We start from the raw sequence: 54,132 nt of genomic DNA, 5'->3' as shown, positions 1-54,132 counted from the left end.
GCGCAGGGCGATGACGGTCATCGGTATCGCGGCGAGCACGAGGATGGCGACCCCGATCATGCCACCCACGAAGGACGAGAACGCAGCCACGAACAGGGCAAGCCCCGCGCGATTGTCCCGCGACAGCGGGTAGCCTTCGAGGCAGGTCACGACCGAGGATGGTGTGCCGGGCAGGTTGAGCAGAATCGAGGCGATGGATCCGCCGTATTGCGAGCCGTAGTAAATGCCCCCCAGCATGATCATCGAGGTAGTCGCATCGAGGTAGAAGGTCACCGGCAGCAAGAGAGAGATCGCCGTCACCGCCCCGATTCCGGGCAGCACGCCAATCAGCTGGCCGATGAACACACCGATGAACGCATAGACCAGCACATTCGGCTGCATCACGACGCTGAGGCCAAGGAGGAACTGATCGATCATCGCTACCTCCAGAACGCCGGAATCGGCAGCTCGAGTACCACGAGGAACAACAACCACCCCCCAAGCGTCGCGAGGGACGCGTAGACCAGAACATGCAAGGGCCGGACCTGATCATCGGCGAACATCGAGATCGCGACGGCCAGGAACATAGACGGCACCAGGCCCACGAAATCGACAAGCCCCGCAAAGATCAGGATCGCTGCGGACACGAAGATCAATCCGCGCCAATGCATCCGCGCATCTCTCGCTTCATTGGGCGAGATCACATCGATGAAGATGATCCCAGCGGCCAGTGCACAGATCATGAGGCCGATCACGCGTGGGATGAAACCCGGGCCCATCTGAGTCAGTTGACCCACCGGATAATCCCACGCCACAACCAGCATGACCACGCCGATTGCCAGCAGGACCGCGCCGCTCACGGCGCGTCTTGCGATCGATGGCTGGTCTTGCTCGGCGCCCTGCATGTTCGCCCCTCCCTGCTGGCGTTTTTGTATCAGGCCTCGTGGTCCGTCAGTGCCGCCTTGTCAGGGCGGCGACATCGGAGTGGGTGGTGCAATGCCGTACCGCGCCCCCAGTGCTGCCAGACGGTCGACCGTGCCCTTAGCGATAGGAATGCCCGCCACCCGCCGTTCCGCCGCAAGGCGAAAGCCGCGCTCACCGGGCATCAGGATCTCGTCGGTCCCCTGGGCTGTCGGCAGTGCCTTCAGGCGCTGTGCCAGCTCGGCGATCTGCGTAGCGAATACATCGGGGTCGGCGAAGGCGCCGATCCTTAGGGCAAGGGCTGCACCGTTCATGGCACCCTTCTGCCCGGACAGGACGCTCGAAATGGCCGGGTTCGACACAAGCACGCTGGCCAGAACCTCGATCATCAGCGACAGGCCCGATCCCTTCGGGCCACCAAGCGGCGTCAGCGTCGCGACCTTGGCGGGGTCGGTTGCGGGCGCACCTTCGGCGTCGATGGCCCAGCCCTCGGGGATCGGGGTGCCGGTATCCTTCGCGTGCAGGATCTTGCCCAGGGCCACGGTCGAGGTGGACATGTCTAGCAGAAGCGGCAGGCTGCGCGTCGGCACCGCAACGGAAATCGGGTTGGTCGAAAGCCCTGCGACCCGCGCCCCGTGATAGGCCATAAGCGGGCCCGATGCCGTAATGACGATGCCGAGACAGCCGCGCTCGGCCGCTCGAAGAGCGAAATAGCCGACAGCGCCGGCATGGGTGATGTTCCGCGCCGAACACCAGCCGATGCCCGACTCAGCGGCGATCTCGATGGCGGTGTCCATCGCGACGACCATGCCAGACGGTCCGGGGGCCCGCGCGGCCTCGACCACCGCGACCGCGCCCTCGCGCGACACGACGGACGGAACCGCTATTGGGTCGATCAGCCCCGTTTCGACCATTTCGCCATAGCGCGGAATGCGAAGGACACCGTGCGACTCCGCCCCCCGTGCATTCGCCCAGACCAGGATCTCCGCCGTCCGCTCGGCGTGCTCGGGCGTGTAGCCCGTCGCCTCCAGCAGCGCGGCGGCATACCCTTTAAGGTCGTCTGGGCGAAACCGCATCATGCCTCGGCACCAAGCGGGGTCGGAAAGAATTTCTCAAGCCAGGCTGAAATCAGCGCGCGGGTATGGGGCGCGTCCTCGTCGGACAGCGGGAAATGCGACACGCCCGTGGGGATCATCAGTTCGGCATTGGCGCCGGCCTTTTGGAACAGGCTGATGGATTGCTCCATCGGCGTGATCACGTCGCCTGCGGTGTGGAACAGCAAAAGCGGGCGCGGCGCGATATCCGCGACCACGTCCTCAGCCCGAAAATGGTACATGCTGATAGCGGTCTCGACGGGCACCTCGAACTGCGCGTGGGGCGACAGGTTCTTGCGCAGCTCCTCGGGGATCGGGACCACGTCGAAGCGCGATACCCACATGCTTTCGCCCGTCTCTGCGCGGTGGCGGCGGCCCTCTTCAAGGATGCCGGTGAACTTCTCCCAGGCTTCGGGCGTCGGGTGCTGACCGCGGAACTTGCGCTCTCCATCGCCCCAGCCACAAAGCGACATGACACAGGCCACCCGCCGGTCGACACCGCCGGTGAAGATGGCAACGGCCGCGCCGAAGCTGTGGCCGGTCAGACCAATCCGCTCGGGGTCGACCTCTTCGCGCTGTGCGATGAAGGACAGGGCATTACGCGTGTCGGCCACCTGGTCGTGGCAGCGCACCTCGCCGCGCGCGCCCTCGCTCTGGCCACAGCCGCGGAAATCGATGCGGAACACGCAGTAACCCATCGCCTCGAGCATGTGCGAGACCAGCTCCACATGCGACTTGTCCTTCGTGCCGACGAACCCGTGCAGCACGATGAAGGTCGGCAGCCGCTGGCCGGGCTTGCGGCCCTCGGGCACATGCAAGACACCGGACAGTTTCAGGCCGTCGGACATGAACGTTAGCGGATGTTCCATGACTTTGCGCCTCGTCTTCGAGTTGAAACGGGGCCGCGTCTAGGCGCGGCTCCAGGAATTGCAGAATGCGGCAAAGCTCGAAAGATGCCCGCGCAGGAAGGCTTCGGTATCGGCGTTGGTGATCGTGCCGGTTTCGACATCCACCTTGCCTCGCGCACCCGCGACCTGCACCTCGGGTTTGGCCATGATGACCGCCTCCTGGCAATGCAGCGTCTGGCGCAGGCTTTCATGAACGCGCGCGCCCCCCAAGAGACCGGGCGACACGCTCCAGACCGCGACGGGTTTGCGCGCCATCGGGTTCGGGGAGACGCGCGAAAGCCAGTCGATCGCGTTCTTCAGCCCGCCGGGTATTGACCAGTTGTATTCCGGCGTCACGATCAGAACGGCATCCACCCCCTCAACCGCGGCCACCATGGCCTCGACGCTCTCGGGCATTCCGGCATCCAGGATATCCTGGTCGAACAGCGGAAGGGTGCCGGGATTTGGCAGGCTCACGGGGTCCATCCCGCCCGGCACAAGGCCGGTCGCCGCCCGTGCCACCGCACGCGACAGCGATGCACGGCGCAACGATCCTTCGAGAATTCCAAGCTTTATCATGGTCTTGCCCCTCCTCAGAAGCTCACTTACGCCAAAGGCGCCGCCCAAGGAAAACGGTGCTCGCGCCACGGCAGCGGCGCAGGTTCGCCCCAGACATTCATCACCCGCACGTTGTCGGGCCGCTTGAGCGCGGTGATCACGTTCGGCTCATAGCGATCATCGTCATTGATCAGCGCCATGTTGCCCGCGCATTCGACCATCGCGCCGCAGGTGTCGATGTAATAGGCGAAGGTGTTGTCGCCCGGGCGATGCCGCCCTGGCCCCCAGATGAAGTTCTTCTCGATCGTGTCCAGACGGTCGCCCAGCGTGCAGTAGTCCGAGAACTCAGCCACTTCCCACGAATAGTGGTGCAGCCCGGTTTCGCCCTTCACAATGCCGAGGATGTGGTGAAGGCGGTTCGCGCCCCGCATCCAGCTGAGGCCATCATCCACCATCCGCTCGGACAGGCGCATGCCCATGATCGCCTCCATCTGGGCGCGGGTCTCGGCCGGTTCGGGCGAAGTGATGTTAACGTGGTCGATGCGCAGCGGAGCCATGCCAGTGGTCGGATGCCTGTTGCCGTAGATCTCTGTGGCGACGGGGCTGTGCAGCTCAATCGTATGGCCCTGCGGCGTGACAAAGGTCATCCCTGTCACGCAGCAGTCCAGGCTGGGCTCGGACGAAATGAGGCGGCACCCCGCATCCGCGACACGCGCCGCGGCCTCAGCGACGGCAGCTTCTGACACCGCCTCGAAGCCAAGAGCGCGCATGGAGTTCTCGCCGGCCTCGTGCAGCACCAGTTCCGCCATGCGCCCATTCGAAGAAAGCCAGACGCATCCAGCTTCTTCCCGGGTCACGCGCAAACCAAGGATCTCAACGGATTCGCGCACAAGGGCATCGACATCCATGACGTTCAACTGAACGTGACCCATCGCATTCACAAGATAGCTCATGTCGACTCATCCCCCGTCTCTACTTGCAGTCCGTGCTAGCACGTAGTTTCGCATAGCACAAACATTTTCGAAAATTTGCATTTGGTGGAAAACGCCCCACCCCAGCGCCCAACGCCCGTATCACTTCTCGGCCTCTACTGTGTTGGACAGCAGGCCGATTCCCTCGATCTCAACCTCGACGACATCGCCGGGCACAAGGAATTCGGGCGGTGTCCGCGTCGTGCCGAAGCCCGTGCATGTTCCGGTCACGATCACGTCGCCGGGCACCAGTGGCGCGAAGGTGGAGATGTAGGAAATCAGGTATGGAATATCGAAGATCATGCGTGACGTGTCCGTACGCTGCTTTTCCACCCCGTTGATCCGAGTCACCAGCGACAGCGCCCGATCCGGGATCGGAAGATCCGCCGCTTCGACCATCCAGGGCCCGAAAGCCCCGGTTCCGGTAAAGTTTTTGCCCGGCGTGAATTGGTGACTGTGCTTCTGCCAGTCGCGCACGCTGCCATCGTTGTAGATCGCGTATCCCGCCACATGCGCCATCGCCTCCTCGCGCGGGATATGCCGCCCGCCCGCACCTATGATCACGGCCAGCTCGCCCTCGAAATCCAGTTTCTGTGAGGACCGGGGCTGGATCAACGGCGCGCCGTGGCCGATCTGCGACGATGGCAGGCGCAGGAACAAGACGGGATAGGCCGGAAGCGTATCGGGGTCCGTTGTATCCTCGAGGTAATTGACAGCCGCCATGACGATCTTGTCGGGGTTTGGGATCACCGGGGCCAGTGTGACCTCGTCAAAGGCCAGATCGCCCCCCCCCGAATCATCCAGAAGATCGCGCGGCAGGCCCGCCGCGATGAAAGACCGAAGATCGGGAAACCGACCGCTTGAGCGCTGCCCGAGATCGATGATCCCCCCTTTCGCGACGCTCCCCCAGCTTGGCTGGTCATCTCTGAAAAAAGATAGAAACTTCATTCGCATATCTTCCTATTTTCGAAAATCTGAATAGCATCGAAGCTACATCGTGAAAACCCATGATGCCGAAAAAACCTGTCCATTCGCGTTTTCTTGGGATATTCGAAAATATGGAACGTAGGCGCGCGGGGCGACGCCGACACCTCAGAAAAGGGCTGCCAAGGCATGGAAGAACCCGTGATCCCAGGGACATCGACGTCGGCAAGAGAGCTTGCCGCGAAATCGGACGGGCCAGGCGCATCCGGCGCCCGGGACGCGCTGACGCGGCTTCGCAACGACATCATTAGCAGCGTGTTCGAGCCCGGGACTCGCCTGAAATTCGCGGAGATGACGAAGCGCTACGATGTTGGCATCGGCACCCTTCGCGAGGCGCTGTCGCAACTTTCCTCCGAAGGCTTCGTGACCCTTGAGGCCGGAAAGGGCTTCAGGGTATCACCCGTTTCCGCTGAAGAACTGAGCGAGATCACCGAGCATTTCATCACTTTCGAAGGACGCGCAGTGCGCGAGGCCATCGCCCATGGCGACGAGGATTGGGAGACCAACATCGTCGCCGCTCACCATCGCCTCAGCATCATCGAATCACTGCCATGGGAACGGCGGATGGTCCGCCACTCGGAATGGGTCGAGCGCCATCGCGAGTTTCACGAGGCCATCGTCGCCGCCTGCCCGGGGCGCTGGCTGTTCCGGCTGCGCAGCATCATGTTCGACCAGCTGGACCGGTACCGCTTCGTCACCAAACGTGCGCCGAAGGGACTTGGCGGCCGAAAATTCGAGGAGCACCGGGAGATCATGAACGCGACCCTCGCGCGCGATGCCGACCTCGCCGCCGCTCTGATAGAGAAACATATCCGCGACACGTCCGAGCGCGCGATCAAACTGCTCTGAAACGGCCGCTGGCTCGACTGGCCAAGATGCGGACTACCCACGCTTTGCCTTGGCTTCGAGGGGTATGTCGAACCAAGTCACCCCTCTTCGCGTGTCTCAAGACGTGCTCAAAATAATGCCGAATTTAATTCGGGGACCAATGATGCCCCGTCAAGTCGATGATTCTTCCAATGAAATCAGATGGGCCGCGCGCAAAATCTGCACGCGGCCTAGATGTGGTGTTTTACGCGGTGACGCGGCCCATCGGGTCGCTGATCTGGTCGCGGTACAGGTAGATCACTGCAGCACAGATCAGGCCAAGGATGATAGCCGGCACTGCCGACGGCCCAAGGATGAAAAGATGCGCCAGCACTGCGCCAACCATGGTCGCCCCAAGGATCGCAGCACCCAGCACCTGTTTGCCCGGCAACCAAAGTAGAACAGGGGCTGCCACTTCGATGGCGCCCGTTACAAAGCGGAACCACTGACCAATACCAATGGCGTCAAACGTGGCAACCATCATCTCGGCGCCCGCGAGTTTCGCGATGCCCGCCGCAACAAAGGCCAGTGTCAGCAGGCCGCGCAGGCCGTATGAGAGGTATTTCATTGAACACTCCTTGAAAGTCTTGTCTTCCTTGCCGACCGTGGTAACTTGCTGCAAATTCGCATTCAATGCGCGAATTTCGGCATGATATGCGCGAAATATGTACAGGTCAGCGTCTTGGAAAAATGGACGGAATTACGAACGGCCTATCACGTGGCCCGATTGGGCACGGTCAGTGCGGCCGCAGATTATTTGGGGCTGCACCGCGCGACGGTGAACCGCCATATCGACGCGCTGGAGGATGAGATTGGCAGCAAGATCTTTATCCGCCATGCGCGTGGCTATGCGCTGACTGAGGTCGGACAGGATGTCCTGCGCGTGGCTCAGAAGGCCGAAGAGATGATCGAAGACCTGGCCGGGCGCGTGCAAGGAGGCAGTGCGCAGATCGAGGGTGAAATCAAACTGTCCCTTCTTGCCCCATTTGCCGGATTGCTCATGGGGGCCATCGACGTGTTTCGACGTGAAAATCCACAATGCGTCGTCCGCGTCGACGTAAGCGAAGACCTTGCCCGGCTGGAATACGGCGAAGCCCATATCGCCCTACGCGCCGGGGCAAAGCCGGATCATCCCGACTACGTTGTCACTCATTTTGGCGATATCGGCTTCAACCTCTATGCGCATGACAGCTATGTCGCTCGGCAGGGCATACCGGACGCGCGCGATGGATTTTCCGGGCATGAATTTGTGCTGCCGGAATTTCCCCGTGATCGCCTTCCGCTTTTTGGCAGCTGGCTCAAGGACAACATTCGCCCGGAGATGGTGGCACTCTCGTCCCGCGATATTGGCATTGTTGGAGAAGCGATCTGTGCAGGGCTTGGCATAGGCCTGATGGGTGATACAGAGGCGCAAAGGCGGGGTAGCCTGCGCCCCGTACTGCCTGCCAATGCCGACTGGAAGGTCACTGGCTGGCTTGTCACGCATATAGATCTGCACCGCACCGAGAAAGTGCAGGCCATGTTGTCCTGCATCAAAGCTCATGGCGTTGCATAGGACGAGATCAACCGCTGATCACCCGTTGCCCGTCAGAGCTTGGAGCCCAAGGAAATGGTCGGTGTCATGTCATGATGGCAGATCACCACAGATGCGAAGCGTCAAAAGCGGGGCCTTGCTTGGCAAACGCGGAACGGCAGAAAAGTTCCGCGCTTCGGACCTTGAGCCATCGAAAATGCTGCTCGATGCATGGAATACAGGCCTGGGGAAACCGCCGTGCTGACGACGATCAATGATGGCCGGTCTGGGTCGAACGTATCAGCCTGACAGTCGTGGGCGGGAAGTGTGGATTCGCTGCGGATATTCCGGCTCCGCCTCAGACCAGCGAAGCCTATATTCACAGCCCAGTACTTTGAAATTTCCCGACCAGCCTTTGCTGTGCGCGGCATCAGCATTGACGATGTGCAGAATGCGGGCTTTGCAATGTCAAACCCGTTCCCCGAAAGCGGCCGTTCGTGTGACATGCGGTGAGAGCTGAGTGAGAGCCCAACGTGCAAATTGCCGCGCCGTGCACGAGGGTCCGCAGCCTAATCGCGGGCTGCTTCCAGCGGGCCAATCAACTCAATACGATTGGTCCAGACATAGCCATCGAAAGCATCCGGCACATCACCGAAGCTTTCGGCGTCATCGATACCGCTTGCAAAGCCGGAACCATCATAGTCTCCGGCAAGAATGACCTCCGTTCCGACCGCTTCGAGGCGGCGTGTGAACCGATGCGGCCATCCCCACAGGAACGGTGCATAATCCTGCGGAACAATGACCAGTGTATTGTGGCAGCTCTCCGGCACATAGCCGCTCCAGCCCAGGGCGAGGTAGCGCAGCAGACAGGCCTCCAAAGACACTCGATCAAAGCCACGAAGTCCGGGTGTTGAAGCGATCGCGGCGCGTGTTGGCGGCTCTCCCCCGTAAACACCGAACACTTGCTCGCGCAGGGCCGTCTGTTCCAACATCGCGGCGAGCGCCAACCCTTCCTCGCGTCGCTGGCTCTTGAAGTTTATCAGGAACAGTCCCTGCATTTCCTCTTGCAGAACCCCGCTAAGGGTCGGCATTTGCCCGACTGCCTGTCCCCTGAGTGGAAAGGTGCCGGTGCCATCGTCAATCCAGTATCCAACGTCAAGGGATTGAAGATGGGCGATGTCCTGCATGTGTGTGACGCCGGTCCCGTTGGTGCGGCAATCGAGGGTCCAATCATGGAAGACGGCAAAAACGTTGTCCGTGGTGAGATGAACATCAATCTCCACCACGTCGGCACCCAGTCGAAATGCCTCTTCCATCGAGGGGATCGTGTTCTCAATGAAATCATGCACGATGGGTTCGACCGGGGATGCGTGGCAGGATTCGGTCGAACGATCGGTCCCGGCGTAAATATGATGAACACCGCGGTGAGCGATCAACCGCGTCTCATGATCCTCCAGGCCAAAGACGAGCAATGAGCTATTCCAGAGCCAAAGCGCCGCTCCGAGGAACAGAAGTGCAATAGAGACCCTTTTCAACGTTTTTCCAATGAAAGTGACAAAAGACGCCCCTCCAGCCTCCAACAGCCTTTCAGCAAACAGTCGTGTGAGCTTGGCAAAAGCACACCTCACCCCGGACCTTACCAGTTCACGGCCCGCGCGCGAAGGCCGGCTAATGCAAACTCGTGTCTGGGCCCTTGCGTCCGCTTCGGGATGACGGCGGTCATCGGACAACAAGTTGGAGTGCTTGCGAGATGCCCGCGGCTTTGAATCGGCTCGCTGCGTTGCCGCTGGCCGGATTCAAGCCAACTCTGCCGACCGCTGACAGATAAGGCCCCGCAGAAGCGGGGCTTTTTTCAGTTGGCAGTTGGCAAGTTCAGATCACACCTGCGCCGAACACTGTTCCAGCGATCAGCAAAGACACCACGACCGAGATCACTCGCATCGACGGCATGCGAAAATTTACGTTCTGCTGGCGTGCGTCGCGGACTGCGGTTTCGAGGTTGGCGAGTTGGCGGGTGTGGGCATCAAAATCATACATGTCAGTCTCCGTTGGCTTTCTGTTTCGTCTGAACGTACTCTAGCCAAATGGCGTCAATCGCTCGTGGCGTGTGGCGTTAACAGAGCGCAAAAAGGACATTGACGGTTGTCTGACAGTGACCGCATCGACGTGACGATTAACCTGCTTGGACCGATGCGAATGCACTCCGGCAGGGCGGAGCTGCCGTTGCCGGGCAGGAAGCCCGCCGCGCTAATGGCTTACCTTTGCCATCGCGTCGGGATGAACGTTCCCCGGGAAACTTTGTCCGGACTTCTGTGGGGCGATGTACCGGAGGCACAGGCGCGTGCAAGTCTTCGCCAGGCTCTCTCGGCTCTTCGCAAGGCTCTGGGTGGCGCAGCGTCCGTACTATTGGCTTCGGCTGAAACTATCCGTCTCGACGAGCGGCGCATTCGTTCAGACCTGGTCGACATGCTCAGTCTTGTCGAAGCCGACGGCAAAGAAGATTTGGAACAACTTGCCGCGCAATTCAGAGGCGAGTTTCTAGAAGGTTTTGGCGCCGTCACTCCAGAATTCGATCGTTGGCTGGATGCCGAACGTGGAACCTTGCGCTCGCGTAAAACGGCTGCGCTGATAAGGCTAGCGGACCTGTACACCCAAGAGCGGCGCTACGATGAAATGATCACGGTGGGTCAAATGCTGCTTCAGCTCGACCCGCTACAAGAGCATGTCCACCGCCGTGTCATGAAGGCTTATCAAGCGCAGGGCCGCTACGACGCGGCTTTGCGGCAATACGCAAGCCTTGAAAGCATTCTCGCACGGGAACTTGGCGTGGCTCCTGAAGCCCTAAGCACAGAAATCGCACAGCAAATCCGCCGCGACAGGCGTCAATCGTCTGAGCCGGCTGAATTGATCGTTGCGCCCGGCAACATGCCCGCATCTACCATAAAGGCACCGGCCAGACCCTCGATAGCGGTATTGCACTTCCGCGGGTTGCCAAAGGATAGCGAAGCCGAATTCCTTGGTGAAGGCATCTCCGAGGATGTCACAGTGGAACTCTCGCGCGTGCCGGATATCCTTGTCGTCTCGCGGCAGTCGGCCCTTCGCGTCGATGAAGAAACACTCAGTGCGAAACAGATCGGCGCGGAGCTTGGCGTGCGCTTCTATCTCAGTGGCTCGGTGCGTGTCGCGGCTGGCAAGCTGCGCGTGGCTGCGCACCTCGTAAGCTGCGAGACGGGACACGAGCTTTGGGCCGAGCGTTTCGATCGCGAGTTGATGGACGTTTTCGATATCCAAGCCGAAATCGCGAGAACCGTTGCGGCCACCACAGCAGACCGAATAGCTGCTAGCGTATTAAGTCACGTCGCCGAGAACCGGCCGGACAACTTGGAAAGCTACGAGTTGGTTCTCAAAGGGATCGCTGCGCTGCACAGGTTTTCAGAAGAAGGCTATCTTGAGGCGCAGCGACTATTCGAACTCGCTATTCAGCGGTCGCCTGATTACGGCCGGGCGCATGGTTGGCTGGCCATGGCCCGTTTGTACCTGCGCTGGAACATCGATGCGAGTGTTGAGCTATCTGATGTGGTCAAGGCCGCCGAAAGGGCGGTTGCTCTCGATCCAACTGAGCCGAAGGGGCATCTTGCGCTTGGCATGTGCCTGTTCATTCACCGGCAGTACGATCAGGCGGAATTTCGGTTCCAGGCCGCGCTTCGTGCCAATCCAAACGATGAGCTTGTCCTGACCGAATATGGTCGGTTCCTGATGTATCTCGACCAGTCCGAAGCAGGGCTGCAACGTATCCGTGAGGCTATGCGGGTCAATCCTTTCTTTCCCGATTGGTTTTGGTCAATCCAAGGCCGGTGTCTTCACACTTTGGGGCGCTTCCGCGAGGCCGCTTTGGCCTTTGAACGGATTCACGCGCCCCCCTTCTACATCCACGCATATCTCGCCGCCTGCTATGTCATGTTAGAAGACAGAGATCGCATGAATGCCGCAAAGGCTGCGCTTTTCGCAGCACGCCCCGATTTCGATCTGTCTGCCTTCAAGGCAATTTTTCCCTACAAGAACCCGGAAACCGCCGATCGATATTTCGAGAGTCTCGAGGCTGCAGGTCTTTGAAAGACCGCGTCTTCGCCGTGATGACCAATGGCCCCATAGCTGGCTAAAGCAAACGCGAGCAGCTTAGCTTGCCCACAGGCTCAGATCTCAAGTAAGCTTTCGACAAGTTATGTTGAGGAATTTTCGATGCGGAAACTTTTAACTTGCCTTGCGTTTCTGTTTTTTGGCAGCACCGCGCACGCACAGTGGTACGTTGATTTTGACGGCACCGTCGCAATGTCACCGAACCAGAGCATTGCAATCACCTGTTCGCACGCGTTCGGTGGTCCAACGTTAGAAGTGTTCACAACGCAGCGTATCTCTCCGCAGTCCAATCCGCGCGTCACGTTCGTTTTTGATGGCGCAGGACGGATGGAATGGACGGCGATGCACGTTGCAGAGATCTACGCAGGACCACTGGAAGGTCCGTATGGCAACTCAACGCAGCCGCAGTACACTTTGCGCTTTGCTTTCGACAATTTTGGCGAAGCACTAGGACATTGGCTGAGCGTAGTTGAATGGTTTGAACAGCACGACGCAGTTGCTTTTGAGTTCGGCAGCAACACGCTTGGTCCGTTTTCGTTGCAAGGCGCTGGCAACGTCATACAATCCGTTCGCGCACAGTCTCAGTTTCGCTGCTAACTCATAGAAAACACGCAAACAAGCGCGGGCGGTTGCTTTGATTTCAAGCAACAAAACCCGCCCGCACCAGTGTCGATCAAGCAGCTTTGCGCTTGCTCAGCGCCGCGTCAATCGCAGCGTCCAGTTCGCCTTGTTGCGTTGCAACCAAAAACGCTTCCAGCGCGCCTTCCACGTCTTTCAGTTCCTTCACAAACACAGCGTTGCCCTTGCCCAAATCCAGCACTTTGCTGCTGTATCTGGCAAAAACACGCAGGACACGACTTTAGCGTAGACGCGGCAATAAACTGCCTGGCTTACACACGGGCAAGGTTAGCAAAGCGGCGCGATAGCGACGGGAAGCAGGGCTTGCGAGAAGTAGAGCAGCTGCTGAGCGACTACCTGCTGCACAAACACAGGATTGCTGAGATAGCAGCAGACGCGCAAACATACCAAAAGGACACGTTATGAACGTTAATTACATCGTCACTTTCAACCGTCGCCCGCAGATCATGTTCGATATTCAACTTGATACAAAAGAATTTGATTACGAACAGATGAAGCTACAGCTGCAACTTGCGGCTTTTCTTTGCCTGCAAATCAACGGCTATGACGCCAACGACGTGTGGAAAATTTCCACAGCAGCAAACTGGACTGATACTTGGTGCAAACAACACGGTCCACTGCCCAGCAGCTTCAAAACGCACTTCAATGGCAAGTTTATCTATGGGCAGTTTCGCAACGACCAACTGACGTTGCAGCAAGTTATGCAGAACCATTTTGAGATCAATAAGATGTGCCGCTTGGACTACGTTGGCAAACCATACAGCGTCGAAGAATATTACGCAAAATACGCCTAAGTTGTCGCGCTCTTCACAAGTTCCAAAAACGCAGCGTCGCTTATCTCCCCAGCATTGTAGCGGCGCCGTATCTCACTAAAAAATGCGTCATCGTTCAAAGCAGCGCCATCAGCAGCGCTGCTTTTCTTTTTGCGTTTTGTCTGCGTTATCTGCTGCCTGCGCTGTTTTGAAACGACATGACTATAGTGTGTTTCAATCTGCTTGACCTTGCAGCCCATGTTGATCGCCAAGTCGTACACGCTCACATCGCCCTTCTCCAAGCGCTGTGTCGCGTATGTGTGTCGCAAGCTGTACAAGCTGCGTCGTTCGCCATCCCTGTTCAACAGCAAGCCATCTTTCCTGCCGTCAAAGTCGATTGCACGCAGGTACTGCTGAAAGCTTTTGTTTAAGTCGCCAATCTGCTGCGCCTTGCCGTCTGCATCCCGCTTCTGCCCAAACCAAACCCAATCGTTTCGTTCTTTGTATGGCGTGATTTCAAACCAGTCTTTGAGTGCTTTGTTTGCGCTTGGCTGCGTCTGCACGTAGCGCACTTCGTTCTTCTTCGTCGCCTTGCTTACACGCACTTCCGCAATGCACTCTTCTTCGCCGTCTACTACCTCATCCAGCTTAACATCACTCCACTTCATCTCGCGTGCTTCCCCCACGCGTAAACCGCTGTGCAGCAAGAACATGACAAAGTAGGACAGCTGCGCACGTTGCAGCTTGTGCCAGGCATTCAAGCCTGTGCTTGCAAAGCGCCCAACGCAGTCCCTGTAGCTGCGCAGATTGCGCACCAGAACAGCATACTCTTTGCCCGTATCAAAGCCAGCGCGTCTGTTTGGTGTTTGTCCGCGTTCAGCAACACGCAGCTTGAAGACCTGCTGTGTGCGCCCCTTCTCAAATGCATCGTAGAAGATCTGATTAAGCGCGCTTTGCTCCATCTGCAGCGTCTTAAGTGCTGGTAAATCCTTTGCGTTTGCTGTGCCGCCTGTCTTGTTGCCACGTCTTTTTGGATTGTACTCGCGCAGCTTAACGCCCCTGTCAGTCAGCCAGTACGCTTTCCGCCAATCCCAATAGCCATGTGCATACTGCGGTGTGATGTCATTGAGCAGCATGGAAGTGCTATCTGCGTGCGAGAAGTACTCTTTGAAATAGCGGTTGAAGTAACGCTTGTGCCAAAGCGCGCGTTGTTCCTTCCACGTGCCACTGCGCAAATTGCGCTCGTACCAATCGCTCCAATGCTGCTCAAACGTGTATTCGTCCAAGCTGTGCCCAAGCCGCGCCGCCTGCTGCAAACGCAAGAACTCACTCTGCGCAAACACAAATGCTTCTTCGTACTTCGCCAGCTTTGTGCTGCGCGTGATGTAGCCTTTGTGCCCAGCTATCTTTAGCCGCATATACCAGTTTGCAGCGCGATGGGATTTTGAGTTGGGCACAGCGACAGACAGGTTGCGCCTAAACAGCAATAGCGCGCCACCGTAGTGTTCATGTCTGTCTTCGTAAAACGCCAACCGCTGCCCGCCAAAAAGATGCTTTAACTGCTGCGATTATGCTAAAATCGCTAACCTTAAACGTCAACGACTTCAATATTCTGCTATCGATATGCTACCAAAGAAAAACGCTCGCTTTTGCAAGCGAGCGTTTGTTTTTGTTGAGTTTTTTGTTCGTTCTGCGTTAGCGCTTGGAGAACTGGAACGAACGACGGGCCTTGCGGCGGCCGAACTTCTTGCGTTCCACCACGCGGCTGTCGCGGGTCAGGAAGCCTGCGGCTTTCAGAGCGCCACGCAAGGACGGCTCGTAACGCTGAAGCGCTACCGAGATGCCATGCTTGACGGCACCGGCCTGACCGGACAGACCGCCACCCTTGACGGTGGCCATCACGTCGAACTGGTCTTCACGGCCAGCGACGGTGAACGGCTGGCGCAGGATCATCTGCAGCACCGGACGGGCGAAATACGCGTTCATTTCCTTGCCGTTCACAGTGACCTTGCCGGAGCCCGGCTTGATCCACACGCGGGCAATAGCGTCTTTCCGCTTGCCGGTGGCATAGGAACGGCCAAGCGCGTCGCGCTGCGGCTCACGGGGGGTCTCGAGCGGGGTTGCTTCGGAAACAGCGGCGCCACCGGCCACGGCTTGCAGCTCTTCGAGCGAGGTAATGGTTTCAGCCATGATATCAGCTCCGCGTGTTCTTGGAGTTCATGGATTTAACATCCAGCACAGCAGGCTCTTGTGCCTCGTGCGGATGGGCGGCACCGGCGTAGACGCGCAGGTTGGTCATCTGCTTGCGGCTCAGCGGGCCGCCGGGCAGCATGCGCTTAACGGCCTGCATGACCACGCGCTCGGGGTACTTGCCTTCCAGGATCTGGCCGGTGGTGCGGGACTTGATGCCGCCCGGATATCCGGTGTGCCAGTAGTTCGGCTTGTTGCGCTTGTTGCCCGTCAGCTGGATCTTGTCAGCGTTGATGACGATAACATTGTCACCCATGTCCATATGGGGGGTGAACGACGCCTTGTGCTTTCCGCGCAGGCGCATGGCGATGATCGAGGCGAGACGGCCCAGAACAACGCCCTCGGCGTCGATCAGGATCCACTGCTTGTCGATATCCGCCGGGGTAGCGGTGAAGGTTTTCATCTGTCTTTTCCTTGCGGGGCCGGGGCCGATGTGGCCCCCGGATCATCTCAAGAACAAACGAGGGGCCAGAGCCCCCCGTCGGATGGGCGTGTTCTAACGATTTCCGAGGGGAGGTCAACACATTGTTTTGACCCTGAATTCATATTTAGTTAGCAAATTCAATGATTTACTATTGTGGTATTATTTTACCCCATCAAAACATCTGCTTTCAGTGGCGGATTTGCCAGCAGATCGCCCAATTCGCGCAGCGCGGCTTCGTACCGGGCCTCGGACGCGGTGGAGTTGCAGGCGATGCGCACGGCGGACGGGGCGTTACCATCTTCCAGCGCGAACTCGTCCGCGGATTTTATGCGAATGCCCCTCGTCTCGCAGGCCCGCGCAAATGTAGACGCCCGCCACCCGCGCGGCAGGCGAAGCCAGACATAGGGCACATCCGGGCGCCACTCCAGGTCCCAGCCGCCAAGCGCGTTGACGGCCAGCCGCACCCGGTGGCGGTTTGCCTCCAGCACCAGGTCGCGGATACGGGCGGCCTCACCGCTGCGGATCAGCTCGGCCCCAAGGTCAAGCACCGGCTGCGGCAATCCGTAAAAGCTAGATTGTGCGGTCTGGCGGGTTGTGTCGGCCCATCCCTGCGGGCAGACGATAAAGCCGAAGCGCAGCGAGGAACTGACCGACTTGGTCAGCGACGACAGATACCAGCCGCGCTCGGGCAAAAGCAGCCGATAGCCCGGCACCTCCCCCGCATCGCCAAGGCGAAAACAGTCATCCTCCAGCACCTGAAGCTGATATTTCCGTGCCAGCGCAGCCAGTTGCTGCTTGCGGGCCAGCGGTGTTGTGCGGGTTGTGGGGGAATGCACCATTGCTGCGGTGATTAGCACCTGCCCGCCATGGTCGCGACAAGCGGCCTCCAGGGCTTCGGGGAGAATTCCATCGCCATCCATTGCCAATGGCACCACCCGCGCCCGCAACAGCCGCGCCGCGTGGCGCACGCCGGGATAGGTCAAATCTTCGGTCAGGATCACCGGCGACGGACCCGACAGGATCGCCTGAAGTGCGAGGATAATGGCATTCTGGGTGCCGTGCGCCATCACCACATCTTCGGCCTCGACGCGACCAAGCAATCCCTGCCCCACCCAGTCGGCAACCGCCGCGCGCGCAGGCTGGTCTGTGGCGGCTGTGGGGTACGAGACATAATTGCTGGCCATTGCAATGCGCGCCAGCATCCGCCCGATGATAGGCCCCTGCCCCACATCCGGCACCGGGCTGCTGCGCAGATCGACCGCATCATCTGTTTGAACAAACAGAGGTTCGCCGGCCTGAGGCTGCGGGGTTTTGCCGGCCACGAAGGTGCCCCGTCCCACGGCGGCCTCTAACACGCCGTCATCGGTGAGGCTTTTATAGGCACGCGCCACTGTGCCCGGCGTAATCGACAAGCGCCACGCAAGATCGCGGACAGGCGGCAGTTTTTCCCCGATCGAGAGCGTTCCAGAAGCGATGCCCGCACGGATCGCGTCCATCAGCGCCCGGTATTTGGGGCCGGAATGGGCACTCAGGTCCGGTTGCCAAATTGTATTCATTACAATGTTTCCCTCGACCCGGAACAATTTGCTTTGTATCAACATTCTCATGGCATTTGCGCCACATTGTGTCAATACAATTCCACGAAAGGACGCTCCCATGACACAGACACAAACGCACCCCGCCCTCGGGTTCCTCTCCGGTCGTCAGCTTACCCCGGTCTCCGCCGCCGCGTTGCGTCTTGTCGTGCTTCTGGTCAAGTGGGAAGAGCGTCGCCATACCCGTAAGGGCCTGAAGAATATGGATGATCATCTTCTTTCCGATATCGGAATCAGCCGGTCCGAAGCAGAGCGGGAGCTTGCCGCCCGCCCTTGGACCCGCTGAGCGAAGTCGCGGCGCGGGGGCCGATCTCTTCCCGGCCTGACCGGATGCGCGACGGGGCGAGCAGTATGTTCGCCCCGTTTTTTCTAAGTCCTGCTCTCCGCCTCGCCCAGCCACAGCGTGTGCATGTATTGGTTATTGTACCAACCCGGCCACAGCACGCAGCAAACTGGCCCGTCCTGGCGGTACCGCGCTGATCTCCAAACCCGTAAAGACGTGAAGCGTATCGAGATCCCGATCCACCACAGCATGATCACTCACCCATCCGCCCATCAGCAAATAGGTGCGCAAAAGAGGCGGCAGCGCGGATTGTGCGTGTTTGACCTCACCCGAACCGGACAACCCATCTGTGAACCTGACAACCGCCGGGGCTTTGATCCCTGGACGCCACCGCTCTGGCGCGGCATGACGTTCGCGAAGCAGCGCAAAAGCATCGAGATAAGGCGCCGCATCCGTTCCCCTGAAAGATGAGCAGCCAAACAGCATTTCGACACCATCACGATCAACAAGCGCAGTCATGCTGCCCCAGGCCAGACGGAGGATATCCGGATCGTAGCGTTGCGGATGAATGCAGAACCGCCCCAGCTCTGCCATCGGCCGTTCAAAACGCTGAAGCCGGGTCAGGTCGTAATACTGCGCAGAATAGCTTTGCGGCAGCTCGGCACCGCTCTCAAGCTGCAACAGCCGGTAGCAACACACCACTTGTCCGGTATGTGCATCTTCGATCAGGACATGCTGGCAAGCCTCGTCGAACGTATCTTGGTCAACGCCCCGGTCTTCGCCCCGCCCGGCGCGAAAGCACTGGTATCGCAGCTGCTGCGCGGCCAGAAGGTCGCCCTCGGTCAAGGCGGATCGGGCTGTGTAGCGCCCCCGTGTCAGCGTCAGCGGTCGGTTCATGTTCTGAACCTCTGTTTTCCGGCACCATCGCATACCCAGTGCCTACCATTGCTCATACGCTCCTACTGTGGGGATATGACGGCCACACGACAAGCCCTATCCGCGAACGGATGAAAATGCGCAGGAATGAATGGCGGGTCCGGCCAGACCTCGCGCTGCCTATCAGCTTCCGTTGATCGCTTCGGCAATGTTCACACGACCGACGCTACCCAGAAGCTGGCGCAAGAACGTGACTTCCTGAATGTTCGACTCCGTCACGCGGCGGGAAAAGCGCACGATCTCACCGTCTTCGAGGCCCAGTTCACGGATGTTTTCCACTGTACCACGGCTATCGAAACTGATGGCCACGATATCGCGTTCCACGACCTCGGGGGCATGGTATGTGAAATGGCGCTGGCGCGAGGCCACATAGAACCAGGTGTTTTCTGAAACAATGCCGGATGCCGCGGGGCGTCCTATGCTTTCAGCAACGCTGTCGCGGGTATCGACGCCGGGCAGGATCATCTCCAGATCCTCTGCCGGCGGGATATAGCCATGATTGGTATAGGTCGCTGCACATGCGCTGACACCCAGAGCCAAGAGGGCCGCCAACACCAGCCGTCCGCCAAGAAGCTGTCTGGTCATCTGCATCGATCCTCCTGCACGCCCAATTGCACCGCGCTCTTGCAAGGCCCGGCAAAGCTTTCTAACGGCTTAACCGACCATGGCGCACAGGGCAAGTTCCGCGTAACCTGCCTTGCGCCTGACGTATCTAACAGGAATCGTTCATGACCAGATCAAGACCCGACGCGCCCGGATTTGCGGTGTCAGACCTGTCCACCAAATCCCCCACCCGGTTCGAAATTACCCCGGACGCCCCCGCACGCGCGGCTTTGGCGAATGATCTTGGCATCGAGGGGATTCGCAAGCTGCGCTTTTCCGGCGAGATTCGTGCCGACGGAAAACGGGACTGGCGGCTTGACGGGCGGCTCGGGGCGACGGTGGTACAGGCCTGTGTCGTCACACTGGCCCCGGTCACGACCCGGATTGACCAGGATGTTAGCCGCCGGTTCCTGGCGGAAATGCCGGACCTAAAGCTGGACGAATCCGGCGAAGCAGAGATGCCCGAGGATGACACGATCGAGCCGCTCACCGCTGAAATCGACCCCGCGACGGTCATGGCCGAGGCGCTGGCGCTGGCGCTGCCGCTTTACCCGCGCGCCGACGGGGCGGAACTGGGCGTGGCGAATTTTGCGGAGCCAGGGGTGAAGCCGCTGAGTGACGAAGCCGCGAAACCCTTTGCTGGCCTCGCAGAATTGCGCGACAAACTGGGCAAATCCGGTAGCGAGGACAGCTCGGATTGATGCCAGTTGCCACGGCGGTGATTAGGGCTTGCATGATGGGGAAATCCGAGTATGTTCCCGGCCTCATTCGCCGCGTAGGACTGACGCGCCGTTCGTGCGCGCCCGGCAGGTCCGGACCAGCCGGAACGACGTATGCAAGGCGGATACGAGACAGAACACTTTGAAAGACGCAAGCGGGGCTAAGCTGCCACAGCCCACCCTGCAAAAACACCGAGGTTGAGACATGGCTGTCCCCCAGAATAAAGTCACCCGTTCGCGCCGGAACATGCGTCGTGCCCACGATGCTCTGACCGCTGACAATCCGAACGAGTGCCCCTCCTGCGGCGAGCTGAAGCGCCCGCACCACATCTGCCCGTCCTGCGGCACCTATGCCGATCGTGAAGTGATCGCGCAGGCGGACGAGATCGACCTGGACGACGACGCAGCGTAACGCGGCGGGTTCGTCCAAGGCAGGTCCAACATGGCAGAAACAGCACGAGTAAGCGACGTCAAGACGTCCGAAGTCGTGCTGTCAATCGACGCCATGGGCGGGGATCGCGGGCCGTCAGCAATTGTTGACGGGATGGAGAAATCCGTCGCGAAGAATCCGGACCTGAGATTTATCGTTCACGGCAACAAGTCAGAGCTTGAAAGCCTGATCGCCCGCAAGCAGACGCTTGTCGGGCGATGTGACATTCGTCATGCGGCTGGCGTGGTCACGATGGATGACAAGCCAAGCCATGTCATGCGGTCCGGCAAGGATACCTCCATGTGGTCGGCCATCGACTCGGTTCGCAACCGAGAGGCGACCGTTGCCATAAGCTGCGGCAATACCGGCGCGCTGATGGCGATGAGCATGGTGCGCCTGCGCAAGATCGAGGGCGTGAACCGCCCCGCCATCGCCTGTCTTTGGCCATCACGCAATCCGCACGGGTTCAACGTGATGCTGGACGTTGGCGCCGATATTCGCGCCGATGAAACCGATCTTCTGCATTATGCACTTATGGGCGCGTCCTATGCCCGCAACGGGCTGGGGCTGCGGCGTCCGCGCGTTGGCCTGCTGAATGTCGGGACCGAAGAATTCAAGGGCCGGGCAGAGCTTAAGCTGGCCTCGCAGAGCATCGCAAAAGCTGCGGATGCCGCCAATTTCGAATATGTGGGCTTTGTCGAGGGCAGTGACATCCCCTCTGATCGTGTTGATGTGATCGTCACCGACGGCTTTACCGGTAATATTGCGCTTAAGACCGGTGAAGGCACGGCCGGGCTGATCCGCGATTTTCTGGGAGAGGCATTTCGCTATTCCATCTTGTCAAAGCTTGCCGCCGTGCTGGCCTATACCTCGCTGCAACGCCTGTCCAAGCGGATCGACCCGCGCCGGGTGAATGGTGGCGTGTTTCTGGGGCTGAACGGCACCGTGGTGAAGTCCCACGGGTCGTCTGACGGAACCGGTGTTGCGGCGGCGATCAAACTGGCGGCAGAGTTGTCTGCGGCAGGGTTCAGTGACCGTCTGGCCGCGCGTATCGCGGCATCCGAACGGGCAATCGCCCATGCAAACGGAGGTTCCGAAGAATGACCGGAGAAACCGGCACGCAGACCCGCCGGGCAGTTGCCGTCGGCATTGGCCACTACCTGCCCGCCCGAGTCGTACCGAATTCCGAATTCGAGGCGAAGGTAGATACCTCTGACGAATGGATTCGCGCCCGCACCGGAATCGAACGCCGTCATTTCGCAGCCGAGGACGAAACCACGTCCGATCTGGGCATCAAGGCCGCACAGGCGGCGCTGGAAAATGCCGGGCTGACCTCCGCTGATATCGACGCCGTGATCGTCGCGACCTCTACCCCTGATCTAACGTTTCCCTCCGTCGCCACCATGATTCAGGCCGGGCTTGGTATGCGCCATGGCTTTGCCTTCGACGTTCAGGCGGTTTGCGCGGGTTTCATTTACGCGCTTTCGACCGCGAACGCCTACATTCTGTCGGGCCAGGCCAATCGCGTGCTGGTCATCGGGGCTGAAACGTTCAGCCGCATCATGGATTGGGAAGACCGCACCACCTGCGTCCTGTTCGGGGACGGGGCCGGTGCCCTGGTGTTGGAGGCACAGGCCGGTGAGGGCAGCAAAGCTGACCGGGGCATCCTGTCGGTCGATCTGCATTCCGACGGCCAGTTCCGCGATCTGCTCTATGTCGATGGTGGCGTGTCGCGCACTCAATCCACCGGTGTGCTAAAGATGGAAGGCAAAGAGGTCTTCCGCCATGCTGTTGAAAAACTTGCACAAACTGCCCACACCGCATTGGATCATGAAGGTCTTGGGGCCGATGACGTGGACTGGATCGTGCCGCATCAGGCCAACCTGCGCATCATCACCCGCACCGCCCAGAAAATGGGTGTCGGAATGGATCGGGTCATCGTGACGGTTCAGGATCACGGCAACACCTCTGCCGCCTCGATCCCGCTGGCCTTGTCTGTTGGTGTCTCTGAAGGGCATATCAAACCGGGCGATTTGCTGGTGGCAGAAGCCATCGGTGGCGGTCTGGCCTGGGGGGCGGCTGTTCTTCGCTGGTAGGACGGCAATGGCCCGCCAATAAGGTTAACGCCCAAGCCCTTGATATTGACTTGCTATCTTTGAACGCGCAGGATGGGTCAACCACCCTGGGAGGACGAATATGACCGGGAAGACCCTAACACGCATGGATCTCAGTGAAGCGGTATTCCGCGAAGTGGGCCTGTCGCGCAATGAAAGCGCCGGGCTGGTTGAACGGGTCCTGGAGCTGATGTCTGACAGCCTCGTTGAAGGCGAGCAGGTCAAGATCTCTTCCTTCGGCACCTTCTCGGTCCGCTCCAAAACCGCCCGCGTCGGCCGAAACCCCAAGACCGGGGAAGAGGCGCCGATTCCGCCCCGCAGGGTTCTGACCTTCCGCCCCTCGCATCTGATGAAGGACCGGGTTGCCGCTGGCAACAAGGGGTAAAACCGCATGGCCGACAAGTCGCCTCAGGCCTTCCGAACCATCCGCGAGGTGTCGGATTGGCTTGAGGTAGAGGCGCACGCGCTGCGTTTTTGGGAAAGCAAGTTCAGCCAGATCAAACCGGTGAAACGTGCCGGCGGACGCCGCTATTACCGCCCGTCCGACATGCGCCTGATCGGCGGCATCAAAATGCTTCTGCACGATCAGGGTCTGACCATTCGCGGCGTGCAGAAACTGATCCGAGAGGAAGGGGTGGCGCATGTGGCCTCTCTCTCTCCGCCGCTGGATGAGGATATGGACAGCATTTCAGGGGGTCAGGTGGTCGAGGCGACGGCCGTCGAAGAAACCGCGCCTCAAACGGGCGGATTCGTCGATATAGACGCACTGGCAGGCGACCAAAGCCCCACAGAGGATGTCGCAACGCCCGTGTCTGAAGAGCCAGAGGACAGCGTTGAACCGCCAGCGGAAGAAAACGCCGACGAGGAAGCTGCCGCCCCCGTGCCAGAGACTGTCCCTGACACCTCCGAACCGGAACCAGCGGATGCCGCCATTGCTGCGATGGCAGACGCCGAAGCAGAGGCACAAGACGAAATGGACGACATGGCCACGCCCACCCCGCTTTCTGAACTGCGGGCGCTGATCCATGGCGCCGTGCCTTTCACGCCCTCTCAGCGGCAACAACTCGCGCCGATGGTCGCCCGACTTGAAGCTCTTGCTGCCCGGCTGGAAGGCCGGGGTCCGACGGCTTGATCTAATTTGCAGATGTGCGATTTTCCGGCCTATTCCCGCTTGCACCCCGCAGCAAAATCGCTAGAACAGCCGAACGTCGGGCTATGGCGCAGCCTGGTAGCGCGTCCGTCTGGGGGACGGAAGGTCGCAGGTTCGAGTCCTGCTAGCCCGACCAACACCTAAAACCGCTCTTGCCCATCCGGGCGGGGCGGTTTTCCGTATCAGGAGGTCGACGATGACACCCGATCAGTCCCAGCCCGGTGTTCTGCCGGATAACGCGATTCACGCCATGGCGGCACGGCGCGAGATCCAGAGCGACCTGCCCTTTGCCCCCACCCAGGTTCAACCGGCCAGCCTCGACCTCAGGCTTGGCAGCGTGGCCTATCGCGTGCGGGCATCGTTCCTGGCGGGTGACGGGCGCAAGGTCGTTGACCGACTGGCTGAGTTCACCATGCACAAGGTGGATCTAAGCCAGGGCGCGGTGCTGGAAAAGGGCTGTGTCTATGTCGTGCCCTTGATGGAATCATTGGCATTGCCCGCCGGAATCACCGCCGTGGCGAATGCCAAAAGCTCCACCGGGCGGCTCGACCTTCTGACCCGTACAATCACCGATAACGGGGTGGAGTTTGACCGCATCGCCGAAGGCTACACTGGCCCGCTCTATGCTGAAATCTGCCCGCGCAGTTTCTCGGTATTGGTGCGGCCAGGTATGCGGCTGAACCAGATCCGCTTCCGCTCTGGTCAAGCAGTGCTGTCGGATGCCGACCTGCGCGCCCGCCATGCCGAGGCACCACTTGTCTCGGGCAAGGCCGTTATTGACGACGGGCTTGGCTTTTCGGTCGATCTGCGACCGGGTGCGGGCAGTTTGGTGGGCTTTCGCGCCAAGCCGCATACCGGCGTGATCGATCTGGACCTTATTGGCCACTACGACCCGGCACAGTACTGGGAGCGGATCGAAACCGACGAGGGCCGCATCATCCTCGACCCCGGCGCGTTCTACATTCTGGTCAGCCAGGAGGCGGTGACGATCCCGCCTGATTGCGCGGCGGAAATGGCGCCCTATCTGGCAATGGTAGGCGAGTTCCGTGTTCACTATGCGGGCTTCTTCGACCCCGGATTCGGCTACGGCCCAGCGGGCGGCGCAGGCGCACGCGGGGTGCTGGAAGTCCGCTGTCACGAAGCGCCTTTTGTGCTGGAACACGGACAGGTCGTGGGACGTTTGGTGTATGAGCGCATGGCAGCGCTGCCAGAGGTTCTGTACGGGTCTGACCTTGCCTCGAACTATCAGGGCCAGGGATTGAAACTATCCAAACATTTCAAGATGTAGGAAGCCGACGTTAATGTCGCTTTCTATCTGAGAATCGCGGAATAGTAGAGCAGCCCGAAGCGCGCCAGATCCGCGGAAAACCCGTTCCAGAGCGCTGAAAACGCCACCGGGTCCAGCCGTTCTGCCGCCGCAATCTCGGCCAGAGTCCTGCGCCCATCCACATGGCGCAAAAGCCCCACAACAGCGCCCGAAACCGGGATCTCGGCCTTTTCGCCCCCAAGGTTCAGCGTCAACACCCCCTTCTTGGCAATCGCCTGCACCACCTTGGCGGCATTCCCGCCTTTGAAATGGGGCACAGATTGCGGCGTCGGTTGCGCCACGCGGCCCTCGGCCTTGCCTTTGGGCACCGCGTAAAGAACATGGGTCTTGATCGTGCCGCGCAGCTTTTCCGCGATCTCCATACGGGTCAACGGGTCAATCCCGACCAGAAACCCCGGATCGGGCAGAAATGGCGCGGGATCATAGGCGTAAGCCTGGGGCGAGCCAACCGAGGTCAGCCCTGCCGTTGCCAGTGCCTCGTGCAATTGGCGGATAGTGTAGGGTCGGTCCTGACTATGTAGCAGCAGGTCATAGAACCCGGCATCACCTTGTTCATGGTCAACCAGAACCGTGTTGCGCTTGAACGGATGGCCCTCTGGCAAGCGCGCATAGATCGCCTTGGCCGCCTTCAGGCGTTCCTTCGGGCTGCCCTGTAACAGCGCGCCAAACGCCTCTTGCAGCGGATAGACACCGGAGCGCCCATAAGGCGCATAGACCATCAGGCCGATGCCACCGTCAGGCGCAAGCGCCCCCGCCAATGCGTTGAACCCGTCCTGCGGATGCGGCAGGTGATGAAGGACGCCACAGCAGTCGATATAGTCGAACGGCCCGTATTGCGCAGCGTTCAGCAGCGACCCGGTTTCAAAGCGGATGCCGGCCAGGCCGCGCACCTTCGCCCGCTCCTCGGCCACCTTGCGCGCAGACCGCGAGAGATCCAGATAGGTGATCTCATATGGTTTGCCCGCCGTGGTCATGACTTGCGCCAACTGGATCAGCGCGTCGCCCGTGCCTCCACCGGCAACAAGCACCCGCAAGGGCCGTGACCAATCGCGTTTGCCTGCGAACAGGAAATGGTCCAGCTCCACCGGATGCGAGGGCGATCCGGTGATCAGGCGTGTCTTTTCATCGCCCGGGTCGCGTTCCGGGTAGGGATAGGCGTTGTACTGGTCTTCGATCTGGCTCATGCGCCCTGCCCTGCGGTCTCGATGGGGTGGATGTCAAGGCCCGCGCGTTGCTCATTGTTCAGCCGGACCCAGGGGACAACCCAAGTGTGAATGGAAAACACCACCGCGCGCGTTTCTGGCAGACGCAGCAGGCTCTGCCGTTCGGACCGCAGGTATTCCGCCCTGCCCTTCGGTGCGATGCGCCGGTCATTTTCGCGCCGAGCCTGGTGCAGGGATGGATCATGATAGAGCAGAGCATTGGCCCGCCATAGCGGCCGGTCCACATGCAGTGCATCGAACAGACGCTGCACGCGGGCGGCCATGTTGGCGGTGTATTCCTCTACCGGAACATGAATACGCGTCATCGGATGGCCGATCTTTTCGGCCAGGGTCCAACTGGCAGGAAAGCAAAGGACCGCGCCGGTCAGGATATGCTCGTCACCACCGTTCGCCTGGTCCAGCAGGCACAGATCTTCTTGGACAAGTCGCGCTGCAACAATCAAGGGATGGTCGCTGTCCAGATCGACCGTGACGCCATCGGGCCGTGTCACAATCTGCCCGTCCCGCGGGTAATCCGGACCAAGCCGCGACAGAACCAGGTTAAGCAGCTCCCGCGCCGGCAAATCAGCCTCTGGTAGAGCGCGAAACACGTCATCGCGCCGTGTCTTCAACAGCCGGTCACGCAATGCCATCTGCGATGCAAACACCTCGTCCCGGATCAGCCAATCATCCATTGCCAGGGGCTGAATACCCGGCAATCGCCGCGTCGCCGGGTGCAGCCACGGGGCGAATGGCAGAGTGTTTTGGCAGATTTCTTCCATTTTCGACCTCTCTCATGCCGCAAAACGGCGCGCCTCTTGGGCATTCCGGCCCCACTCTGGCGCAAAGACCTGGGAGCGTTCGCGATGAATGAAGCCTATCGACTGCCTGCGCGCAAGATCGACCCGACAAAGGGCATGTCACTGCCCGATGGTACGCTGAATGACAATGATCGGGTCGAGATCGGCCCGACCATGCTGGCCTATGCGGAGTTTGAGGCGGCCGGTCTGATCCTGCCCAATCTGCCCGCGATGCGGCAGTTCCGGCTGAACCGGCTGGTCGAAAAGATCAACGAACGCGGCTATGGCGGCATTCTGATGTTCGACCCTCTCAACATCCGCTACGCCACGGACAGCACCAATATGCAGCTGTGGAACACCCACAATCCCTTCCGGGCCTGCCTGGTGTGCGCCGATGGCTACATGGTGCTGTGGGACTACAAGAACTCCCCCTTCCTGGCCGATCACAACCCGCTGGTGCGAGAGGTTCGATCCGGCTTTGACCTGTTCTATTTCGACCGTGGCGACAAGGTGGGCGATGCTGCCCGAAAGGTCACCGGAGAAGTGGAAGATCTGATCCGAGAGCATTCCGGCAGCAACAAGCGGCTGGCGGTAGACAAGATCATGCTGCACGGGCTGCGCGCATTGGAGGCGCGTGGATTCGAGGTCATGGACGGTGAGGAAGTGACCGAAAAGGCCCGATCAATCAAGGGGCCGGACGAGATCCTCGCCATGCGCTGCGCCATGCTGGCCTGCGAGGCGTCGATGGCCGAGATGGAGGCCGCGACTGAACCCGGCATGACCGAGGACGATATCTGGGCCGAACTGCACAAGGCCAATATCAAGCGCGGCGGCGAATGGATCGAAACACGGCTTCTGGCCACCGGCCCGCGCACCAACCCGTGGTTTCAGGAATGCGGGCCGCGCGTGTTGCAGAACAATGAAATCCTGGCCTTCGATACCGATCTGATCGGCTGCTACGGCATCTGCTCGGACCTGTCGCGGACGTGGTGGATCGGCGATGACGACCCGCGTCCTGACATGATCCACGCCATGCGCGTGGCCTATGACCATATCATGACCAACATGGAGATGCTGAAACCTGGCGTCTCATTCAGCGAGCTGACCCGCAACACCCATGTGCTGGAACCCCAGTATCAAAAGCAGAAATATGGCTGCCTGATGCATGGCGTTGGCCTGTGCGATGAATGGCCCCTTATCGCCTATCCCGATCACGCGGTCGAAGGGGCGTTTGACTACGTGTTGGAGCCGGGCATGACATTGTGCGTGGAAGCGCTGGTTAGCCCCGAGGGCGGCGATTTCTCGATCAAGCTGGAAGATCAGGTGCTGATCACAGAGGACGGCTATGAAAACCTGACTCAGTACCCGTTCGATGAACGCCTATTGGGCTGGCGGGACTAGTTTAGAAACATCTCCACCAAGACGTTTCCAAATCCCGCCACAAGGGTTCCACCAATACTGACCGCCACCAGAGGAACAGTTTCCTTGCGCACCCAGTCGTGATGCGCCCGAAGAGCTATCTCGTTCTTTTCTGCGATTTTTCGGGCAAGCATTGCGTCGAACGCCGTTTGGACAGCCAGTTTCTTAGGTGTGGGTAAGCTGGTTAGTGCCTGATCTTCGATATTTTTCAGCTCAACCTGCCTGTCCGTATCCAAATTGGTCAAGGCAAGCCGCTTGGCATCGGTCAGGCGCATCAGAGCCATAGCCACCTTTCTGACATCCTCCCCTTTTTCGTTATCGGCGCGCTTCAGCGCGTCTACTGCTATGGAGAGCGAGGCCTCCACTGGCTTGCCGGACGGGTCAGCCTCGGCCAGCGATCCTTCAAGAACGGCCATTGGGGTATCCCTGCCGAGGAACAGCATCACGAAACTGAGTCCAACCGACAGAACACCGCCCCATTGGCCAATTGCCGGATTGGCACAGATGATCCCCACACCAATGCCGCCACCACAAAGAACAACGCACCCGATCAGGATTGCCCAATGCAATGCCATGCCATTGTCAGCCCTAAATCCCACGAATGATCTCTCCTTCATGCCAAAGAAACAGGCTGCCAAGCATGACCCGCTCTCGTTCACGAACTAGGAACCTGCCTTCGAACGGGCCTACTATCAGTTGCCTGTAGACCAGTTCCCGTCCACTCGCGCCGCTCAGGATTGACGGAAGATGCCTGTAAGCCCCCAGGCGCAGCAGGTCCGCCTTGCGCTGGCAGTACAAATAAAGCGCTTTTTCGATCTTCAGCGCTTTTCGCACCCTTGCTTCAGAGCCATTGATCGGAAAGGCCGCGCGCTCGGCGAGCTGCTGACAACGGACCTTCGCGTCGTCAAAACGCGCCATATAATATTTTGGATCGGCTACAAACCTGAAGTTGCCATCTACCACGGTCAACAATCACTCAATACTAAACCTGACGTTTACCGCGCGCTTTCTCTACCACGGAGATATGGGACTCGAGCGAGGCCATGGTCTGCGATAGCTTCTCTCTGGTCACCTCAACGAAATCGTGGTCCTGTCCCTGAAGGAAGGCAGCGCCACGATTGTCTATTTCTCTGTAATCTTCTGGCGTGAGGCCGAATCTGTCCGAACCGACATCATTTTGTTCTTCTTCAGCCAACTCGCCCTCCGGGCACAACCATTTCCATTCCATCAGTCTATCCAAGCAGGCCCCCGAATTCTAGGGTGAACCTGTTGCAACGAGGTAAAGGCCCGGAACCGAACCCTGGCCAGGCCAAGCCAGGTGGGCCGCAATTGCGAAGGATCAGGCCGCTGCCTGGCAGGGCATGATATTGCGCATGAGCAGCCGCGCCTCGTTCACACTCAGCGCCCGATGGCAGAGCGGTCCGATCGCGTTCAGATCTTCGGCCAGCACCGGCATCAGGAACATCAGCTCTGCCCGAGCCTCTGCATCAAGTGCTTTCTGTGCCATTTGAGCGGGCATTAGTGTTTCACAGCGCAGCCCATTGGCCAGAACCGTATGGTGCCCGTCGAGCAGCAAGTGGTGATAGGTCACCGTCCCTTGGGGCTCAGGCTGAGTGACATGGGGCAGATCCAGCAGGGCCTTTGCGGGCACCAGAACTTCGTCCGACCCAAACAGAAGGTCGGCCTGCCAGTGCTGAATCCGGACCTTATGTTGTGGCGACAAACCAAGTGAACTGGCGGGCTGCCCCGGACCCAAGGCGTTCGGCGCAATGCGGATTGGCCTCATGGACGGTCGCTGTCGAAGCGTCTCTCGAGTCACCTTGCGCTGTCCGATCCACCGGATCGGTCGAACGTGTCCGTCGCCGCAAACAACGTTGTCACCTACGCTGAGCTCAGTGATCAGCCGCGTGCCATCGGGCGTTGCGATCCAGGTATCGGAAGTAAAGCAAACGACCGTCGCCTCGCCCCAGTTGTTTTGCGATTGCGCGTCGATCACGAGCGTATGGGACGCCCCGTCACTGCCTGTATAGGTGAAGGTATGGACCGATCCGACGGTCGTCCAGGTATCGTAATTGCTGATCCAGAATTCGTCGCCTGGGGTCATCGATGTTACCAGGATCGTGAAATCATCGTCAAACGACGCAAGGTCCAGCTTGAAGACATCGTCCCCTCCGGGCCCTTCCCCCGCAGTACTGGGTGTATCCTTGCCCCAGAACTCAAAGATAAAGGTTCCACCATCCAAATCACCGCCATCGGTAACGGTCACGATCTGAGTGTCGTTTTCGTCGGAGACGATGTCCTTCCCTTTCACCTTGCTGGTTCCCGGTGTCAGGGAAATGGAGAGGATTTCAGTTGCCATGGCCGTCTCCCATGACTGCAAAAAGCGCAACAAAGATATCTGAAAGGTGATCGAGCTCATCGACCCGTAACGACCCGCGATGCGCCGCTTCAAAGCCTTCGGACATCGCGTCGAGGATGTCTTTCCTGTGCGCCGGGAACCGCTCAGTCACTGCATGACGCGTAAAGATATAGTCCCACCCCCGCGGACGAAACGCAGAGCGTGCAAAATCACAACGCAAAATGCCAAGCTTGGCATCATAGAGGTTGTTTTCAAGCGCCGCGTCATTGTGGGCGAGGCTGCTGCCGCACAGCGGAATAGAGGCCAGCCCTGCTGCTGCCCCTTCGACCTTCTCGATCGGCAAGGTTGGCGTCATCGCCATGGCATAGTCCAGCCGTGTTCCCCGCTCGGGCCGTGAGGGTGCGGCCTCGTCGTAGCGGGCGCACCAGTCCCCAAGCCGATACCCAAGCCCGTCACATCCCCAAAGATCCAAACACATCTCGTCCAGAGTTTGAGGAATCCACTGGGTTATCAGGAAGGGCTGATCATCGCAAAAATGGGTGAGCCGTGGCACAAGGCCAGAGCCCCGCAGAAACAGAAGCATGTCCCGTTCGCGCTTGTAAAGCCGCGCTGCAGCCGATCCATCATACAATTTGATTGCGCCGGTTTCCGCGCCCGCAGCGAAAAAAAGTGTAAGCGTTTCATCGCTTTGCTTAAGAAGAACCAAATCAATCTGATCTGGAGTTATGCCGCCACCCAACACCGCGCGAAGGCCCGCCGCGTGCGGTCCGAGCGCTGTACGCGCGCGCTCTTGCCAATCGGGCCAAGCCACTTTGCCTGGCGATGAAGAAGGTGCATCCAGCATCTCTGTGCCACCTTGTCCTGCGGCCACGCACTGCGTTCACGCGGCCCCTTCAGCCTTGGCGCTGCGGCCGCCAAACCTTAGGAAGATGTTGAGCGTGGCCCTTTGCGCCAAAGATAGTTAACGCTGGAAACGGGACCATTATGCGGCGCAAGCCCGACGCGCAGAGGGTCATTTTTTGGCTCGTCCGTCACGCTGCAACACTAATACGTGAGGTGGGTTGAGCCATGTGATCCCGGCCACCACTCTGCATTTAGACAACCGAACAAGGATCTTCCCATGCCAACCGAGCGCTTCACATTTCCCGGCCATGCCGGGCACGATCTTGCCGCCCGATTGGACCTGCCCGAAGGCCCGCATCTGGCTACGGCCATCCTTGCCCATTGTTTTACATGCGGGAAAGATATCGCCGCCTCACGGCGCATCGCGGCGCGGCTGGCTGGCATGGGGATCGCGGTGTTGCGCTTTGATTTCACCGGATTGGGCCATTCCGGGGGCGAGTTCGAAAACACCTCGTTCAGCTCCAATGTCGATGACCTTCTGGCTGCCGCAAGGGCGCTTTCGAACCGGGGCATGGCCCCTGCAATGTTGATCGGTCATTCGCTCGGCGGTGCGGCAGTGCTGAAGGCAGCGGGTCAGATCGACAGTATCAGCGCAGTGGTGACCATCGGAGCGCCCTTCGATCCCGACCATGTAACGCACAACTTTGGCGACGCGCTGGAGCAAATCAATCGCGAGGGCGTGGCCGAAGTGCATCTGGGCGGGCGTCCGCTGCGCATTGGCAAGGGCTTCGTGGAAGACGTGCGGGCCGAAGCGCTTGGACCGGCTATTGCCAACATGAAAAAGGCGCTTCTGGTCCTGCACGCCCCGCGTGACACCGTCGTGGGGATCGAGAATGCCACCCAGATCTTCCTGGCCGCCAAGCACCCGAAAAGCTTTGTCACGCTCGACAATGCCGATCACCTGATCAGCCGCCCGGAGGATGCGGAATACGCCGCCGAGGTCATCACAGCCTGGGCCGGGCGCTATCTGGACCTGCATAGCCCCGCACCGCCCATTGGTGCGCCAGAGGGCGTGACCCGAGTGTCCGAGGCCGATCCCAATGGCTTCCGGCAGGATGTACAAGCCGGGCTGATTCACCATGCTGTAGCAGATGAGCCGATCGCTTATGGCGGCACCAATCAGGGCTTTACCCCGTACCAATTCCTCGCCGCCGGGCTTGGCGCCTGTACGTCGATGACAATCCGCATGTATGCTCGACGCAAGGGTTGGCCCTTGGACCACGTTTCAGTCGATGTGATGCATGACAAAGTCCATGCGCAGGACGCAGGCGGACAGGATGCACGGATCGACCGGTTCATTCGGCGGATCACTTTGCACGGCTCGCTGGATGATGGACAGCGCGACCGCCTGCTCGAAATTGCCGATAAATGTCCGGTTCACCGAACGTTAGAACACGGTGCGACCGTCGAAACCGAGCTTATGCCCGCCTCTGCTTGATCCATATCAATGCATTTGCAACGGAACATGTGCCTTCTGACCTGGAACAGGATGACAGGAGGCCCCATGGGCATTTTCAAGAACTTGAGCGAAAGCGCCGGGCTGGTGAACGACATGGCCGACCGGCTTGATGTGGACCTGACACATATCGGCGGGCTGGATGCGGAAAGCTCTGCCATTGCCTACAGGTCGGTTGTGATGTCCTGCGCCGCCTGCAAACAGCACGAGAATTGCCGCCATCTGCTGGATGACAACGCCAAGCTGAACGATGCGCCGGGATATTGCCGCAACCGCCATGTGATGCATCGCCCCTGACGCGAAGGCTCAGGTCTCGAGCGCAATCGGCAACAACGTGGTGGACTTGATTTCTTCCATGCTGAGCAGCGCGGTGACGTTGTGGATGCGCACCTCTGAAATCAGCGCCTGATAGAACCTGTCATAGGCCCGCGCATTGGCCACTCTAACCTTGAGAATATAGTCGATATCGCCCGCCAGCCTGTGCGCCTCGAGCACTTCGGGGCGACTTTGCAGGGCGTGCAGAAACTTTTTCTGCCAATCGGATTCATGTTCCGACGTGCGGATCAGCACGAAGAAACACGCCTCCAATCCCAGGGCTTCGGCATCCAGCAGAACCGTCTGGCGGCCGATGATTCCCGCCTCTTTCATCTTGCGGATCCGGGACCAGACCGGCGTCTTGGACGACCCCACCACCTTGGCGATTTCATCCAGTGACTGGCTGGCATCTTCCTGCAATGCGGCGAGAATTTTCCGATCCAGCGCGTCGATTTGGGCAGACATTCGGCGGTCTCCTTCATGGAAGAACAATGCGGTTAACTGTGCCGCTTGTAGTAAACATTTGTTCTTATCTGCAAGCCCATATGGCGCTGTGACGGGAAAATATCCTATGTTGAGCCATAAGACGCGAACAGGCAGGAGCCGCCAAATGAAACATTTTCCGATCTTCCTCGCGGTCGAGAACCGGCGCATCCTGCTGTCTGGCGGCGGTGATGCCGCATTGGCGAAACTGCGTCTGCTGTTGAAGACCGAAGCACGGATCGAAGTGTTCGCGACAAACCCCGCACCTGAAATCATGGCCTGGGCCGCTGATGCGCGCCTTGCACTGCACCATCGCCCGCTATCGGCTGACGATCTGCCAGGCGCGGTTCTGGTGTATGCCGCCGATGAGGATGACGCAGAGGACGCGCGTATCAAACAACTGGCCGACACGGCGGACATCCTGGTCAACGTCGTCGATAATCTGGCAGACAGCGCCTTCATCACCCCCGCCATAGTGGACCGCGATCCGGTAACTGTGGCCATCGGCACAGAAGGGGCCGCCCCCGTCCTCGCCCGCGCCATCAAACGCGACCTGGAGGAGAAGCTGCCCGTGACGCTTGGCACGCTGGCGCGCATCGGCAAATCCTTTCGCGGCGCTGTAGAGGCCCTGCCCTTCGGGCGCAAACGCCGCGACTTCTGGGCCGAATACTATTTCGACAAAGGGCCAAAAGCGCTCGCGGACGGCGGTGCCGCCGGTGTTCAGGCCGGTCTGCGCAAGTTGCTGGTAGACCACCTGACCGCGCAGGACCGGGACGGCCATGTTGCCCTGGTGGGCGCAGGGCCCGGCGACCCCGAACTGCTGACACTGAAGGCCCGCAAGGCGCTGGATGAGGCCGATGTGATCATCCATGACCGTTTGGTCGCGCCTGAAATCCTCGAACTGGCCCGTCGCGAAGCCACGCTTCTGGACGTGGGTAAGCAGGGCTTTGGTCGCCACACCCCGCAGAACGAAATTGCCCGGCTGATGGTGGAACACGCCAGGCAGGGCCTGCAGGTGGTGCGCCTGAAATCCGGCGATCCCGTGATCTATGGCCGCCTCGACGAAGAGATTGACGCGCTGGAGGCTGCTGGCATTGGCTGGTCCATCGTGCCCGGCATCACGTCGGCCTCTGCCGCAGCGGTCGGAATTGGCCAGAGCCTGACGCGGCGGGGACGAAACTCGGCTTTGCGCGTGCTGACCGGTCATGACACCGAAGGATTTGCCGAACAGGATTGGGCGGCGCTTGCCCGCCCCGGTACCGTGGCTGCAATCTACATGGCCAAGAAAGGCGCGCGATTCCTGCAGGGGCGCTTGCTGATGCATGGTGCTCCGGCGGCAACGCCCGTGACCATCGTGGAAAACGCCTCGCGCCCCGACCAGCGCATTGTTGACAGTACGCTCGCCACGCTGGCCAGCGATCTTGATACCGCCAACCTAAGTGGTCCCGCCATCCTTCTTTATGGCCTTTCGCCCCGCGCGGCAGAGGCCCGACTGCCAGAGCTTCAGGAGCTTGCAAATGCCCCGTGAATTCACCCCCAAGGTCATCACTGCCAACCATCTGCTGGAAGGTGATGTTGTCTATCTGACGGCGGACGACCGCTGGACCCGCTATCACGCCGAAGCCGAGCTGATCACCGATGAGGCCCATGCCCAGATTCGTCTGCTCGATGCGGAACGTCAGGTGGACACAATCGTCGGCGCCTATCTAGCCGATGCGAAAGATGGACCGAAAGGCCCCGAACCCACCCATTTCCGCGAGGTCTTTCGCACTCGTGGCCCGTCCAACTACGCCCATGGCAAGCAAGTAGAGCTCTGAGCCAGGAAAGCTCTTCGAAGAGCTTTTTCAAATTTCTTCGAAGAAATTTCGCCAGCGCCCGTGACAAGGATACGCCCTAATGTACCGTTACTCCGAATTTGACCGTGACTTCCTCGCAGAACGCAATCGCCAGTTCCGCGCGCAGGTGGAACGCCGCATCGACGGAAGCCTGACCGAAGATGAATTCAAGCCGCTGCGCCTGATGAACGGGCTTTACCTTCAGCTCCACGCCTACATGCTGCGGGTCGCCATTCCCTATGGCACGCTCAACGGCACCCAAATGCGTCAGCTGGCCTACCTGGCGGAGACCTGGGACAAGGGCTATGGCCATTTCACCACCCGCCAAAACATCCAGTACAACTGGCCGCGCCTGCGCGATGTGCCGGATATGCTGGACGCGCTGGCCGAGGTCGGGCTCCATGCCATCCAGACCAGCGGCAACACCATCCGCAACGTGACCGCCGACCATTTCGCCGGTGCTGCGGCGGATGAAGTGGCCGACCCGCGCCCGGTGGCGGAACTGCTGCGGCAATGGTCCACCGACCACCCGGAATTCCAGTTCATGCCGCGCAAGTTCAAGATCGCCATCACCGGCGCCCCGAATGACCGTGCAGTGACGGCGGCCCATGATATCGGACTGCGCATTGTCGAGAAGGACGGCGCGATTGGCTATCAGGTGCTGGTCGGTGGCGGGCTTGGCCGCACGCCGATGATCGGTAAGGTTCTGGCCGACTTCATCCCTGCGGAAGACCTGCTGCCCTACTTGGAGGCCACCGTTGCGGTCTGGAACGTAATCGGCCGGCGCGACAACAAGTACAAGGCGCGGATCAAGATTCTCGTCCATGAATTCGGGCTGGAGAATCTGAGGGCAGAGGTCGAGAAAGAATTCGCCCTGCGCAAGCCGCTTTATGCGGGTGGCAAGGACGTGGCGCTGCTGGAAGAGATCAAGACGCATTTCGCAGCACCCGCGTTCGAGACCGCGTCGACGGACGCTTTCGATGCCTTCTACGCCAATGACCCAATCTTCCGGTCCTGGGCTGATACGAACCTGTCCGATCACCGGGCTGAAGGCTATGCAATCGTCACGATTTCCCTAAAGAAACAGGGAGATACGCCGGGCGATGCAACGGCAGAGCAAATGCGGGTCATGGCCGATCTGGCAGAACGCTTTGGCCATGACGAACTGCGCATCAGCCATGAGCAGAACGTCATCCTGCCCCATGTTCACAAGCGCCACCTGCCCGCCCTTCACGCAGAGCTGAAACAGGCGGGGCTTGCCACCGCCAATATCGGGCTGATCTCTGACATCATCGCCTGCCCCGGCATGGATTACTGCGCGCTGGCGACGGCCCGGTCCATTCCCGTCGCTCAAGAAATCGCGACGCGGTTCGAAGAACTGAAACTGGAACACGAGGTCGGGCCTCTCAAGATCAAGATCTCGGGCTGCATCAATGCCTGCGGACATCACCATGTGGGTCATATCGGCATTCTGGGCCTCGACCGTGCGGGGGTGGAAAACTACCAGATCACCCTTGGCGGAGACGGCACCGAGGACGCGGTGATTGGCACCCGTACCGGCCCCGGCTTTGCCTATGACGAGATCGTGGGCGCGATTGAGACCATCGTGACCACCTATCTGGGCCTGCGGGAAAGCGCGGAGGAAACCTTCCTGCAAGCCTACCGCCGCGTTGGCATCGAGCCCTTCAAGGCCGCCCTCTACCCGGAGGCCAGAACCCGTGCCGCTTGATGCGCCCATAGGATCTCTGTCGAGCTGGGTCGACGGTCTGAACGCGCGTTACAAGCACCATTCCGCCACGGCGGTGATGGAGCGCGCGTTGAAAGACCCCGACCTCGGCCGGATCGCGCTGGTGAGCTCGTTCGGGGCGGAATCTGTCGTGCTGCTGCACATGGTGTCGGTCATCGACCCGGCCACACCGGTGCTGTTCATCGACACGCAGATGCTGTTCCCCGAAACGCTGTCCTATCAGCAGGAAGTGGCGGCGACACTTGGTTTGCAGGACGTGCGTACCATCCATGCCAGCAAGATCTCGATCCTGGCAGGCGACCCGGACGGCACATTGCATAAGCAGAGCACCGATGCGTGCTGCGATTTGCGCAAGGTGCGTCCGATGGAGGCCGCTCTGGCCCCGTTCGACAGCTGGATCACAGGTCGCAAACGGTTTCAGTCCGGCACACGCGCCGCCCTCGACTTCTTCGAGACCGAGGGCGACATCCGTATCAAGATCAATCCCTTGGCCCATTGGGCACCGGAGGATGTGCAGGAATATCTGGTCAATAACCGCCTGCCCCGGCATCCGCTTGTGGCCAAAGGCTACCCCTCTATCGGCTGCGCTCCTTGCACCAGCCCCGTCAAACCCGGCGAAGACCCGCGCGCGGGCCGTTGGCGGGGTGCTGAGAAGGAAGAATGCGGCATTCACTTCATCGACGGGCGCATCGTGCGTGGGCCCCTGAAAACCGCCTCGTAAGGAGCGACGACATGAAAGATCTGATGGCCCAGGAGGCCCTGACCGAAACCGAAACCGTCCTTGTCACCGACGCAGGTTTCGCCCCTGCCCCGGTTTGCGACACGCTGGATCTGGCATCGGATGCCGCGCCAGAGGATCTGCTTGGCGCGCTGACGTCGAACCGGATCGTGCGCATCGATTTCCCCAGCTTCGCGGACGGGCGCGGCTTCACCCTGGCCCGCCGGTTGCGGCAGATGGGCTTTACCGGGCATTTGCGGGCTAAGGGCCACGTACTGGCCGATCAATACGCCATGGCGCGCCGGTCGGGCTTCGATGATGTGGAAATCGACCGCGCCCTGGCCACCCGTCAACCCGAGGATCAATGGCTTGACCGTGCCAATTGGCGCGATCATGACCACAGGTCACGGCTGAGTGCTGCGTAAAAGCGCCCCCTTTTCCTGACCCAGATCAAAGCTTAATGAGGGAGTCGGCTTTAGAAGGGCCGCAATTGTTGACATGACCGAGCAAAAACCCGTGACCGAAGCCACCGCATCGCCCGTAAAAGTGCCGACCCTGCCCGACGCGCAAACCGTGACGGAGGTGAAGCACTACACCGACCGCCTGTTTTCCTTCCGCTGCACCCGGCCCGCATCTTTGCGCTTCCGCTCGGGTGAATTCGTGATGATCGGCCTGATGGGCGACCCGGACCCAAAGACCGGCAAACAGAAACCGCTGCTGCGGGCCTATTCGATCGCCTCACCGTCCTGGGACGAAGAGCTGGAGTTCTATTCGATCAAAGTGCCCGATGGCCCGCTGACCAGCCGCCTTCAACATATCAAGGCGGGAGATCAGATCATCCTGCGGCCCAAGCCCGTTGGGACGCTGGTCCATGACGCGCTGATCCCCGGCAAACGCATCTGGTTCTTCGCCACCGGCACCGGCTTTGCCCCCTTCGCTAGCCTGCTTCGTGAACCGCAGACCTACGAGGATTACGATGAGGTCATCATCACCCATACCTGCCGCGAGGCGGGCGAGCTGACTTATGGCGCGGGGATCATCGAAAGCCTGAAAACCGATGAGCTGCTGAACGAGGTGATCGGCGAAGGGTTCTGGAAGAAGATCAAGTACTACCCCACCACCACCCGTGAAGAGAGCCCCAAGATGGGCCGCATCACTGACCTGATGCGTTCTGGCGAGGCGTTTGAAGATCTGGGCGTTACACCGATCTGCCCGCAAAACGACCGAGCGATGATCTGCGGCAATCTCGCCTTCAATCTCGAACTCAAAGAGATGTTGGAGGAATACGGGCTGGAAGAAGGTGCGAATTCCAAGCCTGCGCAATATGTGGTGGAAAAAGCTTTCCTCGACTGAGTCCGCAGTAATCCAGAAAACAGGGCCGCTGAACGCGGCCCGTTTTATTTGGGTTCGCTAAAGCCCGCCGTAGACGCCAAGCGCTTCTTCCAGCTCTTCTTCTTCGTAGCCGAAATGCGAGCGGACCACCCGTTCCAGCGCCTCGAACGTGGCTTTCGCCTCGTCAAAGGCATCGCCTGAAGGATCCTGGACCAGCCGCACGGCATCCGAATACAGGCGCTCCAACAGCGCGTGAACGACCTTGTGTTCCTCTCGCAGCTTGTCGATCACCGCGCGCAAACCGTCATTGCCACGGCCTTCCAGATGCGGGAACACCTGGTGTTCCTCGGCCCCGTGATGATAGTCGAGGAACTGGCATTCCTGGCCGCAGAGATTTCCGAACTGACGATAATTGCGCGTCATTTCCATCTCGGGCACAGCCTTGGCCAGCGTGGCGGGCGCGGCCTTGCCGGCGGCGATCTCGTCCATCACCTGGCGCACTCTCCCCATTTGCTGCAAATGCATCCTGTGGATGGCCGCCAGCTGCCGTCCCTGCCGACTCTGCATTTCGGTGGCCCCTGGAATGGGCGGGGCCTTTGGGCGGCTGGCCTCATCCAGGTCCGCGACGTCCGGGCGCATAGCCTTTGTAGTGTCCATGTCCTGCCCCTTTCGTTGATAACTTGCCCCACACAGGTTTATGGCAAGGGCCCCAAAAGAAAAGGGCGCGACCATCGCTGGTGCGCCCTTCATGCCTCTTTGACCGGTGCGGTTACTTCGACGGTCCGATCATCATGACCATCTGGCGGCCTTCCATCTTCGGCATATTCTCGACCTTGCCGATTTCCTTGACGTCTTCGGCAACCCGTTCCAGCAACTCTCGGCCAAGGTTCTGGTGCGCCATTTCACGGCCCCGGAACCGCAAGGTAACCTTCACCTTGTCGCCGTTTTCAAGAAACTTGAACACGTTGCGCATTTTCACTTCATAGTCATGCGTATCGGTGTTCGGTCGGAACTTGATCTCTTTGACCTCGATGATCTTCTGCTTCTTGCGAGCTTCGGATTCACGTTTTTGCTGTTCGTATTTGAACTTGCCGAAATCCATGATCTTGCAGACAGGAGGGGTGGCATTCGGCGAAATTTCCACCAGGTCAAGACCGGCTTCGGCAGCCATGTCCATGGCGCGCGACGGGGTCACGACGCCGACATTCTCTCCATCTGCGCCAATAAGGCGGATCTCGGGGGCCCGAATGCGTTCGTTAACGCGGGGGCCAGTTTCGCGCTGCGGGGGCGCGTTGTGCGGTCTGCGGGCTATCGCTAAAATCCTTCTATTGCCACGATATGCGGTGCCCGAAACTAGCCTTCCCGCACGGGTGTTTCAAGGCGAATCCCGGCTGAATGCCGCGGGAATCGGATGTATTCGTCTGTTCTCGTTGCACTGCGGCATCAGGCGGCGTATGGAATCGCGCGAATTACATCCCTGAGGATCGGAGTTTCCTTATGTCCCGCATAATTGCCATCATTGCCGCGCTTGTCGTTGTTGGCGCCGCCGCCTACTACCTAAGCCCCCTTGGTCAGCCCGAGGCAGAAGCCCCCGCAGCCGAAGCCGTAGAGACCGCGACCGAAGCCGCAGAGGAAGCCACTGAGGCCACCGAAGAGATGGCGGAAGAGGCAGCTGACGCGGTTGAAGAAATGGTTGAAGACGCAGCAGACGCCGCTGCCGAGGCGGTTGAGGCCGTCGAGGAAGCCGCGCAGGACGCTGTGGACACCGCCACCGACGCCGTGACCGAAGCGGTTGAGGGTGTGATGGAAGACGCTGGCGATCTGCTCGATCAGGTCACAGGCGCCGCCGATGACGCCGCCGCAGAGGGCGCAGATGCCGCCGGCGAAATCGCCGAGGAAGGCACCGAAGCCGCTGCCGATATGGCGGAAGAAGCTGTGGAAGCGACTACGGACGCAGCGTGGGATGCTGTCGAAGCAACCGAGGATGCCGCAGAGGCCGTCGTTGCAGAAGGCACCGAAGCCATGGATGCGGTGACCGAGGACGCCGCCGAGGCCGAAGCTGTTGTTGAAGGCACCACCGAAGCAATGGCCGAAGAAACCGAAGCCGCGGTTGAGGATGCAACCGACGCCGCAACCGACGCCGTTGAAGCGACCGAAGAGGCGACCGACGCCGCAGTTGAAGCGACCGAAGAGACCACCGAAGCAGCCGTTGAGGAAACCGAAGCAGCCGTCGAAGACACCACCGAGGCGGCCATGGAGAGCACTGCCGATGCTGCAGATGCCGTTGAGGGCGCGACCGATCTCTCGACCCTCTTCTCGGTTGACGGGTTCGACGCGGATGCTGCCCTTGCTGCCGTGGCCGATGCCGATCTGTCGTCCATTGCCCGCGCATCGCTGAACGCGGCCATCGAGCAGGCCCGCAACAACCCGGCGCTGGTGCCCGAAGTGACCACCCGCTTGCGTAACGCGCTTGGGCTCTGATCGTTTCAGACCGACCAAAAACCTGAAAGCCCCGCGCAGTTCGCGCGGGGTTTTTTGATTCAGGCGACGGCTCGATCGCCGCGGAGCCATTTCGCGGCATCTGGATAGTCGAAAGCCAGCGAAATCAGATCAACCGCCAGCAAGACCCAAAGAAACATTTGGAATGCGGGTGGCAACAGATCACCTACTGTCAAAGTCATCAGGATCAGCACCACCAAAGGTGTCCAGATCAGGATATGGGGAAAGGCCATCGCCTTGGACAATCCCCGCTCCAGCAGCATGATCGGCAGGTTCGGCACCATGCCCCCAACGGCAAGAACCGCTATCAGCAGACTGCCGGGGGAGGATAGGAACGCCAGGCTGGCAAGGTTCACAGGCACCAGGACCAGCACCACCCAAAGCTGAACCCAGATCGGCATTCGCCGGAATGACCCCCAGATATCTGCAATCATCAATGTCTCCGTTTCAAACAAAACCGCCGCCACCCCGGCGGGGCAGCGGCGGCCTTGGTGCTTACGTGGCGCTTATCCGCAGGCGGCGACAGCCCGCTTGGTCAGCACCTTCACAAGGTTGGCGCGGTAAGCGGCAGAGCCATGCATATCGGCGATCATGCCGTCAGCAGACACCGACAACCCGTCGACCGCATCGGTCGAGAAATTGCCTGACAGCGCCGCCTCTGCGTCGGACCAGCGGAACACGCCGTCCTCTGACGCACCCGTCACCGCAACGCGCACAGCGCCCGCGAATTTTGCGACGAACACGCCGGTCAGTGCAAAGCGGGACGCAGGTTGCAGGAACTTCTGATAGCTGGCGGCCACCGGCACCGGGAACTTCACCTCGGTGATGATCTCCCCGTCATTCAGTGCTGTGGTGAACATGCCTTCAAAGAAGTCATCCGCTGCGATTTCCCGTGTGTTGGTGACGATACTTGCGCCAGAGGCAAGAACCGCCGACGGATAACATGCAGCCGGGTCGTTATTGGCCAGGCTGCCACCGATCGTGCCGCGATTGCGGACCGCCGGGTCGCCGATATGGCCCGCCAGATGCGAAAGCGCCGGATAGCTGTCCGCCGTGGCCGCAGCAACCGCCGCGTGGGTGGTGCCGCCGCCGACGCAGATGCGCCCTGCGTCATCGGTGCAGACACCCTGCATTTCGGCCACACCGCCAAGGCTGACCAGCACCGCAGGCGCGGCCAGCCGTTGCTTCATCGTGGGCAGTAGGGTCTGCCCGCCCCCAAGCAATTGCGCCTCTTCCGCGCCAAGGGCAGCAACGGCATCGGCGATGGTGCCCGGACGTTTGAATTCAAACTCATACATGGTTTCTCTCCTTGTCCCGGGATCAGCTGTTCATCGCCTGCCAGACCCGACCGGGGCTGAGCGGCATGTCGATATGGGTAACGTTATGGCCCCCGCGTTGCAGCGCGTCCACCACCGCATTGACCACCGCAGGCGGTGATCCGATGGCCCCGGCCTCACCACAGCCTTTCACCCCAAGCGGGTTATGGGTGCAGGGCGTGGCGCAGGAATGATCCACCTGGAAACTTGGCAGATCATCGGCGCGTGGCATGGCGTAGTCCATGTAGGACGCGGACAGAAGCTGCCCGTTTTCGTCATAGACCGCGCCTTCCAGCAAAGCCTGCCCGATGCCCTGTGCCAGACCGCCATGGACCTGACCTTCGACGATCATTGGGTTGACGACATTGCCGAAGTCATCTGCCGCTGCAAAGCTGCAGATCGTCACCTTGCCGGTGTCCGGGTCCACTTCGACCTCGCAGGCATAGGCCCCTGCCGGATAGGTGAAGTTGGCCGGATCGTAGAAGGCCGTTTCCTCCAACCCCGGTTCCAGCTCTTCCAGCGGGTAGTTATGGGGCACGTAGGCCGCCAGCGTGACATCGCCCCAGGCCACCGATTTGTCAGTGCCTGCAACGGTGAACTGGCCGTCCTTGAGCTCGATATCCCCTTCCGAGGCCTCCATCAGATGGGCCGCGATTTTCTTGGCCTTGTTGATGATCTTCTCGGTTGCGCGAACGATGGCCGATCCGCCGACCGCCAAGGAACGCGAGCCATAGGTGCCCATGCCCATGGGCGTGTTGGCGGTGTCGCCGTGGACAATCTCGACCATATCCTCGGGGATGCCGATCATATCGGCCACCACTTGCGGGAAGGCGGTTTCATGGCCCTGCCCATGGCTGTGGCTGCCGGTCATAACGACCAGGCCGCCGGTGGCGTTGACCCGCACCGTGGCGCTTTCATAGAGCCCGGCACGCGCGCCCAACTGACCCACAAGGGCAGACGGTGCGATACCGCAAGCCTCGATATAGGTGTTTACGCCAAAGCCGCGCAGTTTGCCCGACTTGGCGCTCTCGGCGGCACGCGCCTCGAACCCGTCGCGGTCCACCATCTCCAGCAGCTTGTCCATCGTGGCGTTGTAGTCGCCGGTGTCGTATTCCACCGCCACGGGCGTGGCATAGGGGAATTCGGTGATGAAGTTCTGCCGCCGCAGCGCCACCGGATCGACGCCCAACTCGCGCGCCGCCTTGTCGATGACACGTTCCAGCTGGAACGTCGCCTCTGGCCGCCCTGCCCCGCGATAGGCATCGACGGCAACCGTGTTGGTGAAAACGGCCTTAACGTTCACATAGATCAGTGGCGTCTTGTAGTTGCCGGCCATCAGCGTGCCGTGCAGCCAGGTGGGCACCGACGGCGCGAATGTGGACAGGTAGGCGCCCATATTCGCGTAAGTGTCGGTCCTGAGCGCGGTGAAGTTGTTATCCGCGTCCAGCGCCAGTTCGATCTTGGTCACATGATCGCGGCCATGAGCATCCGAGATGAAGGCCTCGGACCGGCTGGAGGTCCACTTCACGGGCCGCGCCAGTGCCTTGGCGGCAAAGGTGCAGAACGCCTCTTCCGCGTAGTGGAAGATCTTCGACCCAAAGCCGCCGCCCACATCGGGGGCCACGACGCGCAGCTTGTGTTCGGGAATGCCCAGAACGAAGGCGCCCATCAGAAGCCGGATCACATGCGGGTTCTGGCTGGTGGTGTAAAGCGTGGAATCGCCCGTGGCGCGGTTGTAGTCGCCCACGGCAACGCGCGGTTCCATCGGGTTGGCAACCAGCCGCTGGTTTACAAGTTCCAGGGTGGTGACATGGGCCGCTTTTTCAAACGCCTCGTCCACCGCTGCCTTGTTTTCCTCGACGAAGCCCCAGTCGTAGCACAGGTTCGACTCTAGGTCGTCATGGACCTTGGTTGCCCCTTCCTTCACCGCCTCTTTCATGTCGATGACGGCGGGCAGTTCCTCGATATCAAGCTCGATCGCCTCGGCGGCATTGCGCGCCTGTGCGGCGGTTTCGGCCACCACGGCGGCAATCGGGTCGCCCACATGGCGGACCTTACCCTGCGCCAGAACCGGGTGGGCCGGTTCCTGCATCGGGTTGCCGTGCTTATCGGTGACTTGCCAACCGCAGGGCAGACCGCCCACGCCTTCGAAATCCGCACCGGTAAAGACACGTACCACGCCGGGCATTTCCGCCGCGACAGAGGTGTCAACCTTGTTCAACCGTCCATGGGCCACATCAGAGCGCAGGAAATGCACGTAAGCCTGGCCGGGCATGTTGATGTCATCGGTGTAATTGCCAGTTCCCGTCAGGAACCGGACGTCCTCTCGACGCTTTGAACTTGCGCCGATGCCACTATCCTTTGGCATGGTAACCTCCCTTATTTATGTGCTGCCCTTCGTCCGCCTCCCGCGGGCGTGGGCCTGTCATAACTTGTTAAAGATCTCCGCCAGCCGTTCGATCATGTCACCTGGATCATTGCCGTCGCCGGTTGTGTGGCCGGTGGCGAACGGGTATGTCACCCCGTCGATATCCGGGCAGATGATCGAGATATCCATGGCACGCGGTGGAAAGTCCCAGCCAAACGTGCTCCAGCTGCCTTGCGTGATGTCGGGATTGTCCGACCCGTTCTCCGCTGCAAGGATCACGAGCGCCTGATGGGCCCGTTCCATGCACAGCTGCTGGCTCTCGACCGACCGCAGATCGATATTGCCGAAATTATCGGCCAGAGCGGCGCCGGCTGTCAGGGCCAGCAATGCAGCGAGAAACACGGGTCTTGGCATCAATCCTCCCATCCTGCGGGTCACTCCCGCTCGATCATCACTTGCTGCCGGTCGGCGCGATCCCTTCCAGAAGGTCAAGCATCGCTTCAACCGTGCTAAGCCGCGTTCCATCTTGCTGCAGGCTGTAGCCGGTCACGGTCGCGGTGTAGCGGCCCTGATCCTCAGTGCAGATGATCGCCACTTGCGTCCGTCCCGGCGGCACATCGAAGCCAAAGACCGAGAAGCTGGCCTCGCCCGTGTCGGGCGTTCCTCCATGATTGCGGAAATGGGCATCCATCGAGGTGCGGGCCATGTCCATGCATTCGGCATCAGAGTTGAAGCCGGTGACATAGCCAGAGGAAAACCCTTCTGCATGGGCCATTGCCGGAACCAGAGCAGTCGCGGCAATGGCAAGCACAGCCCCCCTCATTCTGCGGCCACCGCGGCAACCTCCTGACCGCTTGCAGCCATGATCGCCTTGACGATGTTGTGGTATCCGGTGCAACGGCAGATATTGCCTTCCAGATAGGCGCGCACCTCGGCCTCAGTCGGCTTGGGGTTCTCGGCCAGCAGTGCCGATGCGCTCATCACCATGCCCGGTGTGCAGAAGCCGCATTGCAGGCCGTGGTGGTCCTGAAACGCCTGTTGCACTGTGGAGAGCGAGCCATCTGCATTGGCCATGCCCTCGATGGTTTTGATGTCGGCGCCTTCTGCTTCCGCTGCCAGCATAGTGCAGCTTTTCACCGGCTGGCCGTTCACGTGAACCACGCAAGCACCGCATTGGCTGGTGTCACAGCCCACATGGGTGCCGGTCAATCGTAGTCCCTCGCGAATAAACTCGGACAGCAAAGTGCGCCCTTCTACGGAACCGGAAACGGATTTCCCGTTCACGGTCATCGTGACCTGGGTCATGAAATTCCTCCCTTGGTTATGGGTTTATCCAAGCACGGAATCGTTGAAGGACAAATGAAATTTTTTTGAATGGTCAAAAATTGAGCGTTTCCGCCGCCTGCTACCCGTTAGGGTTGCGCCCCGCACGGGGCTGCGGGCGGGTGGGAATTTCCTTGAGCAGACCGCCAACGCCCATGGCTGATATATCAGCGGCGCTGACCGGAACCCCACAGGCCACGCGCTCTAACACCCAGTCGGCCCCGTTCAACGCGGGACTACGAGCACATCCCGGCAGGCCAATCACCGGCGCTGGTCCGATCTGCCCCAGAAACAGCAGATTTCCGGGGTCGACCGGCATCCCGAAGCGGGTGATCTGGCCTCCTGCCGCGACCACCGCCGAGGGGGCTACATCGTGGATGTCAGAGGTGGCCGAGGCGGTGAGGATGAGCTTTAGCGCGCCCGGCAAATCGGCAAGCGCCGCCCTGATCGCTTCTGAGTCATGGGCCACGATCCGCAAGGCGTCGAGCGATATGCCAAGCGCCTCCAGACGCCCCGTGACCGAACGAATGCCTTTGTCATCCGGGTGCACCGGATCACCGGGCACCTCTGTGACGATAAGCCCGGCACTCTGCACCTCCACCGGCCGTATCGAAATCGCGGATCGCGCAGCATCCTCTGCGCGGCAAAGCGCATTATTTTCAACGCCATAGGCAATGATCTTGACTGTCCCCACCATCATCCCCGGCCAGGCGCGCTGCCAGCGCGGCACTGTTGCCAGCGTGATCATCGGATCGACCGCATTCAACGCTTCAACCGCCGCCACGTCGATCTCGACCACGCCCGCGCGCGTTGCCCGGATATTGACGCGGCCGGTGAAAGCTTCTTGCAGTTCCAACCCCGCTGCGTCCGGGTTTGGCACCAGCGCCGCCGCCAGACGACGCGCTGCCTCGTTTTCCTCGATGTCACCGGGGTCAAGCTGTGCCACCGTCACGCGGGTCAGTCCGTTGGCAGCGAGCGTGGCAATATCGTCGCCGCTTAGCACCCGGCCCTTGCGCAGTCTGCCCTTGGCCAGCTGCACCGAATGGGCCAGGATGGCACCCTCGGCCACATGAAGGGGAACCGGGCCAAATCTCATTCCTTGCGGAGCCTTGTGGTGATTTCCGCCATGATCGAAATGGCAATTTCCGCCGGCCCCTGTGCCCCGATATCAAGCCCCACAGGGCCATGGATGCGGGTGATCTGGGCGTCGGAAAACCCGGCGTCTTTCAGCCGCTCAATCCGCTTCGCATGGGTGCGTGTCGAACCGAGGCATCCCAGATAAAAGCAGTCAGACCCAAGGGCCGCCTTAATCGCCGGGTCATCCAGCTTGGGATCATGGGTCAATGTCACGACAGCTGTTCGCGGGTCGAGCCCATAGCCTGCAAGCGCTTCGTCCGGCCAGTCTTCGATCAGAGTTTCCCCCGGAAACCGAGCCTCTGCGCCAAAGGCAGGGCGCGGGTCGATCACCACCGGGTCATAGCCCGCAAGCCGCGCCATCGGCACCAATGCCTGCGCGATATGAACTGCCCCCACGATGGCCATACGCAGGGGCGGGTTGTGGATGCCGATGAACCAGTCGCCCTCGAACCCCGATTTATCCTTGCGAAACCGCTCGTTGATCTCGGCCTCCAGCGCATCGCCCCCCCCTGTCACCAGACGGCGCGCGCCGGAGTCAGGGTTGACGACATATGCCACCTGTTCACGCGCGGCACGGGCATCGACCAGCGCCTCCAACATCTCGACCGGGATCACCCGGCCAACGGGTTCCACCAGCACCCGGATGCGCCCGCCACAGGCCAGTCCCACAGCGAAGGCTTGCTCATCGGCGACCCCGAATTCCAGCACAGTGGCCGTGCCGCCCTCCAGGCAGTCAATGGATTCGATTACCACAGCACCCTCTACGCAGCCGCCGGAGACCGAGCCTTCCATCTCGCCCTCGCCCGACACCACAAGTTGGCTGCCCACAGGCCGCGGCGCGCTGCCCCAGGTTTCGATCACAGTGGCCAGCGCAGCGCCCTTGCCCCGGCGGTGCCAGTCCAGCGCAATTTCAGGGATGCGGTCGTATTTGGGTGTCATGGCGCTGCCGTGATCCTTGTCTGGAAGCAATTGTTGCGGGCCGATCTGACATCAACATAGGCGACATCCCCCCGGCTGAGAAGCTGTGCCGCGTAACTCTCTATCTCGCTGGACCTGGTGATCTGGCCGGTGCCGTAGATGATCCGGTCATCCCGGCAATAAGCCTTTAGCAGATAATCGGGCGATGTGTGCAGGATCGGCGGCAGCCCCGGCCCGTCCCAGGGCGAACAGTCGCCTGCACACAGAAAGATCGGCCCAAGTTCTGCATAGGGTTGCGGTTTCGGAAAGGGCCGCGCGGCGAGGATCAGGTAGGGTTCACCTTGCGGCACATCGCGCAGGCAGGACCGGCACGGCACACCCTGCCCATCCGAGATCGCCGTTTCCGCAGGCTGGCCATTGGCATCGGGGCCGCCGGACCTGACTGAGGTGACAAAAGCGGGGTCTAGCGGGTGAAAGACAAGCTGCATTACAGGACTCCTGACGGTTGATCGGGTCAGCCCGAACCTATCCGCCCTGCAGTTTTCGCGGTGACCCGGAAGATGCGCAAAGGCGCTTCGAAGCGCCTTAACGCGCATTGCAATGCCCGTCCTCACCCCAACCAGACCGATCGCCAGCCGCCCCTGTCGCTACAGCGCCATGATCCCGGGCCGGGCGTTCAGCCGTTCCACATCGAACCCCGCGATCTTTTTGTAGGCCCCGGCAATTTCGGCCAGCTCGGCCGCGCTCATCACCTCAGAGATATCGCCAAACCCATTCGGTGCCCGGTCGGCCACCTTATCCAGCACCACATCCGGCCCATCCCCCCGATTGGCCAGCACAAGCGCGTTCATCGCCTCGCGGCGATCGTCGTCATAGGCTTGCAATGCCGCCTCGGTCTGACCCGCTTTCAGCATCTCACGCACCAGCACACGCCCATCCAGAATGGCCTGCGTCGCGCCGTTCGACCCGATTGGATACATCGCATGGGCCGCATCACCCAGAAGGGTCACGCGCCCATGGCTCCATCGGGGCAGCGGATTGCGGTCGACCATCGGATATTCCCAGATGCCTTCCGCGTCGCGGATCAGCGCTGGTATATCCAGCCAGTCAAAGCGCCATTCCGCGAAATGATCAGCGAAATCATGCAAGTGTCCTTCACGGTTCCAGTCCTGGCGATTCCACTGATAGTCCGCAGGCTTCGCCAGATCGGCGATCCAGTTGACGCGCAGATCCCCGTCGTCAAATTCCTGGATCGGGTAGCAGACAAACTTGCGATCCGCAGTGCCTGCCATCGCCATCGTCCGCCCGGTCAGAAAGCTTTTCGCCCGCGTCACGCCGCGCCACATCATGTTTCCACGCCAATGGGCCGGGCCTTCATCGGGATAAAGCGCGGCGCGCAATGTCGAATTGATGCCATCCGCACCCACCAATATCAGCCCGTGCAGATCGGGCAGTGCCTTGCCCGTCCGACGGTTGACCAGATGCGCCACAACGCCATGGGCGTCTTCCTCCCAGCCCGCCAGCGCCGCACCCGTGGTGATGACATCTGGCCCGCACCGCTCGATCAACGCGCGATAAAGCAGGAATTGCAGCTCCCCCCGATGGATCGAATATTGCGGCCAGCGATAGCCCGCCCCTTTTCCGCGCGGCTCTGACCAGATCAGCCCGCCTTGCTGAGAAAAATAGGCAACCTCTTTGGTGCGCAACCCGATCTCGTCAAGCTGCATTTCCAGCCCCAGCTCAAACAGTTCCCGCACCGCATGGGGCTGCAGGTTGATACCCACGCCGAGCGGCTTCAGCTCTTCCACCGCCTCGACAATGTGAAAATGGATGCCCGCCTCATGCAGCGTCAGCCCAAGGCTGAGCCCGCCAATGCCTGCGCCCGCGATGATGACCGTCATGGTCTGCCTCCCCTCCACTTGCGGGATCATAACCGCCCGCCTATTGGGCATAGCGCGTCCTGGCCGCATCGCAAACCCCATCTCCTGCCGCAGCACGCTTGACCCGCGCCGCCGGATCAGGCATCGCCATCGGACGTTTTCAGGAGAAGCATATGATCCGCAGACTTTACGATTGGACAATCAGCCTTGCCGAACATCGCTACGCGCTTGTGGCGCTGGCCATCGTGTCCTTTCTTGAAAGCTCTGTCTTTCCGATCCCGCCCGACATTCTGATGATCCCGATGATTATCGCGGTGCCCAGGCGCGCTTTCCTGATTGCCACCGTCTGTCTCGTGTCTTCGGTGCTTGGCGGGCTCATGGGCTATTACATTGGCTATGGCCTGTTCGAGACCGTGGGTCGCCCTGTGCTCGAGTTCTACGGCAAGGACGCCTATTTCGAAGAATTCGCCACCCGTTACAACGAATGGGGCGCATGGGCGGTACTGATCGCGGGCGTCACGCCCTTCCCCTACAAGGTGATTACGATCATGTCGGGGGTCACGCAGCTGAACCTTGGCGTGTTCATGGTTGCCAGCGTCATCGCACGCGGCCTGCGCTTTTTCATCGTTGCGGCCCTGCTGTGGAAATTCGGCGCACCAATTCGTGACTTCATTGAACGTCGGCTCGGGTTGATGTTCACTCTCTTCGTGATACTGCTGTTGGGCGGATTCTATGTGGTGAAATTCCTATGAACTTCCTCAGCACTCTCACACGGCGCAACCTGATCCTCCTGGCGGCACTCGGCTCTGCCGGGCTGTTCTTCGGGGCCCTGTTTTTCCAGTATGTGGTCGGTGTGGCGCCTTGCAAGATGTGCTTTTGGCAGCGTTGGCCGCATCGGATCGGCATCGTTCTGGGTGTCATCGGACTGGCCATTCCCAAAGCGCTAATCGCCTGGGTTGGCGTGCTGAACATGGCTGTGTCCACGGGGCTTGGCATTTTCCATTCCGGCGTGGAACGTGGCTGGTGGATCGGCCCGGCCTCCTGCACCTCTCGCGGCGTTGATCTGGCCAGCGCGGAATGCGGATTGCTCGACCCCAATTGCGGCGAGGCCATCGTTCTGTGCGACCAGATTTCCTGGCAGCTTTTCGGCCTCTCCATGGCCAATTACAATGCCATCTTCTCTCTGCTCCTTATGGGTATCTGGATCATGGCGGCGCGTCGCGCGGCCTGATTTCACTCCGATTCCCCCTATACATTCTCTGCCCATGCAGGTAGGGGTCCGGCTTTCCGCGGGCATAGAGCCCAGCGTTGCCCTGATGGACCGTCTCTTCCTATGATCAAGACCCTTGCTGATGCCCTCGCCGAGCGTGGCTATGACACCCTTACCGCCGTGCAAGAGGCCGTCACGGACCCTGAGCTGCAGTTTTCCGATCTTCTTGTGTCGGCGCAGACCGGTTCGGGCAAGACCGTAGGCTTTGGGCTTGCCATCGCACCTACCCTTCTGGAAGACGCAGAGTTCATGGGCCCTGCAGAAGCGCCGCTGGCGCTGGTCGTGGCGCCAACCCGCGAGCTTGCCTTTCAAGTGATGCGCGAGCTGAGCTGGCTTTATGCCAAGGCGGGTGCGCGGGTGACATCCTGTGTGGGGGGCATGGATTTCCGCGATGAACGTCGGGCGCTGGAACGCGGCGCGCATATCGTTGTGGGCACACCCGGCCGTCTGCGCGACCACATCCAGCGCGGCACGCTCGACATGAGCCAGCTTCGCGCCGTGGTTCTGGACGAAGCCGACGAGATGCTGGACCTGGGCTTCCGCGAAGACCTTGAATTCATGCTTGGCGAGGCCCCCGAGGATCGACGCACCCTGATGTTCTCGGCAACAGTGCCGCCGATGATCGTGACACTGGCAAAGCACTACCAGCGCGACGCCGTCCGCGTCAGCACCCAGACCGGGGGGCGCCAACACGCCGACATCACCTATCAGGCCCTGCGCGTGGCCGAAGTCGATGCGGAAAACGCCATCATCAACCTGCTGCGCTATCACGAGGCGGAAAACGCCATCGTTTTCGCCAATACCCGCGCCGCTGTGGCCCGCCTGACCGCGCGCTTCGCCAACCGGGGCTTTTCGGTGGTCAGCCTGTCGGGCGAATTGAGCCAAAGCGAGCGCACCCATGCGCTGCAAGCCATGCGCGACGGGCGCGCACGGGTCTGCGTGGCAACCGATGTGGCCGCGCGGGGCATCGACCTGCCCAATCTGGAACTGGTGATCCACGCTGATCTGCCTTCGAACGCCGAAGGGCTTTTGCACCGCTCTGGCCGCACCGGCCGCGCCGGGCGCAAGGGCATTTCCGCACTGATCGTGCCGCCGAAGATCGTCAAGAAGGCCGAACGCCTGCTGAAATGGGCCAAGATCACGGCGGAATGGACGGTGCCGCCCTCTGCCGACGACATTCTGCGGCAGGATGAGGACCGTCTGCTGAACGATCCCGCATGGGAAGAAGAGACCACCGAGGATCAGGCCGCTTTTGCCGCCCGCCTGCTGGAGATGCACAGCCCTGAGGCTGTGGCCGCTGCCTATCTGAGGCTTTATCGCAGTCGCCACTCCGCGCCCGAGGATCTCAGCCCCCCCGATGCGCGCCCGGCCCCCAAAGACCGCAAGCCCTTTGGCCCCAGCCGCTGGTTCGCTTTGTCGGTCGGTGCGGGCGATCGGGCCGAGCCGCGCTGGCTGCTGCCGCTTCTGTGCCGCGCTGGCAATCTCGACAAGGACTCTATCGGTGCAATCCGGGTGCAGCAGTCGGAAACCTTCGTGGAACTGACCGAGGCGAGTGCGGCCAAATTCGCAAGCGCCTTCGGAAATGGAGCGGTACTGGATGAGGGCATAACAGTGCGCGCCATGGACAGCGCGCCGGATTTTTCCTCGATGCCGCGCGCGCCGAAACCCGGTGGCGGCCCCCGCCCGTCCGGCCCGCGAGATGACAAACCCCGCCGCGCG

At 60.5% G+C, this 54,132-nt stretch carries 63 protein-coding genes and 1 tRNA gene (1 of these 64 only partly in view); 27 read left to right on the top strand and 37 right to left on the bottom strand.

The window, feature by feature from the left end; translation table 11 throughout:
- From ACROHD_RS11050 to ACROHD_RS11020, 7 genes are all read right to left on the bottom strand, one after another.
- Window positions 1-417, bottom strand: partial view of a tripartite tricarboxylate transporter permease gene (locus ACROHD_RS11050; RefSeq protein ID WP_432677860.1) — the beginning only. Its footprint begins 1,080 nt before the window's first position; only the first 417 of its 1,497 coding nucleotides appear in the window; its start codon is at window positions 415-417; its stop codon lies off the left edge, out of view.
- 2 nt (window positions 418-419) lie between these two features.
- Window positions 420-884, bottom strand: a complete 465-nt coding sequence (locus ACROHD_RS11045; protein WP_432677859.1) for a tripartite tricarboxylate transporter TctB family protein — start codon at window positions 882-884, stop codon at window positions 420-422.
- Window positions 885-944: 60 nt separating this feature from the next.
- Window positions 945-1,976: an Ldh family oxidoreductase gene (locus ACROHD_RS11040; protein WP_432677858.1), complete on the bottom strand. Its 1,032-nt coding sequence runs from the start codon at window positions 1,974-1,976 to the stop codon at window positions 945-947.
- Window positions 1,976-2,863: an alpha/beta hydrolase gene (locus ACROHD_RS11035; RefSeq protein WP_432677857.1), complete on the bottom strand. Its 888-nt coding sequence runs from the start codon at window positions 2,861-2,863 to the stop codon at window positions 1,976-1,978. The genes ACROHD_RS11040 and ACROHD_RS11035 overlap by 1 nt, the downstream gene beginning before the upstream one ends.
- Before the next feature lie 39 nt (window positions 2,864-2,902).
- Window positions 2,903-3,460, bottom strand: a complete 558-nt coding sequence (locus tag ACROHD_RS11030; RefSeq protein WP_432677856.1) for an NADPH-dependent FMN reductase — start codon at window positions 3,458-3,460, stop codon at window positions 2,903-2,905.
- 26 nt (window positions 3,461-3,486) lie between these two features.
- Window positions 3,487-4,392 carry a VOC family protein gene (locus ACROHD_RS11025; RefSeq protein ID WP_432677855.1) on the bottom strand — a complete coding sequence of 302 codons (906 nt, stop codon included), beginning with the start codon at window positions 4,390-4,392 and terminating at the stop codon, window positions 3,487-3,489.
- Between the two features lie 120 nt (window positions 4,393-4,512).
- Window positions 4,513-5,358: a fumarylacetoacetate hydrolase family protein gene (locus ACROHD_RS11020; RefSeq protein WP_432677854.1), complete on the bottom strand. Its 846-nt coding sequence runs from the start codon at window positions 5,356-5,358 to the stop codon at window positions 4,513-4,515.
- 165 nt (window positions 5,359-5,523) lie between these two features.
- Here ACROHD_RS11020 and ACROHD_RS11015 point away from each other — a divergent pair, with 165 nt between their 5' ends.
- Entirely contained in the window at window positions 5,524-6,243 is a 720-nt protein-coding gene (locus ACROHD_RS11015; protein WP_432677853.1) for an FCD domain-containing protein, read from the top strand.
- Window positions 6,244-6,466: 223 nt separating this feature from the next.
- On the opposite strand, the gene ACROHD_RS11010 is transcribed toward ACROHD_RS11015, so the two are convergent.
- Window positions 6,467-6,829: a DoxX family protein gene (locus tag ACROHD_RS11010; RefSeq protein WP_432677852.1), complete on the bottom strand. Its 363-nt coding sequence runs from the start codon at window positions 6,827-6,829 to the stop codon at window positions 6,467-6,469.
- Window positions 6,830-6,910: 81 nt separating this feature from the next.
- On the opposite strand from ACROHD_RS11010, the gene ACROHD_RS11005 reads away from it, so the two are divergent.
- A complete protein-coding gene (locus tag ACROHD_RS11005; RefSeq protein WP_432677850.1) occupies window positions 6,911-7,816 on the top strand; it encodes a LysR family transcriptional regulator in 906 nt (301 codons plus the stop codon).
- Between the two features lie 527 nt (window positions 7,817-8,343).
- Here the strand turns inward: ACROHD_RS11005 and ACROHD_RS11000 are convergent.
- Complete coding sequence (locus tag ACROHD_RS11000; RefSeq protein ID WP_432677848.1) at window positions 8,344-9,354, bottom strand: glycerophosphodiester phosphodiesterase family protein; 1,011 nt, start codon at window positions 9,352-9,354, stop codon at window positions 8,344-8,346.
- Window positions 9,355-9,646: 292 nt separating this feature from the next.
- On the bottom strand, window positions 9,647-9,811 hold the full coding sequence (locus ACROHD_RS10995) for a hypothetical protein (RefSeq protein WP_432677846.1): 165 nt from the start codon (window positions 9,809-9,811) through the stop codon (window positions 9,647-9,649).
- Window positions 9,812-9,916: 105 nt separating this feature from the next.
- On the opposite strand from ACROHD_RS10995, the gene ACROHD_RS10990 reads away from it, so the two are divergent.
- On the top strand, window positions 9,917-11,887 hold the full coding sequence (locus ACROHD_RS10990; RefSeq protein ID WP_432677845.1) for a BTAD domain-containing putative transcriptional regulator: 1,971 nt from the start codon (window positions 9,917-9,919) through the stop codon (window positions 11,885-11,887).
- A gap of 126 nt (window positions 11,888-12,013) precedes the next feature.
- Window positions 12,014-12,508, top strand: a complete 495-nt coding sequence (locus tag ACROHD_RS10985) for a hypothetical protein (protein ID WP_432677844.1) — start codon at window positions 12,014-12,016, stop codon at window positions 12,506-12,508.
- A 76-nt stretch (window positions 12,509-12,584) separates the two neighbouring features.
- Here ACROHD_RS10985 and ACROHD_RS10980 read toward each other — a convergent pair whose 3' ends face one another.
- Complete coding sequence (locus ACROHD_RS10980; RefSeq protein ID WP_432677843.1) at window positions 12,585-12,731, bottom strand: hypothetical protein; 147 nt, start codon at window positions 12,729-12,731, stop codon at window positions 12,585-12,587.
- Window positions 12,732-12,951: 220 nt separating this feature from the next.
- Between ACROHD_RS10980 and ACROHD_RS10975 the strand changes: the two genes are divergently transcribed.
- Window positions 12,952-13,344, top strand: a complete 393-nt coding sequence (locus ACROHD_RS10975) for a hypothetical protein (RefSeq protein ID WP_432677842.1) — start codon at window positions 12,952-12,954, stop codon at window positions 13,342-13,344.
- Here the strand turns inward: ACROHD_RS10975 and ACROHD_RS10970 are convergent.
- The 4 genes from ACROHD_RS10970 to ACROHD_RS10955 form a co-directional block, all read right to left on the bottom strand.
- A complete protein-coding gene (locus ACROHD_RS10970) occupies window positions 13,341-14,834 on the bottom strand; it encodes a tyrosine-type recombinase/integrase (RefSeq protein ID WP_432677841.1) in 1,494 nt (497 codons plus the stop codon). The genes ACROHD_RS10975 and ACROHD_RS10970 overlap by 4 nt on opposite strands.
- Window positions 14,835-14,997: 163 nt before the next feature.
- Entirely contained in the window at window positions 14,998-15,492 is a 495-nt protein-coding gene (rpsI, locus tag ACROHD_RS10965) for a 30S ribosomal protein S9 (protein WP_432677840.1), read from the bottom strand.
- Between the two features lie 4 nt (window positions 15,493-15,496).
- Window positions 15,497-15,955 carry a 50S ribosomal protein L13 gene (rplM, locus tag ACROHD_RS10960; RefSeq protein WP_432677839.1) on the bottom strand — a complete coding sequence of 153 codons (459 nt, stop codon included), beginning with the start codon at window positions 15,953-15,955 and terminating at the stop codon, window positions 15,497-15,499.
- Between the two features lie 185 nt (window positions 15,956-16,140).
- A complete protein-coding gene (locus tag ACROHD_RS10955) occupies window positions 16,141-17,532 on the bottom strand; it encodes an aminotransferase-like domain-containing protein (protein ID WP_432677838.1) in 1,392 nt (463 codons plus the stop codon).
- Between the two features lie 100 nt (window positions 17,533-17,632).
- Between ACROHD_RS10955 and ACROHD_RS10950 the strand changes: the two genes are divergently transcribed.
- Window positions 17,633-17,857 carry a DUF1127 domain-containing protein gene (locus tag ACROHD_RS10950; RefSeq protein WP_432677836.1) on the top strand — a complete coding sequence of 75 codons (225 nt, stop codon included), beginning with the start codon at window positions 17,633-17,635 and terminating at the stop codon, window positions 17,855-17,857.
- A gap of 132 nt (window positions 17,858-17,989) precedes the next feature.
- Here the strand turns inward: ACROHD_RS10950 and ACROHD_RS10945 are convergent, their stop codons facing one another.
- Complete coding sequence (locus tag ACROHD_RS10945; RefSeq protein WP_432677835.1) at window positions 17,990-18,751, bottom strand: GNAT family N-acetyltransferase; 762 nt, start codon at window positions 18,749-18,751, stop codon at window positions 17,990-17,992.
- A 162-nt stretch (window positions 18,752-18,913) separates the two neighbouring features.
- Window positions 18,914-19,375, bottom strand: coding sequence for an outer membrane protein assembly factor BamE (locus ACROHD_RS10940; RefSeq protein WP_432677833.1), 462 nt, complete (start codon window positions 19,373-19,375; stop codon window positions 18,914-18,916).
- A 143-nt stretch (window positions 19,376-19,518) separates the two neighbouring features.
- Here ACROHD_RS10940 and ACROHD_RS10935 point away from each other — a divergent pair, with 143 nt between their 5' ends.
- From ACROHD_RS10935 to ACROHD_RS10900, 8 genes are all read left to right on the top strand, one after another.
- Window positions 19,519-20,094, top strand: a complete 576-nt coding sequence (locus ACROHD_RS10935; protein ID WP_432677832.1) for a YceD family protein — start codon at window positions 19,519-19,521, stop codon at window positions 20,092-20,094.
- A 223-nt stretch (window positions 20,095-20,317) separates the two neighbouring features.
- Entirely contained in the window at window positions 20,318-20,524 is a 207-nt protein-coding gene (gene rpmF, locus ACROHD_RS10930; protein ID WP_432677831.1) for a 50S ribosomal protein L32, read from the top strand.
- Between the two features lie 30 nt (window positions 20,525-20,554).
- Window positions 20,555-21,646: a phosphate acyltransferase PlsX gene (plsX, locus tag ACROHD_RS10925; RefSeq protein ID WP_432677830.1), complete on the top strand. Its 1,092-nt coding sequence runs from the start codon at window positions 20,555-20,557 to the stop codon at window positions 21,644-21,646.
- Window positions 21,643-22,638 (top strand): beta-ketoacyl-ACP synthase III, encoded by a 996-nt coding sequence (locus tag ACROHD_RS10920; RefSeq protein ID WP_432677828.1) that lies wholly within the window; start codon window positions 21,643-21,645, stop codon window positions 22,636-22,638. The genes plsX and ACROHD_RS10920 overlap by 4 nt, the downstream gene beginning before the upstream one ends.
- A 100-nt stretch (window positions 22,639-22,738) precedes the next feature.
- Window positions 22,739-23,041 (top strand): integration host factor subunit alpha, encoded by a 303-nt coding sequence (gene ihfA, locus ACROHD_RS10915; RefSeq protein ID WP_432677826.1) that lies wholly within the window; start codon window positions 22,739-22,741, stop codon window positions 23,039-23,041.
- A gap of 6 nt (window positions 23,042-23,047) precedes the next feature.
- Window positions 23,048-23,788 carry a MerR family transcriptional regulator gene (locus tag ACROHD_RS10910; RefSeq protein WP_432677824.1) on the top strand — a complete coding sequence of 247 codons (741 nt, stop codon included), beginning with the start codon at window positions 23,048-23,050 and terminating at the stop codon, window positions 23,786-23,788.
- 77 nt (window positions 23,789-23,865) lie between these two features.
- Window positions 23,866-23,942, top strand: a tRNA-Pro gene (locus ACROHD_RS10905).
- 60 nt (window positions 23,943-24,002) lie between these two features.
- Window positions 24,003-25,094 (top strand): 2'-deoxycytidine 5'-triphosphate deaminase, encoded by a 1,092-nt coding sequence (locus ACROHD_RS10900; protein WP_432677822.1) that lies wholly within the window; start codon window positions 24,003-24,005, stop codon window positions 25,092-25,094.
- 23 nt (window positions 25,095-25,117) lie between these two features.
- Here ACROHD_RS10900 and ACROHD_RS10895 read toward each other — a convergent pair whose 3' ends face one another.
- A complete protein-coding gene (locus ACROHD_RS10895) occupies window positions 25,118-26,317 on the bottom strand; it encodes a class I SAM-dependent methyltransferase (RefSeq protein WP_432677821.1) in 1,200 nt (399 codons plus the stop codon).
- Window positions 26,314-27,117 (bottom strand): heme-dependent oxidative N-demethylase family protein, encoded by an 804-nt coding sequence (locus tag ACROHD_RS10890; protein ID WP_432677819.1) that lies wholly within the window; start codon window positions 27,115-27,117, stop codon window positions 26,314-26,316. Before ACROHD_RS10890 ends, ACROHD_RS10895 begins: the two co-directional genes overlap by 4 nt.
- An 84-nt stretch (window positions 27,118-27,201) precedes the next feature.
- On the opposite strand from ACROHD_RS10890, the gene dddP reads away from it, so the two are divergent.
- Window positions 27,202-28,536 carry a dimethylsulfonioproprionate lyase DddP gene (gene dddP, locus ACROHD_RS10885; protein ID WP_432677818.1) on the top strand — a complete coding sequence of 445 codons (1,335 nt, stop codon included), beginning with the start codon at window positions 27,202-27,204 and terminating at the stop codon, window positions 28,534-28,536.
- Here dddP and ACROHD_RS10880 read toward each other — a convergent pair.
- The 5 genes from ACROHD_RS10880 to ACROHD_RS10860 all read right to left on the bottom strand — a co-directional run bounded on the left by ACROHD_RS10880 (window position 28,533) and on the right by ACROHD_RS10860 (window position 31,496).
- Complete coding sequence (locus ACROHD_RS10880) at window positions 28,533-29,192, bottom strand: hypothetical protein (protein WP_432677817.1); 660 nt, start codon at window positions 29,190-29,192, stop codon at window positions 28,533-28,535. The genes dddP and ACROHD_RS10880 overlap by 4 nt on opposite strands.
- Window positions 29,143-29,523: a hypothetical protein gene (locus ACROHD_RS10875; RefSeq protein WP_432677815.1), complete on the bottom strand. Its 381-nt coding sequence runs from the start codon at window positions 29,521-29,523 to the stop codon at window positions 29,143-29,145. The genes ACROHD_RS10880 and ACROHD_RS10875 overlap by 50 nt, the downstream gene beginning before the upstream one ends.
- Window positions 29,524-29,536: 13 nt before the next feature.
- Entirely contained in the window at window positions 29,537-29,782 is a 246-nt protein-coding gene (locus ACROHD_RS10870; protein ID WP_432677813.1) for a hypothetical protein, read from the bottom strand.
- A gap of 111 nt (window positions 29,783-29,893) precedes the next feature.
- Window positions 29,894-30,913: a Hint domain-containing protein gene (locus ACROHD_RS10865; protein ID WP_432677812.1), complete on the bottom strand. Its 1,020-nt coding sequence runs from the start codon at window positions 30,911-30,913 to the stop codon at window positions 29,894-29,896.
- Entirely contained in the window at window positions 30,903-31,496 is a 594-nt protein-coding gene (locus ACROHD_RS10860) for a hypothetical protein (protein ID WP_432677811.1), read from the bottom strand. Before ACROHD_RS10860 ends, ACROHD_RS10865 begins: the two co-directional genes overlap by 11 nt.
- Window positions 31,497-32,033: 537 nt before the next feature.
- Between ACROHD_RS10860 and ACROHD_RS10855 the strand changes: the two genes are divergently transcribed.
- Both ACROHD_RS10855 and ACROHD_RS10850 read left to right on the top strand, forming a co-directional pair.
- On the top strand, window positions 32,034-33,254 hold the full coding sequence (locus ACROHD_RS10855) for a bifunctional alpha/beta hydrolase/OsmC family protein (RefSeq protein WP_432677809.1): 1,221 nt from the start codon (window positions 32,034-32,036) through the stop codon (window positions 33,252-33,254).
- Window positions 33,255-33,305: 51 nt separating this feature from the next.
- Window positions 33,306-33,569, top strand: a complete 264-nt coding sequence (locus ACROHD_RS10850; RefSeq protein WP_432677807.1) for a DUF6455 family protein — start codon at window positions 33,306-33,308, stop codon at window positions 33,567-33,569.
- A gap of 9 nt (window positions 33,570-33,578) precedes the next feature.
- On the opposite strand, the gene ACROHD_RS10845 is transcribed toward ACROHD_RS10850, so the two are convergent.
- A complete protein-coding gene (locus tag ACROHD_RS10845) occupies window positions 33,579-34,052 on the bottom strand; it encodes an Lrp/AsnC family transcriptional regulator (RefSeq protein ID WP_432677805.1) in 474 nt (157 codons plus the stop codon).
- Window positions 34,053-34,197: 145 nt separating this feature from the next.
- On the opposite strand from ACROHD_RS10845, the gene cysG reads away from it, so the two are divergent.
- The 6 genes from cysG (at window position 34,198) to ACROHD_RS10815 (ending at window position 39,723) form a co-directional block, all read left to right on the top strand.
- Window positions 34,198-35,598 (top strand): siroheme synthase CysG, encoded by a 1,401-nt coding sequence (gene cysG / locus ACROHD_RS10840; RefSeq protein WP_432677804.1) that lies wholly within the window; start codon window positions 34,198-34,200, stop codon window positions 35,596-35,598.
- Entirely contained in the window at window positions 35,588-35,887 is a 300-nt protein-coding gene (locus ACROHD_RS10835) for a DUF2849 domain-containing protein (RefSeq protein WP_432677803.1), read from the top strand. The genes cysG and ACROHD_RS10835 overlap by 11 nt, the downstream gene beginning before the upstream one ends.
- A 79-nt stretch (window positions 35,888-35,966) precedes the next feature.
- Window positions 35,967-37,634 carry a nitrite/sulfite reductase gene (locus tag ACROHD_RS10830; RefSeq protein WP_432677801.1) on the top strand — a complete coding sequence of 556 codons (1,668 nt, stop codon included), beginning with the start codon at window positions 35,967-35,969 and terminating at the stop codon, window positions 37,632-37,634.
- Entirely contained in the window at window positions 37,624-38,373 is a 750-nt protein-coding gene (locus ACROHD_RS10825) for a phosphoadenylyl-sulfate reductase (protein ID WP_432677799.1), read from the top strand. The genes ACROHD_RS10830 and ACROHD_RS10825 overlap by 11 nt, the downstream gene beginning before the upstream one ends.
- Before the next feature lie 11 nt (window positions 38,374-38,384).
- A complete protein-coding gene (locus tag ACROHD_RS10820; protein WP_432677798.1) occupies window positions 38,385-38,795 on the top strand; it encodes a DUF934 domain-containing protein in 411 nt (136 codons plus the stop codon).
- 73 nt (window positions 38,796-38,868) lie between these two features.
- Window positions 38,869-39,723: a ferredoxin--NADP reductase gene (locus ACROHD_RS10815; protein WP_432677796.1), complete on the top strand. Its 855-nt coding sequence runs from the start codon at window positions 38,869-38,871 to the stop codon at window positions 39,721-39,723.
- Window positions 39,724-39,780: 57 nt separating this feature from the next.
- Here the strand turns inward: ACROHD_RS10815 and ACROHD_RS10810 are convergent, their stop codons facing one another.
- On the bottom strand, window positions 39,781-40,359 hold the full coding sequence (locus ACROHD_RS10810) for a hemerythrin domain-containing protein (protein ID WP_432677794.1): 579 nt from the start codon (window positions 40,357-40,359) through the stop codon (window positions 39,781-39,783).
- Window positions 40,360-40,471: 112 nt separating this feature from the next.
- Window positions 40,472-41,014 (bottom strand): translation initiation factor IF-3, encoded by a 543-nt coding sequence (infC, locus tag ACROHD_RS10805; RefSeq protein WP_432677880.1) that lies wholly within the window; start codon window positions 41,012-41,014, stop codon window positions 40,472-40,474.
- Window positions 41,015-41,199: 185 nt separating this feature from the next.
- Here infC and ACROHD_RS10800 point away from each other — a divergent pair, with 185 nt between their 5' ends.
- A complete protein-coding gene (locus tag ACROHD_RS10800) occupies window positions 41,200-42,183 on the top strand; it encodes a hypothetical protein (protein WP_432677792.1) in 984 nt (327 codons plus the stop codon).
- A gap of 59 nt (window positions 42,184-42,242) precedes the next feature.
- Here the strand turns inward: ACROHD_RS10800 and ACROHD_RS10795 are convergent, their stop codons facing one another.
- From ACROHD_RS10795 to ACROHD_RS10750, 10 genes are all read right to left on the bottom strand, one after another.
- Window positions 42,243-42,635 carry a hypothetical protein gene (locus ACROHD_RS10795; protein ID WP_432677791.1) on the bottom strand — a complete coding sequence of 131 codons (393 nt, stop codon included), beginning with the start codon at window positions 42,633-42,635 and terminating at the stop codon, window positions 42,243-42,245.
- Window positions 42,636-42,707: 72 nt separating this feature from the next.
- Window positions 42,708-43,499: an FAD binding domain-containing protein gene (locus tag ACROHD_RS10790; RefSeq protein ID WP_432677789.1), complete on the bottom strand. Its 792-nt coding sequence runs from the start codon at window positions 43,497-43,499 to the stop codon at window positions 42,708-42,710.
- Between the two features lie 22 nt (window positions 43,500-43,521).
- The gene (locus ACROHD_RS10785) at window positions 43,522-45,885 is read right to left on the bottom strand and encodes a xanthine dehydrogenase family protein molybdopterin-binding subunit (RefSeq protein WP_432677788.1); all 2,364 of its coding nucleotides are present in this window, start codon (window positions 45,883-45,885) and stop codon (window positions 43,522-43,524) included.
- 57 nt (window positions 45,886-45,942) lie between these two features.
- Window positions 45,943-46,299 carry a hypothetical protein gene (locus ACROHD_RS10780; protein ID WP_432677787.1) on the bottom strand — a complete coding sequence of 119 codons (357 nt, stop codon included), beginning with the start codon at window positions 46,297-46,299 and terminating at the stop codon, window positions 45,943-45,945.
- A 37-nt stretch (window positions 46,300-46,336) separates the two neighbouring features.
- Window positions 46,337-46,708 (bottom strand): hypothetical protein, encoded by a 372-nt coding sequence (locus ACROHD_RS10775; protein WP_432677786.1) that lies wholly within the window; start codon window positions 46,706-46,708, stop codon window positions 46,337-46,339.
- Window positions 46,705-47,190 carry a (2Fe-2S)-binding protein gene (locus ACROHD_RS10770; RefSeq protein WP_432677784.1) on the bottom strand — a complete coding sequence of 162 codons (486 nt, stop codon included), beginning with the start codon at window positions 47,188-47,190 and terminating at the stop codon, window positions 46,705-46,707. The genes ACROHD_RS10775 and ACROHD_RS10770 overlap by 4 nt, the downstream gene beginning before the upstream one ends.
- Before the next feature lie 100 nt (window positions 47,191-47,290).
- Window positions 47,291-48,304, bottom strand: coding sequence for a molybdopterin-binding protein (locus tag ACROHD_RS10765; RefSeq protein WP_432677783.1), 1,014 nt, complete (start codon window positions 48,302-48,304; stop codon window positions 47,291-47,293).
- Window positions 48,301-49,284: an XdhC family protein gene (locus ACROHD_RS10760; protein ID WP_432677781.1), complete on the bottom strand. Its 984-nt coding sequence runs from the start codon at window positions 49,282-49,284 to the stop codon at window positions 48,301-48,303. The genes ACROHD_RS10765 and ACROHD_RS10760 overlap by 4 nt, the downstream gene beginning before the upstream one ends.
- Window positions 49,281-49,751 carry a DUF1203 domain-containing protein gene (locus tag ACROHD_RS10755; protein ID WP_432677780.1) on the bottom strand — a complete coding sequence of 157 codons (471 nt, stop codon included), beginning with the start codon at window positions 49,749-49,751 and terminating at the stop codon, window positions 49,281-49,283. Before ACROHD_RS10755 ends, ACROHD_RS10760 begins: the two co-directional genes overlap by 4 nt.
- 159 nt (window positions 49,752-49,910) lie before the next feature.
- Window positions 49,911-51,164: a flavin-dependent oxidoreductase gene (locus ACROHD_RS10750; protein WP_432677778.1), complete on the bottom strand. Its 1,254-nt coding sequence runs from the start codon at window positions 51,162-51,164 to the stop codon at window positions 49,911-49,913.
- A gap of 152 nt (window positions 51,165-51,316) precedes the next feature.
- Between ACROHD_RS10750 and ACROHD_RS10745 the strand changes: the two genes are divergently transcribed.
- From ACROHD_RS10745 to ACROHD_RS10735, 3 genes are all read left to right on the top strand, one after another.
- Window positions 51,317-51,895, top strand: a complete 579-nt coding sequence (locus ACROHD_RS10745; protein ID WP_432677777.1) for a YqaA family protein — start codon at window positions 51,317-51,319, stop codon at window positions 51,893-51,895.
- The gene (locus ACROHD_RS10740; RefSeq protein ID WP_432677776.1) at window positions 51,892-52,374 is read left to right on the top strand and encodes a disulfide bond formation protein B; all 483 of its coding nucleotides are present in this window, start codon (window positions 51,892-51,894) and stop codon (window positions 52,372-52,374) included. The genes ACROHD_RS10745 and ACROHD_RS10740 overlap by 4 nt, the downstream gene beginning before the upstream one ends.
- Window positions 52,375-52,476: 102 nt before the next feature.
- On the top strand, window positions 52,477-54,132 hold a 1,656-nt coding region (locus tag ACROHD_RS10735), incomplete at its 3' end, for a DEAD/DEAH box helicase (protein ID WP_432677775.1).

The organism is Nioella aestuarii (assembly GCF_050896395.1).
Taxonomy (GTDB): Bacteria; Pseudomonadota; Alphaproteobacteria; order Rhodobacterales; family Rhodobacteraceae; genus Nioella; species Nioella aestuarii.
Note: the sequence above shows the minus strand (reverse complement) of the source record. Positions and strands in the feature narration are given on the sequence as shown.

Excerpts from the sequence above, each read along its gene's own strand:
- ACROHD_RS11045 (WP_432677859.1), bottom strand. The coding sequence starts at position 884 with ATGCAGGGCGCCGAGCAAGACCAGCCATCGATCGCAAGACGCGCCGTG.
- ACROHD_RS11040 (WP_432677858.1), bottom strand. The coding sequence starts at position 1,976 with ATGCGGTTTCGCCCAGACGACCTTAAAGGGTATGCCGCCGCGCTGCTG.
- ACROHD_RS11035 (WP_432677857.1), bottom strand. The coding sequence starts at position 2,863 with ATGGAACATCCGCTAACGTTCATGTCCGACGGCCTGAAACTGTCCGGT.
- ACROHD_RS11030 (WP_432677856.1), bottom strand. The coding sequence starts at position 3,460 with ATGATAAAGCTTGGAATTCTCGAAGGATCGTTGCGCCGTGCATCGCTG.
- ACROHD_RS11025 (WP_432677855.1), bottom strand. The coding sequence starts at position 4,392 with ATGAGCTATCTTGTGAATGCGATGGGTCACGTTCAGTTGAACGTCATG.
- ACROHD_RS11020 (WP_432677854.1), bottom strand. The coding sequence starts at position 5,358 with ATGAAGTTTCTATCTTTTTTCAGAGATGACCAGCCAAGCTGGGGGAGC.
- ACROHD_RS11015 (WP_432677853.1), top strand. The coding sequence starts at position 5,524 with ATGGAAGAACCCGTGATCCCAGGGACATCGACGTCGGCAAGAGAGCTT.
- ACROHD_RS11010 (WP_432677852.1), bottom strand. The coding sequence starts at position 6,829 with ATGAAATACCTCTCATACGGCCTGCGCGGCCTGCTGACACTGGCCTTT.
- ACROHD_RS11005 (WP_432677850.1), top strand. The coding sequence starts at position 6,911 with ATGATATGCGCGAAATATGTACAGGTCAGCGTCTTGGAAAAATGGACG.
- ACROHD_RS10995 (WP_432677846.1), bottom strand. The coding sequence starts at position 9,811 with ATGTATGATTTTGATGCCCACACCCGCCAACTCGCCAACCTCGAAACC.
- ACROHD_RS10985 (WP_432677844.1), top strand. The coding sequence starts at position 12,014 with ATGCGGAAACTTTTAACTTGCCTTGCGTTTCTGTTTTTTGGCAGCACC.
- ACROHD_RS10975 (WP_432677842.1), top strand. The coding sequence starts at position 12,952 with ATGAACGTTAATTACATCGTCACTTTCAACCGTCGCCCGCAGATCATG.
- rpsI (WP_432677840.1), bottom strand. The coding sequence starts at position 15,492 with ATGGCTGAAACCATTACCTCGCTCGAAGAGCTGCAAGCCGTGGCCGGT.
- rplM (WP_432677839.1), bottom strand. The coding sequence starts at position 15,955 with ATGAAAACCTTCACCGCTACCCCGGCGGATATCGACAAGCAGTGGATC.
- ACROHD_RS10955 (WP_432677838.1), bottom strand. The coding sequence starts at position 17,532 with ATGAATACAATTTGGCAACCGGACCTGAGTGCCCATTCCGGCCCCAAA.
- ACROHD_RS10950 (WP_432677836.1), top strand. The coding sequence starts at position 17,633 with ATGACACAGACACAAACGCACCCCGCCCTCGGGTTCCTCTCCGGTCGT.
- ACROHD_RS10945 (WP_432677835.1), bottom strand. The coding sequence starts at position 18,751 with ATGAACCGACCGCTGACGCTGACACGGGGGCGCTACACAGCCCGATCC.
- ACROHD_RS10940 (WP_432677833.1), bottom strand. The coding sequence starts at position 19,375 with ATGACCAGACAGCTTCTTGGCGGACGGCTGGTGTTGGCGGCCCTCTTG.
- ACROHD_RS10935 (WP_432677832.1), top strand. The coding sequence starts at position 19,519 with ATGACCAGATCAAGACCCGACGCGCCCGGATTTGCGGTGTCAGACCTG.
- rpmF (WP_432677831.1), top strand. The coding sequence starts at position 20,318 with ATGGCTGTCCCCCAGAATAAAGTCACCCGTTCGCGCCGGAACATGCGT.
- plsX (WP_432677830.1), top strand. The coding sequence starts at position 20,555 with ATGGCAGAAACAGCACGAGTAAGCGACGTCAAGACGTCCGAAGTCGTG.
- ACROHD_RS10920 (WP_432677828.1), top strand. The coding sequence starts at position 21,643 with ATGACCGGAGAAACCGGCACGCAGACCCGCCGGGCAGTTGCCGTCGGC.
- ihfA (WP_432677826.1), top strand. The coding sequence starts at position 22,739 with ATGACCGGGAAGACCCTAACACGCATGGATCTCAGTGAAGCGGTATTC.
- ACROHD_RS10910 (WP_432677824.1), top strand. The coding sequence starts at position 23,048 with ATGGCCGACAAGTCGCCTCAGGCCTTCCGAACCATCCGCGAGGTGTCG.
- ACROHD_RS10900 (WP_432677822.1), top strand. The coding sequence starts at position 24,003 with ATGACACCCGATCAGTCCCAGCCCGGTGTTCTGCCGGATAACGCGATT.
- ACROHD_RS10895 (WP_432677821.1), bottom strand. The coding sequence starts at position 26,317 with ATGAGCCAGATCGAAGACCAGTACAACGCCTATCCCTACCCGGAACGC.
- ACROHD_RS10890 (WP_432677819.1), bottom strand. The coding sequence starts at position 27,117 with ATGGAAGAAATCTGCCAAAACACTCTGCCATTCGCCCCGTGGCTGCAC.
- dddP (WP_432677818.1), top strand. The coding sequence starts at position 27,202 with ATGAATGAAGCCTATCGACTGCCTGCGCGCAAGATCGACCCGACAAAG.
- ACROHD_RS10870 (WP_432677813.1), bottom strand. The coding sequence starts at position 29,782 with ATGGAATGGAAATGGTTGTGCCCGGAGGGCGAGTTGGCTGAAGAAGAA.
- ACROHD_RS10865 (WP_432677812.1), bottom strand. The coding sequence starts at position 30,913 with ATGGCAACTGAAATCCTCTCCATTTCCCTGACACCGGGAACCAGCAAG.
- ACROHD_RS10860 (WP_432677811.1), bottom strand. The coding sequence starts at position 31,496 with ATGCTTCTGTTTCTGCGGGGCTCTGGCCTTGTGCCACGGCTCACCCAT.
- ACROHD_RS10855 (WP_432677809.1), top strand. The coding sequence starts at position 32,034 with ATGCCAACCGAGCGCTTCACATTTCCCGGCCATGCCGGGCACGATCTT.
- ACROHD_RS10850 (WP_432677807.1), top strand. The coding sequence starts at position 33,306 with ATGACAGGAGGCCCCATGGGCATTTTCAAGAACTTGAGCGAAAGCGCC.
- ACROHD_RS10845 (WP_432677805.1), bottom strand. The coding sequence starts at position 34,052 with ATGTCTGCCCAAATCGACGCGCTGGATCGGAAAATTCTCGCCGCATTG.
- cysG (WP_432677804.1), top strand. The coding sequence starts at position 34,198 with ATGAAACATTTTCCGATCTTCCTCGCGGTCGAGAACCGGCGCATCCTG.
- ACROHD_RS10835 (WP_432677803.1), top strand. The coding sequence starts at position 35,588 with ATGCCCCGTGAATTCACCCCCAAGGTCATCACTGCCAACCATCTGCTG.
- ACROHD_RS10830 (WP_432677801.1), top strand. The coding sequence starts at position 35,967 with ATGTACCGTTACTCCGAATTTGACCGTGACTTCCTCGCAGAACGCAAT.
- ACROHD_RS10820 (WP_432677798.1), top strand. The coding sequence starts at position 38,385 with ATGAAAGATCTGATGGCCCAGGAGGCCCTGACCGAAACCGAAACCGTC.
- ACROHD_RS10815 (WP_432677796.1), top strand. The coding sequence starts at position 38,869 with ATGACCGAGCAAAAACCCGTGACCGAAGCCACCGCATCGCCCGTAAAA.
- ACROHD_RS10810 (WP_432677794.1), bottom strand. The coding sequence starts at position 40,359 with ATGGACACTACAAAGGCTATGCGCCCGGACGTCGCGGACCTGGATGAG.
- ACROHD_RS10800 (WP_432677792.1), top strand. The coding sequence starts at position 41,200 with ATGTCCCGCATAATTGCCATCATTGCCGCGCTTGTCGTTGTTGGCGCC.
- ACROHD_RS10795 (WP_432677791.1), bottom strand. The coding sequence starts at position 42,635 with ATGATTGCAGATATCTGGGGGTCATTCCGGCGAATGCCGATCTGGGTT.
- ACROHD_RS10790 (WP_432677789.1), bottom strand. The coding sequence starts at position 43,499 with ATGTATGAGTTTGAATTCAAACGTCCGGGCACCATCGCCGATGCCGTT.
- ACROHD_RS10785 (WP_432677788.1), bottom strand. The coding sequence starts at position 45,885 with ATGCCAAAGGATAGTGGCATCGGCGCAAGTTCAAAGCGTCGAGAGGAC.
- ACROHD_RS10780 (WP_432677787.1), bottom strand. The coding sequence starts at position 46,299 with ATGCCAAGACCCGTGTTTCTCGCTGCATTGCTGGCCCTGACAGCCGGC.
- ACROHD_RS10775 (WP_432677786.1), bottom strand. The coding sequence starts at position 46,708 with ATGAGGGGGGCTGTGCTTGCCATTGCCGCGACTGCTCTGGTTCCGGCA.
- ACROHD_RS10770 (WP_432677784.1), bottom strand. The coding sequence starts at position 47,190 with ATGACCCAGGTCACGATGACCGTGAACGGGAAATCCGTTTCCGGTTCC.
- ACROHD_RS10765 (WP_432677783.1), bottom strand. The coding sequence starts at position 48,304 with ATGAGATTTGGCCCGGTTCCCCTTCATGTGGCCGAGGGTGCCATCCTG.
- ACROHD_RS10760 (WP_432677781.1), bottom strand. The coding sequence starts at position 49,284 with ATGACACCCAAATACGACCGCATCCCTGAAATTGCGCTGGACTGGCAC.
- ACROHD_RS10755 (WP_432677780.1), bottom strand. The coding sequence starts at position 49,751 with ATGCAGCTTGTCTTTCACCCGCTAGACCCCGCTTTTGTCACCTCAGTC.
- ACROHD_RS10750 (WP_432677778.1), bottom strand. The coding sequence starts at position 51,164 with ATGACGGTCATCATCGCGGGCGCAGGCATTGGCGGGCTCAGCCTTGGG.
- ACROHD_RS10745 (WP_432677777.1), top strand. The coding sequence starts at position 51,317 with ATGATCCGCAGACTTTACGATTGGACAATCAGCCTTGCCGAACATCGC.
- ACROHD_RS10740 (WP_432677776.1), top strand. The coding sequence starts at position 51,892 with ATGAACTTCCTCAGCACTCTCACACGGCGCAACCTGATCCTCCTGGCG.